The sequence below is a fragment of the Bacillus sp. FSL K6-3149 genome (genome assembly GCF_038630515.1).
GTDB classification, from domain to species: domain Bacteria; phylum Bacillota; class Bacilli; order Bacillales; family Bacillaceae; genus Bacillus; species Bacillus pumilus.
Genome location: NZ_CP152034.1, coordinates 2,882,168 through 2,938,399, shown reverse-complemented (window position 1 = coordinate 2,938,399; position 56,232 = coordinate 2,882,168). Strand labels below are relative to the sequence as shown.

The window sequence follows — 56,232 nt, the reverse complement described above, 5'->3', positions numbered from 1 at the left end:
GATGGGAAATTATATGTAGCAGATCAAGGCAAAAAAATCTCAATTCTTCGTTTGGCTGAAGGCGAATCCATTTTTGTGAATGGGAATGATTTGCTCGCATTTGAACCTTCAGTCCGTTGGGATATCAAATTGATGAAAAAAGTGTCGGGGATGCTTGCAGGCGGATTATTTAATGTCAAATTAGAAGGACCAGGCCTTGCTGCGATTACGAGTCATTATGAGCCGCTCACATTGATTGTTCAGCCGGGTGACTCTGTCTATACAGATCCAAATGCGACAGTTGCATGGTCAGGGGATTTAAAAACTGAATTTGTGACAGATGTTTCATTCAAAACCTTTATTGGCAGAGGAAGCGGAGAGTCTATTCAAATGAAATTTAGCGGAAGCGGCTTTGTTGTCGTGCAGCCGTTTGAAGAAGTGTACACAACAAATGGAAATCAAGGATAAAGAAAAAGGTGTCCGTCAATGACGGACACCTTTTTATGATAATGCGCGAGCATACGTTTTGTTATTCGTGATGATATCTGATTGCTCAACGATATCTTCCAAAATGGTTTGAGAAGAATGCTTTAAGTGAAGATTTTTCATGTTTTGTTTCATGGTTTCTAACTTTTCTTCATCTTGAAGCAAGTTGGTCACAGATTCTAAAATGTCTTCATGTCTGTTGATGACGATGGCTGCCCCATAATCTTCAAAGAAATGAGCATTTTCCTTTTCTTGTCCAGGGACAGGCTTGTAAAGAATGACTGGGACGCCGATTGCAGTTGCTTCTGTTAAAGTAATGCCACCTGGTTTTGTGATCATACAATCTGTTACTCTGAACAATTCATCAATTTGTTCCACATATCCAAGCGCCTTCAATTGATCTGGATGTGCTTGTTCAAGATCGCTTAGTGATTGTTTCAGCGCTGCGTTCTTTCCACATACAACAACAATTTGTACTTCACTGTCTAGAAGCAATGCTTCACATAATTCCTTGACATTTTTCAGTACACCATGAGCACCGGCCATAATCAGAAGAACTTTTTTGTTTGATGATAATCCATATTTTTTATAAATCTTCGATTTTGGCACGTCTGCTTCAAATTGTGGTCTAATAGGAATGCCTGTCACTTTGACATCGCTTGGATGTGTGCCGATTTCCACTAATTTTTGTTTCACATAATCGGTTGCAACATAGTACCGGTCGATGTTTTCATGTACCCAAATCTTATGAAGACAGAAATCTGTCATGACATTAAATGTCGGGATGACTTTTCCTGTTTTGTTCCGGTATTCAGGAACAACAATCATCGGGAATGTAATAATAATCATATCCGGATTGTGTAATTGAATAAGTTCATCAAGACGCTTATTTCCCATTTTTAAATAAATGTTAAATTTGCGTTTATTGTAAATTTTATCTACACCGTAATAAAACAAGCGATAAAATTGTTTCCCAATGGAAAAGCTCTTCAAGTATAAATATTGAGTCACTTCCGACACAATGGGGTTTGATTCTTGATACAAATTAGAAACTACAACATGCTCAAAGCCTTGAGATTTGCACTCATCATACAGTGTTTTAGCCACCTGCATATGTCCATTTCCATAATTTGCGGTCAAGATTAATATTTTTTTATTGGTATTCAAGAATATTCACCTCAAATGTAATCAACAACAACAAAACTTCGTACGAAAACTATTAATCTCATAGGTCTACATATACATAAAGATAACATATAAACAGTCAGAGCATATCATTCGTTACGAAAGAATTAAACTAATTTTAAAAAACAACAAGACTAAATTGATAATGGAAGACAGAGCCATTTGTATTTTAACACATTTTGGCCATTTATCATCAGACTACAGTCTATTTTATTCCCAAACGTATGGTGTTTCTTGATAAACATAATAATTGAGCCAGTTCATAAACAGTAAAGTGGCATGGGCTTTCCATCGATTCACTGGGACTAATGTGTCACCATCTTCTATAAAATAGTGGACAGGTTTTTGGACTGTATCATCCTTCAACAAATCTCTTTCATATTCCTGCTTCAATGTGTCCGTATCATATTCAGGATGTCCAGTTAAAAATACTTGTTTATCATCATCTGAAACAATTAAACAAACACCCGCTTCTTCAGAGACACTCAATACTTTCAAATTCGGCGTGTTTTTTAATTGTTCTGTATTAATATCTGTATGCCTCGAATGTGGGACATAGTATACTTCATCGAAACCTCTGACTAATCTTTCTTTTTTCTCTTTCACAAGATGCTCAAATACACCAAATTTTTTCTCAGCAAGCTTGATTTTCTCAATACCATAATGGTGATATAGGCCTGCCTGTGCACCCCAGCAAATGTGAAGAGTAGACGTCACATTCGTTTTACTCCAGTCCAAAATGTCCTGCAGCTCTTTCCAATAGGATACTTCTTCAAAAGCTAAATGCTCAATTGGTGCGCCGGTGATGATCATTCCATCAAATTTCTTATGGCGAATCGATTCAAAGGTCGTATAAAATTCATCTAGATGCTCTCTCGACGTATTCTTCGGTGTATGCGTACTTGGAATCAAAAACGTAAAGTACACTTGCAAAGGAGAATTTCCGAGCATTCTTAGCAGCTGCGTTTCGGTTTGTATTTTTTTTGGCATTAAATTTAAGATCACGATATTCAAAGGACGGATATCTTGCTTGAATGCCCTTGTCTCATCCATGACGAAAATGTTTTCGCTCTCTAGTATTTGTTTTGCCGGCAGATGAACTGGTATGTTAATAGGCAACTCGCCACCCCCTGAACCAAAGCTAATTTCATTTCATTATAGGAACTTTCTGGCGATATTTCAATGTTTCAATTATGTTACAATGAAAAACAGAGCAAAAACAAAGCTGTTTCTCGAAAAAAGGAGGCCGTTTATTTATGATCACAAAGCATTTATCAGATATTGACATCGCCCAAAAGGCAAAGCTGAGACCTATTCAAGACATCGCAGCAAAGCTGCAAATACATGACGAAGAATTAGAATGCTATGGTTTCACAAAAGCGAAAATATCTTTGATTATTTTTGACCGTTTAAAAGAACAAAAAGAAGGACATGTGATCCTTGTCACATCGATCAATCCAACGCCAGCAGGTGAAGGGAAGTCTACCGTAACAGTCGGCCTCGGTCAAGCCTTCGAAAAAATTGGGAAAAAAGCAATCATTGCGATGCGCGAGCCTTCATTAGGTCCTACAATGGGCATAAAAGGCGGTGCAGCGGGTGGAGGATATTCACAGGTGCTGCCGATGGAAGAAATCAATCTTCATTTTACAGGAGATTTTCATGCCATTACTTCTGCACATAATGCCTTATCTGCGTTCATTGATAACCATATCCATCACGGAAATGAACTTGGCATCGATGCGCGCCGCATTGTATGGAAGCGAGTGCTTGATTTAAACGATCGTGCTTTAAGACAGGTCGTTGTCGGACTTGGTGGACAGGTAAATGGGTATCCTAGAGAAGACGGGTTTGACATCACGGTTGCCTCCGAAATGATGGCCATCCTTTGTTTAGCAGAAGACTTAACCGACTTGAAAAAACGTCTTTCTTCTATTGTTGTTGCCTATAATCAAGACGGGGAGCCAGTCACTGTTGGTGCACTTGGATATGAAGGTGTTCTGACGTTACTTTTAAAAGACGCACTCAAACCGAATCTTGTACAAACGATTGAAGGAACTCCGGCCCTCGTTCATGGCGGTCCTTTTGCCAATATTGCACATGGATGTAATAGTTTAATTGCAACTAAAATGGCGGCGAAATTAGCCGATTATGTCGTAACAGAAGCTGGATTTGGAGCAGATCTTGGAGCAGAAAAGTTCCTGCACATTAAAACAAGAGCTGGTGATTTCAAGCCTGGTGCAGTTGTCATTGTGGCGACTGTCAGAGCATTAAAGATGCATGGCGGAATGAAGAAAACAGAACTCAAAGAAGAGAATGCACAAGCTGTATTAAAAGGTATACATAATTTAGAAAAGCATATTGAAACCGTCCAAGCTTTCGGTCTTCCGTACATTGTCGCAGTTAACAGATTTATCACTGATACAAAAGAAGAGATTCAAGCGATAGAAGATTGGTGCCACGCACATGGCCACCCAGTCCAAGCTGTGAATGTATGGGAAGAAGGAGGAGAAGGCGGGACAGCACTTGCCGAAGAACTCGCAACACTTATTGAAAAGAAGAAGAACAGCTTTTCCTATTTGTATGAAGAGCATGATTCCATCGAAGAAAAATTATCTAAAGTTGCCAAAGTGGTTTACGGAGCAGACGGGGTCACACTCACTTCAAAAGCAAGAAAACAGCTGGCAGCCATCGAGGAAAACGGCTGGGGGCATTTACCGGTTTGTATGGCAAAAACGCAATATTCACTTTCAGATGATCCAGCTTTAATTGGGAGGCCTAAGGGCTTTACCATTACGATTCGTGAGTTAAAACCATCTGTAGGAGCAGGATTTATTGTTGCTTTAACTGGAAGCATTTTGACAATGCCTGGATTACCTAAAAAACCAGCGGCGCTCGAGATGGATTTATTAGAAGACGGCAGTGTGACAGGACTCTTTTAACCGGAAGCATAAAAAGCGATTTTATAAAAGAAGCATGTTACGATAGGAAAAAGTGAATCCTAGGAGGCTATGAGATGTCAATTTATGATATTCAGGTCAAGACCATTAACGGTCAAGAAAAATCAATGGCAGATTACAAAGGAAAAGTACTCATTATTGTCAACACAGCAAGCAAATGTGGACTGACTCCTCAATTTAAACAACTGCAGGAGCTATATGATCAATATCATGAAAAGGGCCTTGAAATTTTAGGATTTCCATGTAACCAATTTATGAACCAAGAACCAGAAGGAGAAGAAGCCATTCAAGAATTCTGTTCTTTGAATTATGGGGTGACCTTCCCTATGTTTGCGAAAGTAGATGTCAATGGTGACAACGCGCACCCGCTCTTCAAACATTTAACAAGTCATGCAAAAGGTGTACTTGGCACAAAAACAGTGAAATGGAATTTCACAAAATTTATCGTGGATCAAAACGGAGAAGTCACTGAGCGGTTCTCTCCGAAAACATCACCAAAAGAATTAGAAAGCTCCATCATCGCTCTTTTGGACAAATAAGGTGCTCACCGTCATGCAGAAAAAACAATTGGAGGCAGCTGCCTCCTTTGTTTCAGATCGGCTGAAATATGAACCGACTGGACACGATGCGGCTCATATTGATCGTGTGCGGCAGCTTGCCTGCCAGATTGCTAATCAGGAAGGCGGCTCTCTGTTTGTGATCGAAATGGCAGCGATTGTTCATGATGTCATAGATGAAAAGCTGCCGGGTGAATGGAAACTTTCACCAAATCAGCTTGAGCTTCAGCTCCTTTCTTGGGAAGTTCATACGCGAGATATTTGTTATATCATGGACATCATTACAACGATGTCTTTTCGTCATCGACATAAGCAGAATAGACCAATAACGTTAGAAGGGGCCATTGTTCAAGACGCAGATCGGCTCGATGCGATAGGAGCAACCGGTATTGCGAGGGTGTTTACTTATGCAGGCGCAAAAGGGGAACCCCACTATACAAAGGACACGCAGCAGGGCTCTGTGCTAAAACATATGGAAGAAAAACTGCTCAAATTAAAAGACTTAATGAACACTCGTTCTGGAAAGCAGCTTGCTGAGGAGCGGCATGATTTGATGAGCCTATTTATCAAGACATGGAAAGAAGAATGCGGCCTTACAGATGAGTAGGGTCTTTATGTGTGTAAGGAGGATGTATAGATGAAAATAACAGCGATAGAACCGACGCCAAGTCCAAATACGATGAAGGTCATTTTGACAGAAGCACTTGCCGGCGGGAAAAGCAACAACTACAAAAAGGATCAAAAAGACGAAGCGCCAGAGATGATTAAGCGTATTTTGAACATTGAAGGTGTAAAAGGTGTTTATCATGTCGCAGATTTCTTAGCGGTTGAGCGTAATGCAAAGTTTGACTGGCAGGGCATTTTGCAGCAGGTCAGAGAAGCCTTTGGTCAAGAAACAGAAGGCCTTCAGGAAGGGTCGCAGTCTGGCGGTGACACATTTGGCGAAGTCAAAGTGTTCATCCAAATGTTTAATGGGATTCCGATGCAAGTCAAATTAACGGACGGTGAAAGAGAAGAGCGGTTTGGCATGCCTGAACGCTTCCAAGCAGCCATTTTAAAGCTCAGAAGCAGTTCAGACAATGTCGTATTTGAACGTGTGTGGAAAGAACATGGCGTTCGTTTTGGTGACTTTGCAGATATCGGCCAGGAAGTGACAGAAGAGCTCCAAGCAGCCTATGATGACGAACGTTTAGCCCGCTTAACAGAGGCAGTCAAAGAAGGACAAGAAGCTGTAGATCGACAGGTGAACCGAAAGGCATATGATGTGACAGAAGAAATGCTGCGCGAGGAAGATTGGAAAAAGCGTTTTGCCCATTTAGAGCAAATGCAGCCAGAGCAAAAGGATATACCTGTTTTAATGAAAGCAATGGAGGACCCTAAAACATCGATTCGCAGACAAGCCGTTGTGAATGCTGGAATGATTGAAGATCCTGCTATTCTGCCTATTTTATATAAAGGGCTTAAAGATAAAACAGTGACGGTCCGCAGAACCGCTGGAGACTGCATTTCAGACCTTGGTGACCCGAGCGCTATAGAAGCAATGATCGAATCATTAAAGGATCCAAGTAAACTTGTTCGCTGGCGTGCAGCGATGTTTCTTTATGAAGAAGGTGACGAAACAGCACTTGACGCATTAAAAGAAGCTGAGCAAGACCCTGAATTTGAAGTCAGCCTTCAAGTGAAAATGGCGATTGAGCGCATTGAGCACGGAGAAGAAGCGAAAGGCTCAGTATGGAAGCAAATGACAGAAAGTAGAAAAAATGCATCAGAATGATGAGACTTATGAGCAAGCTGCCAATGATAGGTAGCTTGTTTTTCTAAAATCATAGACAGAAAAATTTTTTTAGAAAAATTATTTTGAATATTGTTGAAATATACGAAAAAACTCTATATAGTAGTACCAATATAGAATATTGGAGGTCAGATTTTATGACACGAACCATGCTGAACACTAGCTTCAGCAGCCATGCTGGTCATCGGTCATTCATCGGTGGCTAAATAAACAGAAAATTTGTAAAATAAAATCAACTCAAAATCATACAGTCAACAAGACTTGTAGTATAGGAGGCTTTTTAAACAGATGGCAGAACTTCGTAGTAATATGATTAAACAAGGAATTGACAGAGCACCTCACCGAAGCTTACTAAGAGCAGCGGGAGTAAAGGATGAGGACTTCGGCAAGCCATTTATTGCTGTTTGTAATTCCTATATTGATATTGTCCCAGGACATGTCCATCTTCAGGAATTCGGAAAGATTGTGAAAGAAGCCATTCGTGAAGCTGGCGGCGTCCCATTTGAATTTAATACGATTGGGGTCGATGATGGAATTGCGATGGGCCATATCGGGATGAGATATTCACTACCAAGCCGTGAAATCATTGCTGACTCTGTCGAAACCGTTGTATCTGCTCACTGGTTTGATGGAATGGTTTGTATTCCTAACTGCGATAAAATTACACCTGGGATGATGATGGCAGCAATGCGTGTCAATATTCCGACGGTCTTTGTCAGCGGTGGACCGATGGAAGCGGGTAGAACAAGTGATGGCAGAAAGATTTCCCTCTCTTCTGTATTTGAAGGCGTCGGTGCTTACCAGTCAGGTAAAATTAACGAAGAGGAATTAAATGAATTAGAACAGTTTGGCTGTCCGACCTGCGGATCTTGTTCAGGTATGTTTACAGCAAACTCAATGAACTGTTTAGCAGAGGCACTTGGAATTGCTCTTCCTGGAAATGGAACGATTTTGGCGACATCACCAGAGCGAAGAGAATTTGCGAAAAAGTCAGCAAAACAACTAATGGAGCTCATTAAAAAGGATATTAAACCACGTGATATTGTGACTGAGAAAGCAATTGATAACGCATTTGCATTAGATATGGCACTTGGTGGTTCAACGAATACAGTTCTTCACACACTGGCGATCGCAAATGAAGCAGGTGTTGAATATTCACTTGAACGCATCAATGAAGTAGCAGAGCGTGTCCCTCATTTATCAAAACTTGCTCCAGCTTCGGATGTTTATATTGAGGATTTACATGAAGCAGGCGGTGTTACAGCTGCGCTAAATGAATTGTCCAAAAAAGAAGGCGCCCTTCATTTAGATACAATGACCGTCACAGCGAAAACGATGGGTGAGAACATTGCAGGTCACGAGGTTAAAGACTATAACGTCATTTATCCAATCGACAAGCCATTTACTGAAAAGGGCGGCTTAGCGGTTTTATTTGGAAACCTTGCGCCAGATGGAGCCATCATTAAAACGGGCGGAGTACAAGATGGGATCACACGCCACGAAGGACCTGCGATCGTATTTGAATCCCAAGAAGAAGCTCTTGAAGGCATCATTAATAGAAAAGTAGAAGCAGGACATGTTGTCATCATTCGCTATGAAGGACCTAAAGGCGGACCTGGTATGCCAGAAATGCTTGCTCCTACTTCACAAATTGTCGGGATGGGTCTTGGACCAAAGGTTGCTTTAATTACGGACGGACGTTTTTCCGGCGCTTCTCGCGGCTTGTCTATCGGACACGTCTCTCCTGAAGCAGCTGAAGGCGGCCCGCTTGCCTTTGTTGAAAATGGTGACCATGTCGTGGTTGATATTGAGCAACGCATTTTAAGCGTAGAGGTTCCAGAGGAAGAATGGGAAAAACGAAAAGCGAACTGGAAAGGCTTTGAGCCAAAAGTGAAAACGGGCTATCTTGCCAGATATTCAAAACTTGTGACATCAGCCAACACAGGCGGAATTATGAAAATTTAATCTGAAATAGAACATTTGAAAATTGGCTCTCTCTATAGTATCCTTTATTCACAACATAAGGATTTTAGAGGGGGCTTTTTTATGTCAATGGCATATGAAGAATATATGCGCCAGCTCGTTGTGCCAATGCGCCAAGAGCTGACAAGTGCAGGATTCCAAGAACTGACGACGGAAGAAGAAGTAGAACAAACGATGCAAGAGGCTGAAGGAACAACATTTGTTGTTGTTAATTCTGTATGCGGCTGTGCTGCCGGCTTAGCACGCCCAGCAGCGACTCAAGCTGTGATGAAGGCAGAAAAAGCGCCAGACAAAATCGTCACAGTATTTGCTGGGCAGGACCGGGAAGCAACGGCAAAAATGAGAGAATACTTCACTGGTGAAGAGCCATCATCTCCTTCTATGGCCCTTTTAAAAGGAAATGAACTCGTTCATTTTATCCCGCGTGACGAAATTGAAGGTCGTGAAATGGAAGATATCATGAAAAATGTCTTAACTGCATTTGAAAAACATTGCTAATACACGTGTTGAAATGCCCTGTAACTAGATCAGGGCATTTTTTCTTGATCATGATGGAGGAACAGTATGCTCATTACAACAAGCTTTAGAGCAAATGAACAAAAGATTGAAACAGCGAAGGCTCTTGCAGAAGATTTACATGGTGAGTATGTAGAAAGACGCAAACAATCTGTCAAGCAGCTTGCGATGAAACGAGGAGATGTCCTTGTTGTTGGAAAGGAAAGATTTGAATGGTATCAGCCAAATGGTGAAAAGTTCTTCTTTCATCCAAGCTCAGCGATGTTCAGGGTGAAGCGGCTCTTGCGCGAAGAAAAGGATCCTTTAATTGAAGCAGCACAGCTAAAGCCGGGAGATTCCTTTTTAGATTGCACACTTGGCTTAGGGTCTGATGCGATTACTGCAAGCTGTGCGACAGGCAGGAATGGACAGGTCGTCGGTATTGAAAAGAATCCCATTACGGCGTTACTAGTGAAAGAAGGACTGAATACATGGGAGACGGGGATAGAGGAAGCTGATGAAGCGATGAAACGGATTTCTGTTATCAGTGGAGACAGTATCGAGCAGCTAAAGAAGTATCCTGACTGTTCATTTGATATCGTCTATTTTGATCCGATGTTTGAGGAAACGATCCAAGAATCTACAAGTATAGCGCCGCTACGTCATGCGGCAGAGCACGACTTTGATCACGAAGCAGCCGTGCAAGAAGCATTAAGGGTGGCAAGAAAAAGAGTGGTGTTAAAAGATCATTGGAAAAGCACACGATTTAAAGCGGACTCTTACCAATTTCACGTCATCAAACGAAAAACAGCCCAATTTCATTATGGGTATATCGAGAAAGAAAAAAGCCCTCTCTAAGGGCTTTTAATCCGTAATCTCCATATAGACAAAATAAAACAGTGTCAGCAAGGAAGCTGTGACGAAAAAGCCTTCAAGCATACCCATTCCTCCCAAATTTTAGTTGCCATTACTGTCATTGTAAACGTTTTATTATGAAAAAGAAAGTCTCAAATCAGTGACCAAATTGAATGACTGAAAATTCATTATATGCTAGAATAGCAGTATGATAACTTATGGAAGGAATTAGATATCATGAAGATGTGGATGAGAAAAACGCTTGTTGCGCTCTTTACCATTGCAACTTTTGGTTTGGTTTCTCCTCCGTCGGCTTTGATGACAGACAAGCCATCTGAACTTTCTTCACCTGATAAAACGCCTTATACAGCGGTTTATGATACATCAGGCTGGGAACGATCGCAAGAGGCAAGCAAAGAGCAGGTAGACCCCTTTGAGCAATATAAGGAAGAGGTTCTATCAAGTGCAGAAAATCAGTCATTTCTCAAATTCGGCCGTAAAATCACACCTGTCATTGAAGACGAGTACAGAGAAGAGATTCAACCGAAAATTGAACAAGTGTTAACCGATGTTTTAACAAATTTCAAAGATGACGAAAAATTTCAAGATGTTGTGTTAACTGATCAGCCTTCAAGCGGAAATGGCGAAAAAATCTTTCACATCTACAACCGGAAGACTGGAGAAGATTTGCTCCGTTTTCATGTGAGAAGAGATCAGCCGCCACACAGCGGATATTGGTTTAACTTTCACTACCATACAGCAGAAGATGGATTCCAGACGCATCATGAACTCGGTAATATTTACTGGGACAAAAACACCCCGCCGAGCTGGATGAGCCACTAGAAGGAGATGTCATGCCAATTGAAAAAGTATACAATGAACGAAATGGTGCAGATTACAAAACGAATGTTAAACGAACGCGGAGTGAAAATTGAAGATATTGCACACATTGTGCTAAAGCTTCAAGAAAAATATCATCCAAACCTTCCACTTAGTGTCTGTATTGAAAATGTTGAAAAAGTGTTGAATAAAAGGGAAATTGTCCATGCGGTTTTAACAGGACTTGCCCTTGATCAGCTGGCAGAAAAAAAGCTGTTGCCAGAACCTTTACAGCACTTAGTTGAAACAGATGAGCCGCTATATGGAATTGATGAGATTATTCCGCTTTCCATTGTCAATGTATATGGATCAATCGGCTTGACCAACTTCGGTTATTTAGATAAAGAGAAATTTGGTATTATCAAGGAATTAGATGAAGGTCGTCCAGGTGAAGTGCATACCTTCCTTGATGATCTTGTCGCCGCGCTTGCCGCAGCAGCAGCTAGCCGTATTGCTCACTCACACCAAGATATTAAGGATGAAGAGCAGGATCGAGTGAATCAAGTATAAAAGAAAAACATGTCTGCTCATGATTATGCAGGCATGTTTTTTTGGTGTTTAAACAAAAGCGGAAATAAGGTAAACTACAACAAGAACATAAATAAAGGATGAAAAAAATGAAACAATACAAAGAGTTATGCCGTCATGTATTACAGCACGGGGATGAAAAAGGTGACAGAACGGGAACAGGTACAATCAGCACGTTCGGTTACCAGATGAGATTTGATTTGCAGGAAGGATTTCCGCTGTTAACAACAAAGAAATTGCACCTGAAATCAATTATTCATGAGTTACTGTGGTTTTTAAAAGGTGATACAAATGTCAAATATCTTCAGGAAAATGGTGTCCGTATTTGGAACGAATGGGCAGATGAAAATGGCGAACTGGGCCGTGTATACGGAGCGCAGTGGCGATCTTGGGCTAGTGGGGACGGTGAGACAGTGGATCAGATCACAAAGCTGATCCACGATATCGAGCATAATCCGAATTCAAGAAGACTGATCGTCAGCGCTTGGAACCCGGCTGAAATTGATCAAATGGCACTGCCACCATGTCATTGTCTGTTTCAATTTTACGTATCAAACGGGAAGCTTTCTTGCCAGCTTTATCAAAGATCGGCAGATATCTTTTTAGGCGTGCCATTTAATATTGCTTCATATGCTCTTCTCACGATGATGATTGCCAAAGTCACAAATCTTGAGCCAGGAGAGTTTGTTCATACGCTAGGAGATGCACATATTTATCAGAATCATCTTCCGCAGGTGAAAATGCAGCTAGAGCGCGAGGAACGCACGCTTCCGCAGCTTCGCATCACAAGAGATGTGAAGAGCATTTTCGATTTCACGTTCGATGATTTTGTACTTGAGAACTATGATCCGCATCCGCATATTAAAGGAGAAGTCAGTGTATGATTTCGATGATTGTGGCGACAGGAAAAGACAGAGTCATTGGTCAAGATAATCAAATGCCTTGGCATTTACCAGCTGATTTAGCGTATTTTAAGAAGGTCACAGGCGGCCATACGATTGTCATGGGCAGAAAAACGTTTGAATCCATTGGACGAGCGCTGCCTAACCGCCGAAATATCGTGCTCACAACAAGTTCTTCTTTTGAAGCAGAAGGATGCGAGGTTGTCCATTCCATTGCCGATATTTTGGCAATGGGGGAAAGCGAGACCGAGTTATTTATCATCGGCGGGTCTAAGCTGTATGAAGAAATGATGCCATATGCGGATCGTCTATATATCACGCATATTCTCCATGCGTTTGAAGGAGACCGCTACTTTCCTGATTACAATGAAAACGAATGGACGGTTGTATCACGCAAAAAAGGCCATCGTGACGAAAAGAACCCCTACAATTATGAATTTGTCGTATATGACAAAAAAGGATAAATGAGTAGGAGGAGTACGGTTGTTTCGTTATTGGTTTTTAACGCTTTATGTTGTTGTATCCTTTTTTAAAAGTATGAGGCATTTGCATGCTCATGAATTAACTGATCCACGCATTTCCTATACGAAACGAATGCACCTCATTCATGAGCATGTAAAAAGGTTTGCCCGGGGATGTATTGACCAGTCAGGATCAGTTATGACCATTCACCAGCAAAAGAAGCTGCCAGATGGACCCGTTATTTATATCACACAGGCACTGAATCCAGTCACGACGACATTATTGATTGGTCACCTTGAAAAACCATTTGCTTTCATGGCAAAGCCGAATCTTTGTCGATATCCCATTTTAAAACAATGGCTGAAGAAGATGGCGGTTATGCATCAGAATCAATCTGATGATGCCTTATTAGAAGAAGCAAAGGAAAGAATCTTATCGGGTCAGAGTGTATTGCTTTCAGAAGCACAGCGTCACATGGCAGAGGCACTTGCTGAAGATTGTGATTGTCCGCTTGTACCGGTTGAAACAAGTGGAACGGAGCGTCTATTAACTGGGAAAGTCGTGAAAAGGCTGCGCCCTGTTAATGTTGATATTCATATTAAAGCACCTGTCATGATGAGCGAATACGCCCAAAAGCGAGCATAAAAAAACCAGCATCCACTTTCGGATGCTGGTTTTTTTTCATGCAGCAGGAATGTTCACACAGTAGAAGAGAATGCAGAAGAACATTGATGCACTGCCGCCGAGAACAAAGCTGTGCCAAATGGCATGATGATAGGGGATTTTCCGCCAAATATAAAAGATGGTTCCGACCGAATACAATAGACCGCCTAACAGCAAGAGGCCAAATCCTGCGCCCGTTAATCCAATGTAAAGTGGTTTGATGGCAATGATAATCATCCAGCCCATTAATAAATAAACGAGGGTGGACACAATGATAAACCGTTTGACGAAAAAGATTTTAAAGACAATTCCGCCAGCAGCAAGAGCCCATACAATTGCAAGAAGCGTATAGCCGAGTGCGCCTTTTAATGGTCCGAGTAAAAAGGGCGTATAGGTACCAGCAATCAATACATAAATAGCCGAGTGGTCGAGGATTTCAAATACATCTTTTGTTTTTTTGTGCCGAATGCTATGAAGCAAGGTCGAGCTTAAATAGAGCAGCAGCATGGATGCCCCAAATATTGAAAAGCTCACGATCTCTGTGATAGTGCCGTATTGAACAGCGAATAACACGAGAAAAACAATGGCTGGTATGGATAAAATAACGCCAATGCCATGTGTAATGGCGTTTGCAATTTCTTCTTTTACAGTAAACAATGGATGTCCTCCTTTTATTGAACCGGTATATAACCATCAAGTGACTTCAGGAATGAAAGACCTTCAAGTGTAATCTTTGTGCCGGCCCTGCCTTTTCCTTTCGTCACGTATGCTTTTTTCTCAAGGTCATCTAATCGGCTCCTCACCTGCTGAGGGGTCAGCGGGATGTCGCCTTGCTTGCTTAATTCAGACAAGATGCGTCTGCTGGCTGCTTCACCTTTCTCATTGAGAGATTTAATGGCTTCTAGCAGGAAAACAAACTCTTGTTTTTCCATTAGTGTGAGTTGATGATCTTCCTTTTTTCCTTTTACCTCCGGCGAAAGAGGGGTTAACACAAAAGGCGGCAGGTGGTGTAAAAATACCGTTTGCCCCTCGAGAATGACTGCAGCATAATGAACGATATTTTTGAGTTCCTGTACGTTTCCTTCAAACGGATACTCCTGCAAGGTTTCCCAAACACTTGGATCAATATCAGGCGCCATGCTCAGCTCCTGAAAGAAAGCAGTTGTTAACACAGGAATGTCAGTTTTTCGATCTGCTAATGACGGTAAGGGCAAATGGAAAACATTTAAGCGATAAAACAGCTCAGGTAAAAAGGTAGATGAAACCCTCAATGCCTCTATTGATAAAGACGAAGTGGCAATGATTTTTGTTGCAGGAGATGTTTCTAGAAAACGAACAACCTGATGCTGCATAGGAATACTTAATGCGGCGATTTCGTCTAAATAAAGGATTTGACGGGTCTTTTCCGTGAAGGCTTTCTGCAAGGTATCTTCATCTAAGATGGGGCAATATAGATGTGTCAGTGAAGCGTTTGGAGCCGATGCATGAGCAATTTCATGGGCAAATCGTGTTTTGCCTGTGCCAATGTCTCCTGTGATCAAGACAGGCTGCTCGTGCTTTGTGAATTGCTTTGCCAGGTGAATGGCACGCTTCATTTCTTGATGCTCTCCATATATAGACGTAAACGAATGTGTGGTCATCGGGTGATTCCTTTCTTTGTGGTTCTAATTGGTTCAATTGTAACACCCAATAAAACCAAATGTACAGAGAAACGAAAAAGTTTATGAAATTTATGCTTGATCTATGATCTATTGGTTTATTTTTTGAATATTCATGTTATAATGACAAATTAAATAAGGTTAAAGAGAAAGGATCTTGTACATGAAACCGTTGCTCAAAGAAAACACGCTAATTCAAGTGAAAGACATTTTAAAGGCCCATCAAAATTTGAAGGATGTAGTCATTCATACACCTCTTCAAAAAAATGAGCGACTTTCTGAACGATATGAATGTAATGTCTACTTAAAAAGAGAGGATCTGCAAGTAGTTCGTTCCTTTAAATTAAGAGGCGCTTTTAATAAAATGAGCCAGCTTCCAAAAGATAAACTAAAAAACGGCATTGTCTGCGCAAGTGCAGGAAATCACGCACAAGGTGTTGCCTATTCTTGTAAATATCTAGGTATCCACGGGAAAATCTTTATGCCTGCTACGACACCAAGGCAAAAAGTATCTCAAGTAGAGCTTTTCGGAAAAGAATATGTTGAAATTATCTTAACCGGAGATACGTTTGATGATTCATATCATGAAGCAGTTAAATGCGGAGATGAAGAAAAGCGTGAGTTTATCCATCCGTTTGATGATCTAGATGTGATGGCAGGACAAGGAACGACAGCTGTAGAAATATTAAATGATATCGAAGTGGAGCCTCACTTTTTATTTGCAAGTGTTGGAGGTGGAGGTCTGTTATCTGGAGTTGGTACATATATCAAAAATATCGCCCCAGAAACCGAAATCATTGCCGTCGAACCACTTGGCGCAGCTTCACTCCATGCCTCTCATGAAAAGGGCAAGGTTGTGACACTTGATTCCATTGATAAGTTTGTAGACGGAGCAGCGGTTCAGCGGATTGGCGAAAAGACGTTTACATCGCTACAATCTGTTGTCGATAAAATTAGTCTTGTACCTGAGGGGAAAGTATGTACAACCATTTTAGAGCTTTATAATCAATGTGCGATTGTAGCAGAGCCGGCAGGCGCACTTCCGATCGCAGCGCTGGATGCCCATCGCGAGGAGATTAAAGGGAAAAATGTTGTCTGTATTGTCAGTGGAGGAAATAATGATATTGGCAGAATGCAGGAAATCAAAGAACGGTCGATGATCTATGAAGGGCTTCAACATTATTTCATTGTCAATTTTCCGCAAAGAGCAGGTGCGCTTCGGGAATTTTTAGATGAAGTATTAGGGCCAAATGATGATATCTCCCGCTTTGAATATACGAAAAAGAATAACCGAAGCAAAGGACCCGCGCTTGTTGGCATCGAATTGAAAGAAAGAGATGACTATGCGGCGCTCATTGAACGGATGAATAAAAAAGGATTCCATTATGTTGAAGTGAATAAAGATCAAGATTTATTCCACCTATTTATTTAGGCGTAACAGAACATTGGAAAAGAGGATTGATCATTTGTGCTGCTCAAAACAATATGTTTTAGACGGATGGATGGAGCTCAGATCAAGGTAACAGAAGTTCCTGTACTAAAGGGAGATGAGCCGTATCGTTTCATGCTCACCTTTAGACTTGAAGCTTTCTTGAAAAAAGTCTATGTATCTAAAGGAAAGAGAGCTGTGTACTCTTTCAGAGAGGATGTGAAACGTAACGTCAAGTGGAGCACATATGAGCAGATCTATCAGGAGCCTACACTGAAACACAATGCGTAAAAAGGAATCTTTGTCAAAGGGAGTGAGCGGCTGTTTTAAAATGGCTGCTGCTCAGCTTGGCAAGGATTTTTTTCATGAAAAGAAGAAAATGTGACAATTTCAAAAACGTCATGACAGTTGTTTTCAAGTTTGCGCGAAATAAGGTAATATCATAAGTAAAGACTAAGACAGCAAGGATGAGACAATAGTGAAACAAATTAAAATTGTAACAGATTCAACAGTGGACCTTCCGCAAGAAAAAATCAATGATCTTTCCATTCACGTAATTCCGCTCAATATCTCCATTTCTGGGGTTGATTATATTGACCGAGTGAATATACAGCCAGATGAATTTATTGAAAAAATGGAGGCCGCTGAGGAATTGCCGAAAACGTCTCAACCTGCGATCGGTCAATTCGTCGAATTATATGAAAGGCTGACGGCAGATGGAAGCGAAGTCATTAGTATCCATTTAACGGGTGGGATGAGTGGTACGGTTCAAACTGCTGAAAGCGCTTCGAAAATGGTAGACGGAAACATCACGGTGATTGATTCAAACTTTATTTCATATGGATTAGGGTTTCAAGTCACCAAAGCAGCCGAACTTGCACAAAATGGTGCAAGCCGTGAAGACATCATCAAAGAAATGGATAAAATCCGTCTTGGAACAAAGCTATTTGTCACAATCGATACATTAGAAAATCTCGTGAAAGGTGGAAGAATTGGAAGAGGGAAGGCGCTGATCGGCTCACTTCTTCACATCAAACCAATTGCGAGCTTAACAGACGGGGTTTACACGCCAGAAGCGAATGTGAGAAGCTATTCTGCTCTTGTCCGCTATTTAACCAAACAGTATGTACAGGCGGTGAAAGGAAAAACAGTTCAAGCCATTGGGATAGCGCATGCAGATGCATTAGAACTCGCTGAAAAGCTCAAATCAGCGCTGCTTGACCATACACCTGAAGCACCTGTTGACATCGCCTACACAACACCGATTATTTCGTGTCACACTGGAAAAGGTGCAATAGGCTTTACTTTTTATACCGATTGACTTGAAAAAGGGGATGGACGTACCATGCTTAAAAAAAGGGGAGCCTCACTTGGTGCGCTTATGATCATAAGCGTGCTTCTTTTAGTCTCATGTTCAAATGGACAAATCAAAGATGCGTTAAATTATCAAATACAGCCGTTTGAATATGAAAATCAGGATGGACAAAAGGTGTCATTGGATGATTTGAAGGGGAAAGTATGGGTGGCAGATTTTATTTTCACAAGCTGTGAAACGATCTGTCCGCCGATGACTGCACATATGACAGAGCTGCAAAAACGGTTAAAAGAAGAAAAATTGGATGCGCATATCATTTCCTTTAGCGTGGACCCGGAGGTAGATTCACCGAAAAAGCTAAAAGAATTTGCAAAAGCATATCCTTTATCCTTTAAAAATTGGGATTTCCTCACTGGTTACTCGCAGTCAGCAATTGAAAAATTCGCAATGAAAAGCTTTAAAACCATTGTGAAGAAACCTGAAGATGAAGACCAAGTGATCCATCAGTCATTGTTTTTCCTAGTTGATCAAGAAGGAAAAGTGATGAAAAATTATGATGGTGTACAAAACACGCCATATGATGACATCATCAAGGACATCAAAACGCTGATCCGTAGCTAGCATAAAGATGTTCAAATGAGCAAAAACATGATACACTTTTTTAATCAGAAAAAGGAGGGACATCATCGTTTGAAGGCTCGTTTGATTTTGATTGTGATGTCTCTAGCTTTTGTTCTTTCTGCATGTTCCGCGCAAGAGGCTGGCATAAAGGATAAACTAGAAGACACACAAGACGTAAAAGAACATATTACCATCGCAGCGGTTGGAGATTCCTTAACAGAAGGAATCGGAGATCAACAAAAAAAAGGATATGCAGGCATGACCCGTGACAAGTTAGAAGCAGTGGACGGCGTGCAATCTGTCACATTAAAAAACTATGCCATTAAAGGCAGTAGAACGGTAGATTTATTAAAAAGATTAAAAGAAAAAAAGGTGCAAGACGGTCTGAAAGATGCTGACTATATTTTCTTTACGATCGGCGGCAATGACTTAATGCATGTCGTTCGTCAAAATGTACTCAATTTGACGTTTGCTCCTTTTCAAAAAGAGCAGGGGCCTTTTGAGGAGCGCTTTAAAACCATTCTTGCTCAACTGAGAGAACATAATGACCATGCGAAGATCATGTATGTAAGCATGTATAATCCCTTTAAATTCAGTCTCACTGAGCTGAAAGACATTGATGAAGTCGTCAAAGACTGGAATGCCGTCGCCAAAAAAGAACTAAAAAAAGATGGCAACGCTGATATGATCAATGTAGCAGATTTATTTGAGGAAGATTCTGATGAAAAATTACTGGCAGATGATGATTTCCACCCAAACCAAAAGGGGTACTCTCTTATGGCAAATCGTTTATTCTCCAAAGTGAAAAAAGAAGGACTGCCGAAGGAATAGGGTGAACGTATGAAAAAGTGGAAAAGCTTATTTTTTATTTTACTTGCAATCAATCTATTGATTGTACTTGCCTGCGGTATTTTGATGTTAATGCCAGGCGGTCAATCCGCTTCAACTAAAGAATTGAAAAGCGAGTATTCTTTTAATATATCTAGCTCAAAGGAATCACTCACCAGCTTTATCAATGATTACTTGAAAAATCAAGGGTCAAGCGATATGCCAGACTTTCATGTGGCGATCGATCAAGATGTAAAAGTAACAGGCGCCATTAAAGCTTTCTCTTCGACGATTGATGCAAACGTCTCATTTACGCCAACTGTCGAAGATAATGGTGATGTGCTTTTGAAAGTGGATGGCCTTTCAATTGGACAATTGAGCATTCCGATTAGTTTTGTTCTAAGCTACATGGGCCAGTTCTATGAACTGCCAGAATTCGTTCATGTGAAACCGGATCAAAAAACGGTTGAAGTGCGCCTTTCAGAAATGCCGTTGACGAATGATATGTATGTGAAAGCAAACAAAATTGATCTAGAGAACGATGAAATTGAGTTCTCATATTATCATCCAAAGCAATAGAAAGTGAGTCAGGAGTGAAATCATGAAGCGAGTCTATCAATATTTTAGTTTACTGTCGTTTTTATTTGCTGCGTACTTTGGCATCACAGCTGCCACTGATTTAAGAGCAGAAAATATCGATCAGTTTTACTTAAATATTGCCTATTGTGCATTATTTCTAGGTATCATGATTCTTGCTTTTGATTTTCAAAAGCAAGAAAAAGCTGAAGATGTCTCGTAAAGAGCCTTTCCTTTATGGAAAAGGCTCTTTTTTATATTTGCTGAGACAAGACCACCTTCGCCATAAGCTCTGGCTCTCCGTTAGCAAATCCATGAAGCAGAATGAGGTATGCGCGATTTGCTTGCAGATGAACTTTTGGGATATCAAGCAGTATACTTTGAGTGCCGGCGGCTTTCAATTCAAAATGATATTTATTCGGGGAGAAATGATGAATGTGAGTGCTGTTTACATAGTGAAGCTCCTTAGCTAACACCCCTTGATCACGTTCATATATATCAATGGAAGGAAGGTCTGGAGAAAGGTGGACAAATGTAAGGGCTGACAGTTCCTTATGTTGAATCAGAGGGTCTTGCCGCTCTGTCAGCAGCGCAAAACCTGCATGTGCACCCGTGATACATAGGGTGTAAATCTCGTCACGTTTAATCATCATACGAGAATGAAGAACTCTTTGTTTTGTAGCTAGCTTGAACACTTCTATCTCATACATTCCCTCATCCCACTCCATATAAGCTGTTAACTGGCTGTAAGGCATTTTTTTCAAAACCTCATTCCGGTTCACATAAACAGCGAGCTCACTAAGATCTGGGGCAGCGTGAAAAAGCCGAATAAAGGCTTTGGATGAAGGGCTGCTCTGAGGGTGCTCGAAGCCCGCAGCGAGTGGACGGTATGGATAGTTATGATAAAAGAGCTGCTGCATGTATCAATCCCTACTTTCTTATGCGATGGTGTTTTTTGTAGCGTATGCATGAAAAAGGCGATCTGTATAGGCAAACGAAGCATAGAAAAAAGCCTGACGTTTTCCGTCAGGCCCGCATGTTAAGAAGGAGAAGAATATTGATGATATTCAGCTAGCTTAATGAACGTTTTTTCATCCTCAATGAGACCACAAACACCGCACTGGACTTTTATTTGAGGACCTTGATAGCTCATGTGAAAAGGAGAAAGCTGCTCTCCTTCGTATCTTTCGACAACTGCTCCGGTCGCAGGGTCCAGCTTCACAGGTTCTGAAAGCTGCTCAATCAGATTAAAGCGCGTTCTGTTCGTTTTACAGTTTGGACAAAGATAAGGGCTTGTCATGGTTCATTCCACCTCTTTTTATCCGTAGCATGTCCATTGCGCTAAATTCTATGCTTCATCCTTTTGACTTTTATCCAGCTTTTTAAATAATTTGATCATTGTTTTTAGTTCCTCATCGTCGAATGACTCAAATCGCTCCATAAAGTATTCTGTTTTCTTTTTCTCAAAATGCTCAGTAATTTCCTTACCCTTATCGGTTAAGTGGATTTTGATGATGCGGCGATCCTCTTTAGAACGGATACGGGTGATCCAGCCCTTTTCTACAAGTGTGTCGGTCACAGCTGTGATATGGCTTGCTGACACTCCTAGAATGGACGCAAATTCCGTTACTTTTTTTGCACCTTGCTCACGAAGCAGATTTAAAATGAGAAATTCATTCCGAGATAATTCGTTTTCGAGCAGGCTGTTAATCTCATAACGGATCTGCTTAAATACGGTTCTCAGTAAAGTATCCATTTCATACATCATTTTTTTTCTTTGTTCCAATCATTAAACCCCCATTATATTTTAAAATACGACGAAATGCTTTTTTATCATTTAGGAAGACAAGTCGTATCATTTTCATTATTTTTCATCATGTTATAATATGATGATACCATTTTTTAAATGAAGGGGGCACTAATATGTCTGAAAAACAAGAATTAGCCACATTTGCAGGAGGCTGCTTCTGGTGTATGGTTAAACCTTTTGATGAACAGCCGGGCATTATCAAAGTTGAATCAGGGTATACTGGCGGACATACAGTGAATCCGACCTATGAAGAAGTATGTACAAATACAACGGGGCATAGAGAAGCGGTTCAAATCACGTTTGATCCAGACGTATTCCCGTATGAAAAGCTATTAGAACTGTATTGGCAGCAAATAGACCCAACAGATGATGGCGGGCAATTTGGTGATAGAGGAGAGTCCTACCGCACAGGTATTTATGTTCATCATGATGAGCAGAGAAAGCTTGCAGAGGCATCGAAAGAGAAGCTGAACGAAAGCGGCATCTTTCAAAAGCCAATTGTGACAGAAATTTTAGATGCTGCTCCTTTTTATCCCGCAGAGGAGTATCATCAGCACTATTATAAAAAGAACAAAATGCACTACGAACGATATCATGTCGGTTCTGGCAGAGCGGGTTTTATTGAGTCCCATTGGAGTGATAAATCATGACAAACGATAAAGAAAAACGACTAAAAGAATTAAACCGAATGCAGTATGAAGTCACACAAAATAATGGCACTGAGCCGCCATTTCAAAATGAATTCTGGGATCATAAAGAAGAAGGCATTTATGTAGATATCATTTCAGGCAAGCCGCTTTTTTCTTCTTTAGATAAGTTTGATGCCCATTGCGGCTGGCCGAGTTTCACAAAGCCGCTTGAAGATGAGGAAGTAGCCGAGAAGGTGGATAAGAGCCATGGGATGGTGCGGACAGAGGTGCGCAGCAAGACAGCTGATTCTCATCTAGGTCATGTCTTTCCTGATGGACCAGGACCAAATGGTCTTCGGTATTGTATTAACTCAGCCGCTTTGAAGTTTATCCCAAAAGATGATCTTGAAAAAGAAGGCTATGGGGATTTGAAACATCTATTTGATTGATCTATTAAAAAATCGTCACATGGAAGGCATCTGCTTCCGTGTGACGATTTTTTATTTTTTATGATGCGTGTGATGTAATTGTTCAATGATGAGGAATAGCTTTTCTTTTGTAATGAGAGGCGCTTCATTGGATGTGTAATTGGTTAAGTCGACTTTTTGAAAGGAAGCATGCAGTTTTGGTCTTGGTAAAATGGCATAAAATTGTTCATGCTCAAATAGTGCATCTGCTTCGTGCGGAAATGTAAGCTCTTCGTGAAGCTTTTCTCCAGGTCTTTTCCCGACAACGAGAATTTCCGGAGATGAGACCTTGATTTGAGCAGCATATTCATGAAACGCTTTTAAGAGATCAGCAAGCTGTAATGACTCCATCTTGAGAATGAACGTTTCGCCTCCTTTCATCATGATGGCTGCTTGAAGTGTGAGGGAGACAGCCTCTTCGATGGACATAAAAAAACGTGTCATATGAGGATCAGTTACGGTCAAAGGTTTTTCATTTAACAGCTGCTGGAGCATGATGGGAATGACGGAACCTCTTGATCCAAGCACATTGCCAAAACGCACAGAGCAAAACAATGTTTTTTGGTTCAGAATACTTTCGTTTGCTTGGAAAAATAGTTTTTCTGAAATTAATTTTGTTGCACCCATGGCATTTGTCGGAGAAACTGCTTTGTCTGTGGAGATGTTGACAACATGACTGACTTCATGTTCGATTGCAGCCTCAATGATGTGCTGCCCGCCGATAATATTTGTTTGCACGGCTTCAAACGGATTGTCTTCACAAGTAGGTACTTGTTTTAAGGCGGCTGCATGAAAGATGATATCAACGCCTTTGACGAGCTGTCTCACGCGGCTTGCATCTCGTACATCGCCTAAAGCGAAGGCGACTTCTGGGTGATCCGCATACTCATTTTTCATCATGTATTGTTTGCTGTCATCTTTGCTGAAGACGATAATCTTTTTTGGAGAGCATGATGTTAATTTTTTCACAATTTGACGGCCGATCGAACCTGTACCGCCTGTAACTAATATCGTTTTGTCACGAAAAAAAGCCTTCAAACTCGTTTCTATCTTTTTGGACATATCTAATCCCCCAACTCTCATTTCTCTACTTTGCATCATATGTGAAAGAGTGGTATCCGTTTGAGGAAAAGAACCACTTTCTATATAAATTAGGTGAACACATTATAACCATCTGCATGACGTTTTAATAGAATATGGAGAGATAAGAGAATAAGTAGAAAAAAGAGAGACCTGAACACTTCAGTACTGCGATCAGCTCGGAAGAATATGTAGAGAGCTTTGCGCGAGGGGAGAAGGGAATACATGTATAGGGGAAATCGTATTTTAGCCTTGATACCAGCTTTTAGAAGCAGGCGCGATCAGCATGATGAACACATTCGCGTATTGGCGGAGCGGCCGCTCATCTATTGGACCATTCAGCCGTTACTGCAAATGATTGAGTTAGACGAAATCATCGTCTCTACAGAGGATGTCAATACACAAATCATTTCTTCTCACTACGGAGCCCGTGTGATAGAACTTCCAGACAGTCATGTAACAGAACAAACACCGTCACTCATAGCGGTGAAGCATGCGCTTGCTTACTTAGAGCGTGAGGGGAAGACCTTTGATATTGTTCTATATTTGCATCCATCGTCTCCTTTAAGACATCCGGAAGATATTGAGAAGTGCTTGCAGCTTCTAGTAGAAGGGAGCTATGACTGCGTGGCATCTTTTACAGAGGCGCTAGAAAACCCAAATGAGACATGGACACTGCATGAGAATAATGAAGCCACTTTATATAAGGACAATCATTACTTTTTCATGCCAAAGCATGAGCAGCCATATACGTATGGCCGTTTAAATGGAGCAGTGTATGCTTTTCATGTTCCATATGCAAAAGAATGCATTCATTCCTTTTTAGAAGGATCTGTTGGAGCGTATATCATGGATTCCCAAAAATCACTTGTGGTCAAACAGGAAGAAGATCTTGAGAAAGCGGAGAAAGTCTTATTGGCTCGCAGAGATGCGGAGGGTTAGGTATAAGAAGAATTTCAACGAGAAAAGCGCCCGGTCATAGGGCGCTTTTTACGATCTCATAAAGTCTGTGTGGAAATGACTCAAATGTATTCCAGGAAACGACTTGTTCGTAATTGTTTCGTGCGATTGCTTTTCTTTTCTCGGCATTTGATCCATAATATTCAACCTGTTCTAGCAAATCGTCCTCATCTTTATAAAAAGCGAAGCTTGAAAAAGCTTGAGGCGGTTGTAGATCCGTCAATTGAAAGCTTCCAGCTGCAGCGATATCAAACGCTCTGTTGTTCAGGCTTACATTTTGAACCATGGCTTTGTTTTTGTTATAAGCAAATTGAGCCGGTCTGTGCGGGTTAAGAACAATCGCTGATTGCTGATAGATGTCCGCCAATTGCTGAGGGCTCAGCCAATTGGTCACTAATGTGAGATCGCGATCATGTCTTCGTGACTTATTTAAATGACGATGCCATTCCTTACCTGCAACGAGAATTCGCCATTTTTTTTGTTGTAAGAGTGTATCAATGGCTTTCATGCGGTTGGGATAAGGGTAGCCAATGAGTGCAATGTCGTAGATGCACATCTTTTCAGACGATTCATTTTTTTGAAAAATATTTGTATTTGCCGGAATGGGAAAGTAGTAGGCGTGACCTATGCCCAATTGCTTGTAAAATGGCAAAGCTCCTTCATCAATTGTTAATATGAGCCGCGCATCACGCGTGCAAGCAGCTGACACATCTGTATAAAAGGGATCTTCTGTCATCCACAAAACGATCGGGATCTTTTCTTGTTTGAATTGATGAAGCACTTCGCTCGGAACATGATCACCGATCATCATCAAAACAAAATCCGGAGAAAATGTCCGGATTTTGTGCATGTGAGCGGGTAGAGTTTCTCGGTCGATCTTTACACATGAAAAGGGGGAATCAATGAAGCTCTCTTCTACCCATTGATCAAACATATGATAGATTCCGCCGTAGCCAGAGCTGATATAAAGAAGCTTCATGATGGCCCTCTCACATTAAGATGTGAACGTAACACTTTCAACTTTATCTACATCTAATAAAGTCGTTGCAGAGCCTGTTGGTGTAACTGAGCTTTCTTGTGTAACAAATACAACACCCGTTAAAGCATTGAATGCTACGAATTGAACTGGCCCGATTAAATCACCTGAGTCAGTGACAATGCTAATGACGGTTCCTGGTGCAAGTCTTGCAAAAATCCATCTTGCTGGCTGAGATACATCGAGTGTTGTAGCAGAATCTGAAGGTGATGCCTCGGCTGCCACTTCACTTAATAAATCATTCAATTTTTCTTCCATTTGTACTCCTCCTTCTTCAAGATTAACTGTTAATGTACGAGTAAGCGGTTTGAAAAACACTTTCAATAGTTCTTTTTTTAATTCGGCACGCTTGTCGCTCATTTTTTCCCATCCTTTCTTCATCAATTCAAACTCACCCCTATGTATATGCCGTTCATTTTTTTTGGTATAAGCAGAACGCTGATTCCTTGCTCTTTTTATCAATTAATCACTTCACACATTTTTAAAAATGTTTTCAAATGCTGAGGCTAAATGAAGTGAATCTCATACTCTAGTAAAGATTAAATGCGAAGAGAGAGGGATTATGAATGGAATTTGATCAATTATTAAATGGTTGGAACGAAGAATTACTAGAAGCAGAAGGAGTACTTGAAGTCATCTTGATTTTACTTCTTCTTCGTCTTTTAGAAGAAAGTGAGGAAGAGAGTGTGTCAGATATTAAAGAATTACTTCGTCCGTGGCTTGAACTTGGCATTCCAGTGCCACGCGTTCATTTAGTCAATGGAGATGTCCTTCAAAACGTAGTTGTTGTGCAGCTCTTTGATACAGTAGCGGTCTTTAAAAACGCGACAAATCAGCTAAGAGTGAATGTTCCTTACGTGAACATCGTCAGCTGGGGGGCTTTTTAATCTAACTAAAAAGGATAATGATCATGAAAGTATCGGTGATTTTAACAAGCTACAATAAACCTGATTTCATTGATCGTGTGCTAAAGAGTATGGTGGAACAAACGTATTCAAATTGGGAGCTTCTCATTATGGATGATGGCTCAGAACAAGGCACCATCCAAAAGATCCAGCCCTATTTAGAAGATGAGCGCATTCATCTGTATTCACGCACGGTTCATCCTGCAAAACGGCTGTTAACCGTACGGTATGCGACACTAATTAATGAAGCGCTAGCTCGTATAACAGGTGAGCTCATTTGTTATTTAACCGATGATACCGTGTATCATCAAGATCGTTTGCAGAAAATGGTGGATGTTTTTCAGTCGAAGCCTCATATCGATATTGTGTATTCCTCGCAGCGGGTCGTGCATGTTGATAAGCAATTAGTTGAGACGATGAACTTTGTGCGTGAAGCAGACCAAATATTGGAGCATGCGTCCTTTCAAGTGGACCATTGTTCGGTCATGCACAGAAGGCGTTTGCTTCCGCTAATTCATGAAAAATACGGACAATATTGGGCTGATGAGCCGAAACACTGGCATCATGCAGATTCTGTTTTTTGGATGAGGCTGAATGATTTTGCTGCTTTTTTTCCATTAAGAGATGTACTTGATACAACGTATAAAACGCCTCATTCCTTTCATCATTTGTTTTCGAGTATGCCGTATGATCTCATTGACGGAACGGTGATTGAAAAGGAAGGGGATTACTACCAAATCGCAGACGGGAATCTTCATCAAATTGAAAGGTGCTGGGTGAACGAAAAAAACAGACGCGCCATTCGGGTTCCGTCGTTATGTGCGATGAAATATGAGATGAAAGACATGCTGGCAGTACCTAATTATACAGTTGTCACGGCAGATCATGGGAAAACGTTCTATTATATTGAAGGTCAGAAAAGAAGGCGGTTTGCTTCAAAGCGTGACGTGCAATATTTTCAGTTTCACCCTAAAGATATCTATACGATTTCAAATGAACGGCTTCAGATGTATGAAGAGTGCGGCATGATTCAAGTGTCACCAGTATTTAATCCGCCAAACAGGCGGCTCTTTAAATGGAAACAAGATGTCTATTTACTGATGCATCATACTTTTTGTCGTATTGACCCTGAGGTTGTAAAGCGATTTGCTTTTTATCATCAGCCAATTAATTTATACCCTTCCCAATTTACATTATTTCAAGAAGGAAAGCCGATAATGCCGCTGTATATGGAATCGCTGCAAGAATTCGATATGTCTCTTTATCAAACATCAGGGCGAAAGCACTCCTCATAAGAGGGGTGCTTTTTTGACGCTATTGACAAAAAAAGCAGGAAGTTGCAAGGAAAAAGCGAAACATGAAAGGACAGGAGAACGTGTGATGAAGATGATCAAGCCGCTGAAAATCCGGCAATAGATGCCGGTTTTTCGGCACTGAAAGTGAGGGGGAAAGAATGGGGAAGGTTGTCGAAAGAGCGGACTGGTTTGAATTAATTTTAGAAGCCATTGATGAAGCCATCCATGTTGTAGATGATCAAGGAATGACGATCTTTTACAATCATAATGCCGCTAAGTTTGACTGTTTACAAAAAGAAGAGGTGATTGGCAAGTACATCCTTGATGTGTATCCCTCTTTAACAGAAAAAACAAGTACGCTCATGCATGTTTTGAGAACAGGGAAGCCCATTTATCATTCGCTGCAAACCTATTTGAATAAAAACGGCGAAAGAATTGAGACCGTCAATACGACATTGCCTATTATTGAAGACAGCCAGTTAATAGGTGCGGTCGAAGTCGCAAAAGATGTATCGAAGCTGTCAGCCCTTTCGAATCGTTTAGATCAAAAAAAACGAATACACGATGCGGCTGGGGCAGAACAAATGCATGATTTTTCTTCATTTTTAACAAATGATCCGCTCTTAAATGAAATGCTTGAAAAGGCAAAAAAAGCTGCTGCTTATCCGTCATCAGTTGTTGTCTACGGGGAAACAGGGACAGGGAAAGAAGTGCTCGTTCAAGCCATCGTTCATGAATCTGATCGGAAAAACCAAGTGTTCATTCCGCAAAACTGTGCGGCACTCCCAGAATCGCTACTTGAAAGCCTATTGTTCGGATCTGTCAAAGGGAGCTATACAGGCGCAATTGATCGCAAGGGGCTCTTTGAATTAGCTGATGGAGGCACGCTTTTTCTTGATGAACTGCAAGCGATGCCGCTCACGCTGCAGACGAAATTATTACGTGTGTTAGAGGATGGCGTGGTGCGCCGCATTGGAGATGCAAAAGCGATTCAAGTAGATGTAAGACTCATTACTGCACTCAATATGGACCCATTTGAAGCTGTGAAAAAGCAAATTTTAAGAGAAGACTTATTTTATAGACTGCATGTGTCATCTTTTCATATCCCGCCGCTTCGTGAGAGAAAGCAAGACATCCCGCTGCTTTCCCGCCATTTCATTCAAACCTATCATCAGCAGTTTTCAAAAAACGTCAAACGCCTTTCTGAAGAAACAAAGCAATTGTTTATGGCTCACCACTGGCCGGGGAACGTTCGAGAATTAAAACATACCATTGAGCATGCCGTATTGATGATGCCAAAGGAAGCGGAAGACATCACACCTTCATACCTTCCTGCTCATTTACGTACGCAGAAGCTTGAGGAAGGAACACTCAATGCCTCCTTAAAAAGTCAGGTTTCTTCATTTGAACAAACACTCATTCAAGAAGCTTTAAACAAGCATCATGGCAATATTAAAAAAACCGCTGCCGCTTTAAAAATCCCTCGACAAACACTGCAATATAAACTGAAGAAATATGCAGATGCCGAAATATAGGCATCACCATCCATTGAATATCACGGGTAAAGCTCCTTCTATAAAGAATAGGGGCATTTTCCCATGTTGGCACATAACTTGCATAGTATAAGGTGAATGCTGATAGGGGGGAATGGATATGAATCAAAAACTATATGAACCGGCGCGTCATTGGAAGGACATTGAGCTTTGGAAAGATGTACCTGAGGAAAAGTGGAACGACTGGATTTGGCAGCTGACGCATACCGTGAAAACGCTTGAAGATTTAGAGAAAGTCGTAAACTTAACAGAAGAGGAAAGAGAAGGGGTGAAGATTTCCACCAAAACCATTCCACTTAACATTACACCCTACTATGCCTCATTGATGAATCCAGACGATCCAAGATGTCCAGTACGTATGCAATCTGTGCCAATTGCTGAGGAGCTTCATAAAACAAAATATGACCTGGAAGACCCGCTGCATGAAGATGAAGACTCACCTGTCCCGGGGTTAACGCATCGGTACCCAGATCGTGTGCTCTTTCTTGTAACAAATCAGTGCTCCATGTATTGCCGCTATTGTACGAGAAGACGTTTTTCCGGTCAGATCGGTATGGGCGTGCCAAAAAAGCAGTTAGATGCTGCCATTGGATATATTAGAGAAACACCTGAGGTGCGGGATGTGTTAATTTCCGGCGGAGATGGGCTCTTAATCAATGATCAAGTGCTTGAATACATTTTGAAAAACTTACGAGACATTCCGCATGTTGAAATCATTCGCATAGGAACCCGCGCGCCGGTCGTCTTTCCGCAGCGCATTACAGATGAGCTGTGCGAGATTTTGAAAAAATATCATCCAGTTTGGCTGAATACCCATTTCAATACAAGCATTGAAATTACGAAAGAAGCAAAAGAAGCGTGCGAACGTCTTGTAAATGCCGGCGTGCCTGTAGGTAATCAGGCCGTCATCCTTGCAGGAATTAACGACAGTGTGCCGATTATGAAGAAGCTGATGCACGATCTCGTGATGATACGGGTCAGACCTTATTATATTTATCAGTGTGATTTATCTGAGGGCATTGGCCACTTTAGAACACCAGTATCAAAAGGTCTTGAAATCATAGAAGGCTTAAGAGGGCATACGAGCGGCTATGCCGTGCCAAGCTTTGTTGTGGATGCACCAGGAGGCGGAGGAAAGATCGCCTTGCAGCCAAATTATTTATTATCGCAAAGCCCTGACAAAGTCGTTCTTCGTAACTTTGAAGGTGTCATCACCTCTTACCCTGAACCAGAGCATTACGTCGCAGGCCAGGCAGATGCGTATTTTAATGAAATTTATGAAGAGAAACAAGACCCGGCAATTGGTATTACCGCACTATTTGAGGATGAGGCGAAATCGTTTACGCCAGAGAATTTAAGCCGGATGAAACGAAGAGAAGCATATGAGACAAATCCTGAGCATGACACACTCAAAAACAAACGTGAAAAACGAGATGAATTAAAAGAGAAAAAATATCAAGCGCAGCTCAAAAAAGATCAAACTGTAAAGGAGGAGAAATAACCTTGCTGACATGTGATTGGTGTGAGGAAAGCAAAGCAAACGCAGAGCAGACAACAGTCTATTGGGAACTGATCACTGGCACACAATCCATTGAAATCATCGAAACACCGTCCATTTCCTGCACGCACTGCGGTATGACATATCAAAAGGATGAGACGGTTAAAGGGATAGAAGATCAATTAATTTTAGTGGATCAGACAAAACTTCCAGAAAAAATTTCATACGAAGAATTAATGAGCATGGAGCGGTTATTAAAGCGAAATTACTTTGACTTTTCATCATAAGTTGTACCTCCGCCTATACAAGTCATCAAATTGCTGTATAATATAACAACAAAATAGAGTGTCGCGGAGGGAAAAACAGGTGAAGTCGTTTTACCATTATTTAATGAAGTACAGACATCCAAAACCGAAAGATGAAATCAGCCATTTTGCAAATGCTGCTTATGAGGATCACAGCTTCCCGAAAGCGTCCACTGATTATCATGAGCTTTGTGCCTATTTAGAATTAAATGGCGATTATTTAAGCTCAATGACAACATTTGACGAAGCGTTTGAGCAATATGAAGTAGAAGTCAAAAAAAAATAACACACAACCGCTTTTTCCAGATGGGAGAAGCGGTTTTTTGATGAGAAATAAAATGGCGTTTTGCATGGTGTGGTTGCCCATGCAGAATTCCTTGCGCCGGCATACGATACGTTAAGACCAAAAGTCGGGCAAGGGGGAGACAGAATGAAGGCGAAAGCACCAAAATATCAAGTAGGGGATATTGTCGTCGTTGTCATGTACGGCACAGTTGGAACGATTACAAAAGTCCATCAAATTGACCAGCACTATTTGTATGAGGTCAATCATAATGAGGTGCTTTATTTTGAAACATCACTTCAGCTTTACGATGAGTACGACGGGGTGATTGTGGATACAGAAAAGCTGGACATTGAATATGAGTTCCTCATTGGCGATGTTGTATATGTAAAAGATTACGGAAAAGAGCTATTTAAAATTATTGGCCATCGAACTGAAATATGGCGATACCTTGATGATGGCTGGGAAGATGTCATTTATGAACTCACGAGGCTAAAGGACGGAGAGTGGCTGGAAACAGAAGAGGAAGACTTAACGCTTGTCCTAAGGAAATATGAGATGGACCAGTTCGTTCATCAGCTTCTTTTTGTGCATTACGTCGGTGAAACCTCAAAAGAAATGGAAGAAGATATGGTGCAAACAGCTCTATTACAATTAGAAGAGAAACAAGAAAGCGAAGCATCACTAGAATTTCTCGCTGTATCTATAGTGGATGAGCTTCTTGATATTTATAATGACTATAAAATTCTCTACGAATTTTTCGAAGATCCAGAATACAAAGATATGATGGATTTTATATTGGAAAGTTTACACGAGCATTTTGGTTAAAGAAAGACTTGTCCTAACACGAATAAAAAATAAGGCACACAGAAAAAAACAATCACATAAAACCATCCCCTCAAGATACGGCCCATCACCTGATCAAACATTTCTCCATCTAATATGCTGAACCATTTCATTGCCTCAAACCCCTTTTCTTTTTGTTTACTGCATTTATATGTATGGAATGAGCCATTATGACAAACTGTAATAAAAAACAGGCGTCGTTCATACATCATAAAAAAGGAGGCGGAATGTCATGAAAGAAGCAGATTTGGTGATCGATACAGAGGAAATTGCGGAATTCTTCTACATGGAGCTGGTCAAAAGAGGGTACATACCTGCTGAGCTGGAAACGTTTGAGCTGGCTGACATTACGTTTGAATATATGCTGAAAAAAACAATGATAGTTGAAGAAGAGGCGTGGTAGGCACTATACTTTGAAGTGATTCTGAAGAGAGGGAGGAGAATCTTTCGCGTGTATATCCTATTTCTTTTAATTTTATTTGGTGCCATTGCTGCGCTCATGGTATCTGGAGCGGGTCAAGCATTGGACAACCAGATCATCTTATGGTTTGAGAGCATCAGACTCCCTTTTTTAAATGATGTCATGCTGACTTTGACGGACTTTGGCATTAGTGCGCTGCTCGTGCCCATCATGCTCATTTTTAGTGTCGCTTTATTCATGTATAAGCGCTATTACTCTATCATGATGCTTTTTCTATTATATCTCACAGAAAAGACCATCAACCATGAACTAAAGGGGCTGTTTGCTAGAGAGCGTCCGGCCTTTGATCATCTTGTCAATGAAACGTATTACAGCTTTCCGAGCGGACATTCGATGAATGCAGCCACAATCTATCCTTTTATAGCTTATCTATTAGTTGAAATGATTCCATGGCTGAAAGAAAGACAAAAAATCGTCTACTTGATCACAGGGGTCTGTGTTGTTTTGATTGGGATCAGCCGAATGTATATCGGCGTTCATTTTTTGACAGATGTCGCAGGCGGTTTTGCGATAGGACTTGCTTTATTTCTCATTTGTAAAAAGATTGACGGAAAATTGTCTGCCATTCGACAAAAATAGAAGAAGGAAATTGACAGACCCCAGCCAATTTTATATAAAAGGGGAGGGATTTGAATGCAATTGACGTTGAGATTTTTTCAAAAGAAACCTTCAGCATTTCACTTAACCATTTATCAGACACCTGAATATGGCGCTGCAAGTGGGCATCAGCCTGTGTACCGGACAAAGATTGGCGGCAGAACACACCTGGATGTTCTGGAAAAAGCATTCTCGACATTTAATGTACATGATACAGTCCCTAGTGATTACAATGCACGGTTTATCACAACAGGTGATATTGTTGTGATTGATGATAAGAAAAAGGGAAAATGCTATTATCAGCTTTTTCCGGCAGGATGGAAACGCAGTGAGCGACTGTTGACGATGAGTTAAATAGAGATTTTCGATGCCAGCTCGAGCTTTAGCTGGTATTTTCTTTTTTGGGCTCAATCGTTTATACTAAATAGGACAAAACACATAGTAAACGTAAGTGGAGGCTAAAAAAATGAGTGTACATATTGGAGCAGAAAAAGGACAAATTGCAGAAACGGTATTGCTGCCAGGCGATCCGCTTCGTGCGAAATATATTGCAGATACATATTTAGAAGATGTCGAATGCTATAACGAAGTGCGCGGAATGTATGGTTATACTGGAACCTACAAAGGAAAGCGCGTTTCTGTACAAGGAACCGGAATGGGCGTACCTTCTATTTCGATTTATGTGAATGAACTCATTCAAAGCTATGATGTTCAGAACTTAATCCGCGTTGGATCTTGCGGGGCTATTAAAAGGGATGTCAACGTACGAGATGTCATTTTAGCTCAAACATCTTCAACAGATTCACAAATGAATCGTGTGGCGTTTGGACCGATTGATTACGCACCTTGCGCTGATTTTGGACTGCTTAAGAAAGCATACGACACAGCAGAAGCAAAAAATGTCGCTGTACGTGTCGGTAATGTATTTACAGCAGATCAATTTTACAATGAAAAACCACTTGAGCTCATGGCTCAATACGGAATTCTAGCAATTGAAATGGAGACAACCGCTCTATATTCGCTTGCAGCAAAATTTGATCGTAAAGCGTTATCCATTCTGACAGTGAGTGATCATGTTCTCACAGGAGAAGAAACAACGGCTGAAGAGCGTCAAACGACATTTGACGAAATGATCTTAATTGCGCTAGACTCCGTTTTATAATAGTATAAAGGGTGTGCTACGATGTAGCGCATCTTTATTTTTTTAGAAGAGCAAAAGGAAGGTATGTCATGAAGAAAAGCTATAAAATACTCTCAATCGCATCGATTCTTGGTTTGACAGCCGCACTATCGGGCTGCCAGTTGCTGGATCAAAATAGCGGTACATCTGAATCGAACAAAACAAACGAACAAAAAAGCGCAGAAAATTCATCTACCCAGCAAAACTCAAACAATACAGCAGATTCATCGGATCAAGAGCTGACGTTAAAGAGTGAATATTTCAATGACATCAAAGTGGTAAGCGGGCTGAAAACCATTCAAAATCCTGCAAACGTGCTAGCACTTGTCAACAAAGAATACGCATTACCAGGAACCTATAAACCTTCTGATCTCGTTGTTCCAAAAGTAGAATTCTCTTTTTCAGAGGATATTGAAAAACGATATATTCGTAAAGAAGCAGCAGAAGCACTTGAGACATTATTCAAAGATGCGAAAAAGAAAAACTTTGAGCTGGCTGCCGTATCTGGCTATCGCTCCTATGAACGTCAAAAGGTCATTTTTGATAGTGAAGTCAAGTTAAAAGGCAAAGAAAAAGCGCAAGAAGCAGTAGCTTTACCAGGCGAAAGTGAACACCAAACAGGCCTTGCAATGGACATTTCCTCAAAAAGTGCCGGCTTTGACATCTCTGAAAAGTTTGGTGAAACACCTGATGGCAAATGGGTGGCTAAAAACGCCTATAAATATGGTTTTATCATTCGTTATCCAAAAGGAAAAGAAGACATGACAAAATATGAATATGAGCCGTGGCATCTGCGCTATGTTGGAAAAGAAGCAGCAAAAGCGATGCATGATCACGATTTAACATTTGAAGAGTACATGAATAAAGTGAAGAAAATTTAATCAAATAAAAAGGCCTCCCAGCTATTCGGGGGGCCTTCTTTATTCTTCTTTTAAAAAAAGAACAATCCTGCTAATGCGAAACCTGTAATGAAACCAAGCCCGATGCCATAAGCGGCACCCCAGCCGTAATACCCTCCGTAATAACCAAAGCCAAAGCCGCCGCGAGAACCGCCGACTGGACGAATATACACTTTGCGGTTTGTCACCCGCTCAATGCGTCCGACATGTACTCTGCCATTACGATCTGTGATTCTAGCGACTTTCCCCATATGCTGCTGACAAAGCTTTTGATAGCGCTCCATATTTTTCCTCCTTATGACAAACTCTTTTCCCTCTTATCCTATGCGAGAGACCTCATAGAGTTTGGACAAAACATATAGGAGATTCGCTCATTTTATACGGTACATTCAAATAGAATGTGGCTTAGCTGTTTTCGGTGCGCTTGAATCAGATCGTAGTGTGTTTGCATCGTTTCGTAAAGAGAAGGCGGGATATATTCAGATAATTCCATTTCTGTCGGCTCCTCTTGTACCATGTGATCATCGAATGAGAGAATGCGAACGTCATGAAATCCTGCTGCTTTTAGCTGCTCCTTCCATTCTTCAAGTGAAAAGAGTGCGTGAAACCCGTAAAAATCTCGAACGGCGGCAAGCTCCTTCGGTGTAAGGGGTGCTTTTAATACTGCTTCATTCGCAATCAGTTGACTTCCAGGGGCAAGCACGCGTTTAATCTCAGCAAGTGCCGCTGGAAGGTTGGTAAAGCTCAAAACAGATTCACTGATCAGAAGAGTGAACGCTTCATCTGGAAATGGCAGCTGTTCGATCGATGCTTGCAGTGCGCGGATCGGCAGTTCTTCTCGCTCAAATCGCAGATTAGCCTTTTCAATCATCAAAGGGTGTGTATCAATTGCCTCCACCTGATAACCGATATTGCCTAAATATGCCGCCGTTTGTCCAGTCCCGCATCCCGCATCCAGTATGCGCGCATCAGGCATCAATTTTATATGCTCAAGCATCGTTTTTGTTAACTCAATTCCGCCAGGATGGGCACTAGATACGCCAAAATAGGCAAGCATTTCTACATAATCACTCATAAAATCCCTTCTTTCCTTATCAAGTTCCTCTTTAAAGATTATGCAATGCAAGGTCAAATGGCTTATCTTTTCAAAGAGAACTTCGATCCTTTGGTTGACGGATGAAGCATCGTCCTTGATAATAATGAAAGGAGATAAAGGTGGTGTTTTTTTGAAAAAACAATTTAAGATCGTCATCGCTATTTTGGTGACAGCGGCACTGTCCTCAGCGATTACATTTGTGATCACAAAACAAGGGACTGTCAATGTCTCAGGAGATGAGAAGTTTAGTAAACTCATGGCTGCGTATACGAAAGTAAAAGATGAGTATTACGAAAAAACGGATGATCAAAAACTAGTAGATGGTGCGATTCAAGGAATGATCGCATCACTTGATGATCCATACTCTACATATATGGATCAGGAGGAAGCCGAAGGATTTAACAACACCATTTCTTCATCATTTGAAGGAATTGGTGCACAAGTAGAAGAGAAGGATGGACAAATTTTAATTGTCGCACCGATTAAAGGCTCTCCTGCTGAAAAAGCCGGGTTGAAACCTCATGATCGTATTTTAAAGGTGGATGGAAAAAGCACAAAAGGCATGTCGGTCAATCAAGCAGTCTCTCTAATCAGAGGGAAAAAAGGAACGGATGTCAAGCTTCACCTTAACCGCCAAGGAGTGGGAAATGTTGATGTGACCATCACAAGAGACACCATTCCAGTTGAAACAGTGTATGCAAAACTCACAAAAGACAAAATAGGAGAAATCCAAATCACGTCCTTTGCTGAAACAACGTCAAAAGAGTTAGATAAAGCCATTGATGACCTCGAGAAAAAAGGGGCAAAAGGGTTTGTCATTGACCTGAGAGATAATCCAGGCGGCATTATGACAGAAGCGATTGAAATGAGTAATGACTTTATCGATAAAGGGAAAGTCATCATGCAAGTTGAAGAAAAAGGGAAGAAAGAAGAGTACAAGGCTGAAAAAGAACGCAAAGTTCATCAGCCGGCAGTTGTCCTTGTAAATGGCGGCTCAGCCAGCGCTGCAGAAATCATGGCGGCGGCTCTGCACCAATCTTCAGGTATCAAAATTATTGGTGAAAAGACATTTGGTAAAGGAACTGTTCAAAATGCGCAAAGCTATAATGATGGTTCTAGTGTCAAGTTAACCATTGCCAAGTGGCTAACGCCGGATGGTTCGTGGATTCATAAAAAAGGAATTGAACCACAGGTCAAAGCATCGCTCCCAAGTTATGCAAAGCTGCCATACTTAAGCCCGAAAAAAACGTATCAGCTGAATGACAATGGAGATGAAGTCAAAGCGGCTCAAAAAATGTTCCAAGCGCTTGACTACAAAGCAAAAGCAAATGGTGAGTACGATAAAGCCTTCCAGACGATCGTCAAAAGCTTCCAAACAGACAACGATCTGAAAGCAGACGGAATTCTGACGGGAGATACAACGACAGTACTGATGACAAAGATCCAAGATAAGCTAAAGAAAAATGATACTCAAATGAAAAAAGCCATTGAAGTCTTGAAAAAAGAAATGAAATAAAGAAAGAGCAGTCCTCATAGGGGGACTGCTCTTTTTATATTTACGCGTTGTTTCCCATCGCTTCTGTTTTGTCTTGATCTTTTTCAAATAGTTCATTCATGACAGAATTGGATGTGACCTTCTTTTGGAAGAATGGATTCAAAATCAGGATGACCACAACGTTTGCTAGTAAACCAAGAAACCCTTCATAAAGACCGAACGTGACTTGTGAGATATTGGCTGTAAAGGTGACGATGATGCCAACAACTAACCCCGCAATCGTTGCTTCTCTCGATTGTTTTTTCCAGAACAAGCTGATCGCAATGGCTGGGAAGATTTGAACCATTCCTGAAACACCAATGAGCTGAAGCGTCACAAGTGCTGTTGGGAAGAGCATTCCGAATAATAGAGCCAGTCCGATCACGATAAACACCATTGAACGAGTGATGATGGTCAACCTTTTAGGTGATACATTCGGATGAATTAAGTCACGATATAAATTATTGGCAAATAAATTCGATGCACCAATGGCCATGATCGAGCATGGAATGAGGGAAGCCAGTGCAATCGTTGAATAAGCAAGACCCTGCATCACGCCGCCATATGATGTTTGAATTAAATGAAGAAGTGCAAATCTTGGATTTGTATCTTCTGGTAAGACCAAAAAGGCAATAAATCCAAGGAAGATGACCAAAATCAATACGATGTTATAAAGAGGCAAAAACATGCTGTTTTTACGGATAGCATCTGCACTTTTTGCTGTAAATACCCCTGTTGCCGCATGTGCCCACATAAACAAAGCAAGGGCAGAAACACCTGAAGCGGTAATGAACCATAAAATGCCTTTAGGACCGCCGTCAGGAATTGTCAGAAGCTGTGGAGCTTCCTTAGCTAACGTATTCATCATCGGAGTCCAGCCGTTAAAATGAATGATTGGCAGTGAAACCACCATAAACAGCATGATGACCCAAACGAGAATATCCTTAATAATGGCTGTATATGTAGGACCTTTAATCCCGCTGAAAAATGTATAAAGTGCGACTAAAATAAATGAAATAATAACAACTGCATTCACATTAATATAACTAGTTCCAGCGACAGTTAACGTATCTTGAATCCCGCTCAGTTGAAGACAAATATAAGGAATGAGCATAAGTACTCCAATAATTGCAATTAGACTGGATAACAGCTTGCTGTCAAAGCGCTCACGTGCATAATCAGCGAGCGTTGTGAGGTTGTGATTCTTCGCAACCGTCCATAGCTTTGGTAAGAAGAAATAAGCAATAAAATACGCTAGAACTGAATAGGGAATAGCGAAAAAAGCGACACTTCCAGCTGTATAGGCTGTACTAGTGAGCCCTAAAAAGGTATAAGCTGTGTATAAATCTGCGCCAACGAGGAACCAGACGAGCAGCCCGCCAAATTTTCTCCCGCCGACAGACCATTCCTCTACTGACTGTCTGGATGATTTATCACGGCCAGCGGCAAATCCAATGACCACGACTATGAAAATGATACTTGCTGTAATCAATAAAGCTGTTAAATTTCCTTGCATTAGTCAGTTCCTCCATTTGAATGTTGCATGCGGTAAATGATGAATGTACAGACTGGTGTGAGAACAATCCATAGTAAGAGCCAGAAGTGGAAAAAAGGCAGGCCTATCACAAATGGATGGATACGATTCGCAAAGGGCAGCAGTGCGAGCTGTCCGATGAATGGAATCGCTATAAGTAGTGCCAGTATCAATTTTTTATTCATGATTTCCTCCTGAATTTTTTGTAATTTCATAATAATAGCAGTTGTCAGATTAGATCACAAGACCATTTTCAGAAAAAACAATCATTTCGCTGAATATCATACTAATATAACGCTTTCATTCTTAAAAAGGAGAAAAAGTGGAGGTGAAAAGGGGTAAAGTGAAAAGAAAATATGCAGAAATAATATTGAAACCAAATAAAAAAACCTCAGCATGAAAGCTGAGGCCTTGCCAATTTTAAAGGAAATCAGATACTTCTTCGATGTCGAAACGATTGCTTTTATGAGCTTCTTTCGCTGCTTTACCAACTGAAATCAGCATGACTGGCTCATATCGGCCGCTTACATTGAATTCTTTGATGTAGGCGTCTTTACTGAAACCACCCATTGCGCATGTATCATAGCCCATTGCTTTTGCAGCAATCATTAATTGCATAGCAGCTAATGAAGCATTTGAATACGCAGCTTCACGTGCATACTGCTCGCTTTGGTATGCGCCATTGATTTGAGTCATCAATGTTTCTTTGATGTCTTCAGTAATGAAGCCTTGTTCTGCCAGCTCACTGTAGATTTTTTCACCATTTTGATTGGCTTCAAGATCACCTAGTACAGCAATAACAGCTGATGCTTGTGAGATTTGCTTTTGGTTGTAAGCGATTGGAAGTAACTTCGCTTTAGATTCAGCACTATGGAAGACAGTGAAATGCCAATGCTGAAGGTTCCACGCGGATGGTGCTTTTGTTGTGATATCAAGAAGCTCTGTTAACTCTTCTTTTGTCATTTCATGAGTTGTATCGTACTCTTTTACTGAAGCTCTTTGTTTTAAAATGTCAATCGTTTTTTGATCAGTCGCCATGTGGATATTTCCTCCCGTTTTTGCAAATAATATGGTACAATAACTAAAAAGTGAGAAACTTACTTATTGTAACTAGAGATATATTTTAAATTGTATACCGTTAGTTTGTCAAACAATCATGAAAAGAAAGGCTGAAATTTATGGAATTTCAATTATGTCCACACATTCAGCAAGCTTTTTTACTGCTAGGCAAAAGGTGGAACGGTCTCATTATTCATGTATTGCTTGATGGTCCAAAGCGTTTTAAAGACATGACGGACATTATCCCATCCATCAGTCAAAAAATGCTCGCAGAGCGTTTAAAGGAACTTGAGCAAGAGGGGATTATAGAGCGAACTGTATTGCCTGAGACGCCTGTGAAGGTCATTTACTGTTTAACTGAAAAAGGAAATGCGCTAAATGATGTGTTTCATGAGGTATCTAGGTGGGCAGGGGAATATACAGAATCTCATGAAAAAAAGGAACAAGCCTAGTTTCAGGTTTGCCCAAACGTTTTGACTCCTGATGAATATGCTGATCTTAGGCACATGACAAAGGAGGAGAAATGCATGTACCCTCATACTCCGTATTTCCGAGGCGGCGCCCCTGGCATTCCGCCATATGAATCCAGAGTCCCTTTGTTTTTTGGTTTTGGCGCTCCTTTAGTCGGCGGACTGCTTGGCGGGTTTTTAGGAAGTGCGATTTTTAATTATCCCCGTCCATATTACCCACCACCACCACCGCCTGTTCCACCACCTTATGGCGGAGGATATCCACCATACTATTAAGAAAAAAGAGTAAGCCTGCTTCTATATCAAAGCAGGCTTTTTATAATGGAATATCGATTTCAGAAATCCCCGGATCATCATGCTTTAAAAACATAATCTCCAAAATACCGTCCTGATACGAAGCCTTCGTTCCTTTTCTTTTGACAGCAGCAGGGAGGACGACTTTCTTCTGCGTGCCTTCCTCAGGAAAATGATCAATAAACAGCAGGTTGGCTGTATGTTTAATTTTTACTTTTTCTGTGCTCGGCCGAGCAAGCTCAATCTTAACGAACACGTGATCAGTGGTTTCGAACACTTCCACTTCGGGTTCTTTTTCTTTTTTGACGTCTGTTTCTCTCGTTTTTTGATGTTGAGAGAGTGGGTCCTGAAAAGGGAACTGAGCAGGATAATTGGAGCCGAATACACTTTCCATCACTTGATTGACGTACTGCTCGACGTCTTTAGGGTCTGAATTCTTTAAGGCTTCTTTTGAAAATTGCTTTTGAAAAGGGAATAATCGGTTCCAGTCAAACATGCAAATCATCCTTTCTAAATGCCCTGAATTAGTATATGCCCATTCACTTGAGTGCGTGCTATAATATACGATAGGTTTAGAAAGGAATGGTTAGATTGAACGAACAACAGCAATCAAAAGGTGTTCTCTATACGGCAGCATCTTTTACATTATGGGGATTATTCCCGTTATATTGGAAACTGATGGAGCATATTTCGTCAGGCGAAATTTTAGCGCACAGAATTTTATGGTCATTTGTTTTTATGTGCGGTATTCTTCTGTATTTAAAACAAGTCCGGCCGGCGATGCAGACAGTGAAGGGTCTCATGCTCGATGGCAAGGCACTTTTTTCATTACTATTATCTGCTATTTTAATATCGGTTAACTGGTATGTGTACATTTGGGCAGTCAACCATCATCTTATGCTAGAAGCTAGTTTAGGGTATTATATTAATCCGCTTGTCTCTGTTTTACTAGGCATCATTTTCTTGAAAGAGCGGCTCAATAAATTACAAACCATTGCGATTTTAATTGCCGCAGCTGGGGTGATTCTTTCTACGATTCAGTACGGTTCATTTCCTGTCGTGGCAATATTACTTGCCTTTAGCTTCGGTTTTTATGGATTGATTAAAAAAAGAATGAGCTTCACGAGTGCCATTGGTTTGACAATTGAAACGCTGCTTCTAGCCCCGGCAGCTCTTGTGTACTTATTGTTCTTCTTAAAAGAACCTGTGGTGACAATGAATCCTAACAGCTTCGGATCGCTTGGTCTCTTATTCTTTGCAGGGGTCTTTACTGCGGTACCGCTTCTTTTATTCTCTGAAGGGGCAAAAAGAATTCCTCTTTATCAAGTGGGTATTTTACAGTACATTGCACCAACGATTACGCTGTTTTTAGGGTTATTTGTGTATCACGAGCATTTATCTTCAGCTAAAATTGTGACGTTTCTTTGTATCTGGGTGGCGATTTTATTGTTTACGACCTCTCAATTACGCATGAAAAAAACAGCGAATTCTCATTAAGTCCTACGAGCAGTTTGCTTTTTTTTGAAGGCGGATCATGTCATAATAAGTTGTTACCAAAACTGTAGAGGTGATTACATGTCATCAGCCAATGAGCTTACAGCTGCTTATCAATCTTTATGGAAAAATCGTCAGCTTGATGTCGATGATATGTCTTCTTTACACGAGGCAATATGTGATGATTTAAGCGATGCGCGCACTCATCCGAGGGCGAGAAAATCATTTCATCAAAAATATGTACTCGCTGTAGAGAGAATATTAGAAAGTGGGCTTCGGCATGATCATCAGCTGCAGCTGATCAGCTTACATACAAAAAAGCTGCGCGAATTAATTCAAAATGAAGGAAGGAACCACTCATGAAACCAATTCAAACGGAAGATGTCACAGCACATCTTGAATCGTTTTTAAATCGTCCAGTCTTCGTTCATCTTGAAACGACCACTGGTTCTTATTCAGCTCATGTAAATGAACAAAATATGACGGTCGTTGCCTATATCCGCAATGCGAAAGTCGTCTATTCACAGGCGAAAATAAAAGGACAAGGTCCGTACCGTGTTGGAATGAAAACAGAAGATGGCTGGATTTACGCAGAAGGATTAACGGATTATGTGTTTGATGACCATGGCCGCCTGCTGTTAGCTGGGCACTTGCCAGACGGGAAACTAGCGATCTCATTACAAATTAGTGAAACACCATTTCAGGTGTAGAAGAAAGGGTGACGAGTCATGAATGAACATGTACTAGTGATGCTGCCTCACCCAGATGATGAATCGTTTGGGGTTGCAGGTCTCATTGCACAAAGTAGAAAACGCGGCATCCCAGTCACGTATGCATGCGGGACACTTGGGGAAATGGGCAGAAATATGGGCAGCCCAACATATGCTAACCGTGAAACACTTCCTGAATTAAGAAAACAGGAATTAATCAGCGCCTGCAAAGAAATGGATATCACAGACTTACGTATGCTTGGACTTCGTGATAAAACATTGGAATTTGAAGACGACGAGTATTTAGCTGATGTGATGGAAACCATCATTGATGAAGTCAAACCTACACTGATTGTGACGTTTTATCCTGGACACGGTGTACATCCTGATCATGATGCGACAGGGGAAGCGGTGATTCGCGCTCTTTACCGTAAGAAAAAAGAAGATCGTCCTGTCACATACTGCATGGCCATTACGAAAAATAGAGAAGAAGTGCTTGGAAATGCAGATATTACGATCGACATTACAGATGTAGCAGATATCAAATTAAATGCACTGAGAGCGCATAGAACGCAAACAGAAGGCATGCTGAGAGAGCTTGAACAGAAGCTGAAAAACAAAGAACCTGTCGTCCAAAAATGGTTCGATGAAGAAATTTTCTGGACGTACCAATGGAATGACTAAATAAAAAAAGCAGCTGACATTGATCAGCTGTTTTTTTGTGTCGTATTTAGTGATTGGGCGCTTGTTGAAGCAATCGTTTTTCAATCAATCTGAGACGGATAAAGAGGACAATGGCACCAGCGGCAAGTCCGGCAATGAGACCAATCCAATACCCAAATGCCCCATAGGAGGTATAGGTGCCAATCAGATAGCCGGAAGGAAGGCCGATCACCCAGTATGAAACAAATGCGGCAATGAGCGTATAGTTAACATCTTTATAGCCGCGCAGCGCCCCTTGAATGGGTGCTGCAATGGCATCTGACAGCTGGAAAAAGATCGCATAAATCAAAAATTGCTGTGTCAACTGTAAAACAGCCGATTCAGCTGTGTATAAACCAGCAATCTCTGGTCTAAATAATAAAATGAGTGCTGCCGTACACAAGGAGAATAATACCGCCGTTCCAATTCCGATATAGCTATAGCTTTGCGCGTCTTTATAACGCTTGGCACCAGCTTCAAACCCAACGACAATAGTTAAAGCCATCGAGATACTGAGCGGTAAAATATATAAGATGGAAGCAAAGTTCATCGCAGCCTGGTGACTTGCAATAGTCACAGTATCAAAGTGACCCATTAATAACGTAACTGCTGCAAAGATACTCGTTTCAAAAAAAATCGCAAACCCAATAGGAAGACCGATTTTCAGTATTTGCCCCATACGGGAGATATTGATTTGAGGCAGTTTCTGAAACAAACGAAATGAGGCAAATGGTTCTGCTTTCATGACAATACAAATACTCATGATGAAAATCGCCCAATACGTCAACGCAGAAGCAAGACCAGCTCCCGCACCGCCAAGCTTTGGAAAGCCAAAATTCCCAAAAATAAATACATAGTTTAACACAAAGTTAATCGGAAGTGCTGTTAACGTGATAAACATCGTTACACGTGTTTTCCCTAATGCATCAATAAATGACCTGAGCACCGAATAACCAAACAGCGGGATGATACCAAAAGCAAGAAAACTTAAGAAATGCCGCGCAATATCCTCTACGGATTGCTCAAGTCCAAGTCCCCCTAATACGTAAGGGATGCTAATTGTTCCAATTGCAATCACACAGATACTTAAAATAAAGGATAAATAAATCGCCTGAAAGACAGCCTTAGGAACATCTTTTTTATGCCCTGCGCCCATCAGCTGAGCGACAATTGGCGTAACGGCCATTAATATACCAGCAAGTCCTGTATAAACGGGTGTCCAAATACTAGAACCGATCGCAACACCCGCAAGGTCTTCTGCACTCACTTTTCCAGACATCACGGTGTCTAAAAACGTAATAAGCGAAAGACCCGCTTGAGTGATTAAAATCGGAATCAAAATGGTTAAAAATAGTGTCACCTTAGCTCGAATGCTATTTGTTTCTCTCATCATAAGTTCCTCTCTGAACAGAAATAACGAGAGGATTATATCATGCTATGTAAAAAAATCAATTCTCTGTCGGATTATTTTTCTTAGATGGCTTCGTTTTTTTAAACATTTGGGCATAAATAAAGGAAAGACTGACAACACCTAAAATGCTGCAAGCATATTGAATCACTTTCTGAATGGTCATATTAAGTCACCTCCATAACAATAGAATGCACATAATTTGTTATTTTATGACAACGAAAAGGAGGAGGGAAAAGGTCAAATGATCAATCGTACGAATGAAGAAGTGCAATTTAAAGTGGGCATGAGAACACACTTGATGAAAATTATGAAGGATGCAAGTGACATTATCGATTCCCTTGATGAGATTGAGCAATGTCTACTTTGTGATCTCGAGTCATTACATGATGAGTTTAATGAAATGCATGCAGAGGCTTCCTCGTTTTATTTACAATCGTATATGGAAGAATTCACACCTGGATTTGCTCAATTTTCGTTAGCCATTGAGAGCTTATCAAAACAAAAGCACGGGGCACTGATTGTGATACAAAGGCGGGATGAGGTCGAGGATTTTATTCAAAGAGGGACAAATCTCCATGCGAAAATTAGTGCTTCATTAATTGAAAGCATTTTCTACCCAGGAAATCCACTTCATGATGGTGCGCTTTTAGTCAAAGAAAATACGCTCGTATCTGCGGCAAATGTGCTCCCGCTTACTTCAAAAAAAGTCAGTCCTTCTCTCGGGACAAGACACAGGGCTGCGATCGGACTCTCTGGTATGACCGATGCACTTGTTCTCGTCGTTTCAGAGGAAACGGGTAAAATGTCATTTGCGAAAGAAGGAGTCCTTTATCCGCTTACTGTAAAAGAACCTGAAATCAGAAAATAAAAAACCAATCGCTGCATTCTTCATTCGGAAGGATGCTTTTTTCATTTGAGGAGAAAAAACAGGCAATTAAGTAAAAAGTCATTTGATACAGAAAAATTTGTCATGTAGAATAGAACTATGAAACTAGCAGCGTGCTTGTTTTGACAAATTTCTAAACGTCAACTTAAAAATTCCTTAAAAAATGTTTATAAATACAGCAAACGGCCGATACAAACGATATGGCTTTGTTTTAGCATTTTGAGTTGACTGCTTTAGCCTATTTGTTATTGCCCAACGTCTACATGTCGAGTAATATAATAGAAATAAAGATAAAATAGTGCAAGAGAAGCAGAGTCGTTAAATGCTAAACTTAAAACTAGTACATAAGTCTTGTTGAATGAAATCATGAAAGGCGGAGATTTATCTATGAAGAAAAAAGTAGTAACCGGCCTCACAGTTTCAGCGATCGCTGGCTCAGCTGTGTTTGCTGCACCGGCAGAAGCACAGACGATCAAGGTGAAAAGCGGTGACTCACTTTGGAAGATTGCCGAACAGTACAATACAAGTATTTCGGAGCTTCAATCTCTTAATCAACTAAAAACGACGATGATTTTTGCAGGACAAAGCTTGAAAATTCCTGGCGCAAAAAGCAAAAAATCCAGTTCGTCAACTGGTTCAAAAGCAACGAAATCAAATGCTTCAACGACATCAAGCTACACAGTAAAGCTTGGAGATTCTTTATGGCTTATTGCGAAAAATCATAAAATGTCAGTGGCAAGCTTAAAAAGTCTAAACAGCTTAAACAGTGACTTAATTCGTCCTGGACAAAAGCTAAAGGTATCTGGAAGCACGAAGACAAGCGGGAGCCAGTCATCAAACTCCTCTTCAAATTCCAGCTCAAACAATAAGACAACGAACTCAAATAGTTCATCTTCATCAAGTACATACAAGGTCAAATTAGGGGATTCACTCTGGAAAATTGCCAATTCGCTCAATATGTCGATTGGTGAAATCAAAACATTGAACGGATTAAAATCTGATATGATTTATCCGAATCAAGTATTGAAAGTAAAAGGGACGGCTGCATCAAAACCAAGTCAGCCGAAACCTACTAAACCAAGCAATTCAAACAGTAACCAGTCTTCAAGCGGGAAAGCAACATCTTATACTGTAAAATCAGGCGATTCTTTATGGAAAATTGCGAATCAATTTAAAGTGCAAGTTCAGTCCATCCGTACAGCCAACAGCTTAAAAAGCGATGTGCTTAGAATTGGACAAGTTCTCAAAATTAATGGTGCAGCTTCAGGCTCAACTGGGTCGAATGGTTCTACGTCTAACGGCTCGACAAAGCCGGTCAACAATAACAAACCCGATGTGCCAATGAATGCAAAAATCACGACGATGATTCAAGAAGGTAAAAAGCTGACAGGCATTCCTTACAGATGGGGCGGCAATACACCATCTGGATTTGACTGCAGCGGCTTTGTTTATTACCTCATTAACAAGGTTTCGTCTGTATCCAGATTAAGCACAGCAGGCTACTGGAGTATGATGACACCTGTGAGCACACCTCAAGTTGGCGATTTTGTTTATTTCACAACGTACAAAGCGGGTCCATCTCATATGGGACTATACCTTGGCGGAGGAGATTTCCTTCACGCAAGTGACAACGGAGTGGGGATCTCAAACTTAAGCAATCCATATTGGAAAAAAGCCTATTTAGGTGCAAAACGTTTCTTCTAAAAAAGCCGATTTTCGGCTTTTTTTGTTTGCCCATTGATCAGGTTGTCCATACTGATATTAAAAGGGGGCAATCATATGAAAAAGTCAGTGTGGTTGATCATGATGTGTCTGGTCTTTGTTGCAACAGCTTGTCATGCACCGCCGAAAAAAGAAACGACAGAAGAAACCATTGAAGTTGCAGCACCTAAGCAAGCACCAGTTACCACGTCACTCATCAATGAAAACGGGCAAAAAATAGGGAGCATCGAAGTAAGAGACTCCTCAGAAAACGGGCTGGATTTACATGTGAAAGCGAAAAATCTGCCGCCAGGTCCTCATGGCTTCCATATTCACGAAACAGGAAGATGTGAAGCGCCAGATTTTGAAACGGCAGGGGCTCACTTTAATCCAACACACCGGGAGCATGGCTTTGATAACCCAAAGGGTCATCATGCTGGAGATATGCCTAATTTAGAAGTTGGGGCAGATGGACAAATTGATGTTGTCGTGAATGTACCAGATGTGACGTTAAAGGGAGGATCGAACCAATTAATCGATCAAAATGGGCGTAGCTTTATCATTCATGCAGAAGCAGATGATTACTTAAGCAACCCTTCTGGAAACTCAGGGAAACGCATCGCATGCGGAGCGATCACAAAAGAAATGGTAAAATAACAGATGTCTAGCCTTTATGTATTGAGTGCATAAAGGTTTTTTTAGTATACTTGGTGAGGAAAATGATCGAAGAGAGGAATTAATCATACATGTTTAACGAACAATTACTCCCAGAAGAAATTCAAGCAATGATTGAAGCAAAAGCAAAAGGACTAGAAGAAGAATTCCGTCCGCTTATTGGAACAGGCGGCTATGAATCACAGGACACGTCTATCATACAAGATGCGATGATTGCACTAGCACTCGGCAAAAACGTTCTTTTAAAAGGGCCGACTGGTTCAGGTAAAACAAAATTAGCAGAAACTTTATCTGCTTTCTTTCAGCAGCCGATGCACAGTGTGAACTGCTCGGTTGATCTTGATGCAGAAAGCTTGATTGGCTATAAAACCATTCACAATGATGGTCAAGTTGCTTCTATTGAATTTATTGAAGGACCTGTAACGAAAGCAATGAAAAAAGGCCATCTTTTATATATTGATGAAATCAACATGGCAAAGCCAGAAACCCTGCCTATTTTAAACGGTGTACTCGACTACAGAAAAATGATGACAAATCCATTTACAGGAGAGGTCGTTCGAGCAGATGAAGGCTTTGGCGTGATAGCGGCAATCAACGAAGGTTATGTCGGCACAGTGCCTTTAAATGAAGCGTTAAAAAACCGTTTTGTTGTCATTGACGTTCCATATATCGGCGGCGGCATCTTAAAGGATGTACTGCAATCTCAATCTGTATTAAAGGATGAACGTTTAATCGATCAATTCGTGCAGCTCTCATCAGACCTCATTACACAGGCACACAACGGGCAGGTGAGTGAAGAAGCAGCATCCATTCGCGCCCTTCTAGACACATGTGATCTTGCGCAATACATCCCGCCGCTTCGTGCAGTTGAACGAGGGATTGTTGAAAAGCTAGAAGATGACCGGGAAAAAGCAGCGGTAAGAAATATTGCCCAAACATTATTCGAGTGAGGTTCTGAGTTTTGAAATTCATCAAATTTAATGACAGCAGAATCGATTCATTTTTATTTATGGAATTAACGGATTTAGCCAAAACGTTAGCAAAAAGTGATGATGCCGAGCTTGAATACGGGGTGCAGTCCTACTATGATCCTTTTGAAAAGAAAATTTTCATCAGCCATTTTTGGGATGACCGTAAACAGGAAGACATGACAGCCGGACTGAAAAGTGATGTATTCCTCCGTGCAGTAGGAACCGTTTATAGTGATCTGACTGTCTTTCAGGAAATCATTCGCTATGCTCATACAATGTCCATTCCTGACCTGTGTAAACAATTGTTTATGCTCTTTGAAGATATCCGGATTGAAGAGCGGATTAAACGTGACCGCCCAGGAACAAAAAAGGTATTTAAACGAAGAAGAGAGCTATACCGGCGTCATTTTAAGACGCAATTAACGATTAACCAAGAGCGGAGCATTTTAACGGATGCACTCTATTGTGCAATGTATGTGAAGCTGACAGCGGATTCACCGCTAGAAGAAATTCCGCCTCTTCACGAGCGGATCAACCCAATGATTCCATTTATTGAATCAAGTCTTGAGCGTGTATATGAAGCGCGTTCAACCGGAGATATCGCAGTCATCGTCAAAGAATTAATGGAAGGCTTTGATGAGCTTCTTGATAAAGATATGCTGAATACGTACTTTTTCTTCCCGGAATTGGACTATGAAAAAGCGGCAAAAGAACCGCTGTTTCATGACTTAAAAAGAAAACCTAAATTAAGTGAAGACATCAAAGTCGACCGGGAAAAAGAGGGCGATGAAGACATCCACCAAGAGTATATGGAAGTGTGGCATCGAGAAACAGAAGCACCGTCAAAAAGCTTCCTTCAATTTGATTTAGAGCACGGCGGGAAAAGTGATCTCGGGAAGGATGCAGCAAGAGAAGGCGATGACGGAGATCAAGCACTTGGCACTGTCCAAGGCTCTGCCAAGCAGACTCACCGAAAAGATTATTCAAAGCTTGAGGCGCTGGAAGAGGCTGAAGGCGAGGAAAGCGGAGCGGATGCTCATGAGAATGGAAAAGAGAACAAATATGCGTTTCCAGTCATGATTTCACCAGATCCTCCCGCGCCAGAACAAATCAATGTATACAAGCAGCACGCCAAGGAGATTGAGCCGTATCAGAAACGGTTAAAACAGATGATTCAAAAAACGCTCGAACATAAAAAAACATGGCCAAAAACGGATCTTCATGCAGGACGTCTGAGTAAAAAGCTCATTCGTTATTTTACAGAGTCGAATCCGCGTCTTTTCTATAAAAAACAGGCACCTTCTTCGGAGATTGATGCTGTTTTCACTTTATTAGTGGATTGTTCTGCTAGCATGTTTGACAAGATGGACGAGACGAAAAAAGGCATTGTTCTATTCCATGAAGCCTTAAAGTCCGTTCAAGTCCCGCATCAAATTGTGGGGTTTTGGGAAGATACAAACGACGCATCAGAAACAAGTCAGCCGAACTATTTCAACACAGTCGTGTCGTTCAAAGATTCTTTATTTGATGCAGGTCCTTCCATTATGTCTCTTGAGCCAGAAGAGGATAACCGGGATGGCTATGCGATTCGCCAAATGACAAAAATGATATTAAAACGAAGAGAAGAGCAAAAGTTTCTCATTGTTTTTTCCGACGGAGAGCCAGCTGCATTCAGCTACGAACAAAATGGGATCGTCGATACACATGAAGCAGTTCTTGAGGCGAGGAAAAAAGGCATTGAAGTAATCAATGTGTTTTTATCCAATTCACCGATCGAAGAAGCACAGATGAAAACCATTCAAGATATGTATGGCAAGTTCAGCATTTTTGTACCAGATGTCGATACATTGCCAGATGTTTTATATCCGTTACTGAAGAAATTACTGCATAAAAGCATTGGGGCATAAGGTTTTGCCCCTTTCTTCAAAATATTTTTCGGAATGATTTAAATTTTTTGTTTTTCTGTGAATTTTTTATCTTTAATTGAACAAAGAATGTAGAAAGTAATCCGAAACAGTGGTAGAATATTATTGGAAGCGTTTTATTACATAAATTTGGTCATTGTGTTCTGGAAGTTATATCGAGATAGTGTTCAATCACTTGATGATCAAAGTTGGGGGTAGTGTTCAAAATGTTTCAAAATGATGTGAAACAACCGTTGAGTTGGGAAGAATTTCATGGTCCGAACCTCGGCTATGTGCTCGAGCTCTACGATCAGTATGTCCAGGATCCTACTAGTGTTGATGAAGATCTAAGAGGCATATTTGATGAACTTGGTGCACCACCGAGTGAAATGAAGGAGGAAATTGGGAAAAAAGAAAATAGCGTAGTTACTTCTGAACAAATCCAAAAGATAGCATCAGTCGTTAAACTGGCAGAAGACATCAGAACGTATGGCCATTTAAATGCTTCCGTCAATCCTCTTCGCAAAGAAAAGGAATTACAAGAGCTGTTTCCTTTAAAGGAATACGGTTTAACAGAAGAAGACGTCAAGAATATTCCAATATCTATTATTAGTCCTGACGCACCAAAACACATTTCAAACGGCATAGAAGCCATTAACCATTTGAGAAATACGTATAAGCGTACCATTTCATTTGAGTTTGATCACGTACATGATTTCGAAGAACGGAACTGGCTCTCAAAATCAATCGAGTCTGGTGAACTATTTAAGAAAAAACCAGCCGATAAACTAGTTTCTGTATTCAAGAGATTAACAGAAGTTGAGCAGTTCGAACAGTTTCTTCATAAAACATTTGTTGGGCAAAAGCGCTTCTCAATAGAAGGATTAGACGCACTTGTCCCAGTACTTGATGAAATTATTTCAGAGTCTGTTACACAAGGGACTTCAAATATTAACATTGGAATGGCACACAGAGGCCGTTTAAATGTATTAGCACATGTGTTAGGAAAACCATATGAGATTATTTTCTCAGAATTCCAGCATGCGCCAAATAAAGAGCTTGTTCCATCAGAAGGCTCTATTGGCATCAGCTACGGGTGGACAGGTGATGTAAAGTACCATCTTGGAGCAGATCGTCAAATTAAAGACGAAGATACAAAGAGTGCGAGAGTCACGCTTGCTAATAACCCAAGTCACTTGGAATTCATTGATCCAATCATTGAAGGAAGCACACGTGCTGCTCAGGAATTACGTACTCAAAAGGGCTATCCAGTACAAGACGTTGAAAAGGCATTAGCCATCTTAATTCATGGTGATGCGGCATTTCCTGGGGAAGGAATTGTGGCAGAAACATTAAATTTAAGTCAACTTGTAGGCTATCAAGTGGGCGGAACAATCCATATCATTGCAAACAATATGATCGGATTTACGACGGAAAGCAATGAATCTCGCTCAACGAAATATGCAAGTGACCTTGCAAAAGGGTTTGAGATTCCAATTGTTCACGTCAATGCAGATGATCCAGAAGCATGTTTAGCGGCTGTTCAATTAGCTGTAGAATACCGCAAACGCTTTAAGAAGGATTTCTTAATTGACTTGATCGGCTACCGCAGATACGGTCATAACGAAATGGATGAGCCTTCTACGACTCAGCCGATGCTGTACGATGCAGTCAGAAAGCACAAAACGGTCAAGAATATCTTTGCAGATAAACTTGTCACAGAAGGTCTTCTAACGAAAGAGCAGCGTGAAGAAATCGAGCAGGCTGTAGCGACGAGAATAGAAGAGGCCTATCAAAAGGTGCCTTCAAAGAAAGAGCATACGATTCAAGAAATTGAACTGCCAGAACCAGTATCAAATGGCTTCCCAGCAGTGGATACATCCGTAGAGTTTGATGTGTTACGAAAGCTGAATGAAGAATTGATCAGCTGGCCGGACGATTTCCAAGTATTTGGTAAGCTTAAACGGATCCTTGAAAAACGTGCAAAAGTGTTTACAGATGACCGTAAAGTAGAATGGTCACTTGGGGAAGCACTTGCATTTGCATCTATATTAAAAGACGGTACGCCAATTCGAATGACCGGACAGGATTCAGAGCGCGGTACTTTTGCTCAAAGAAACCTTGTTCTTCACGACAGTCAAACTGGAGATGAATTTATTGCTCTTCATGAGCTGAGTGATGCAAACGCATCATTTACTGTTCATAATAGTCCACTGTCAGAGGGCTCAGTCATCGGGTTTGAATATGGTTATAATGTCTATTCTCCTGAAACGTTAGTCATTTGGGAGGCTCAATTTGGAGACTTCGCAAATGCGGCTCAAGTGTATTTCGATCAATTTATTTCAGCTGGACGCGCAAAATGGGGACAAAAATCAGGTCTAGTGATGCTCTTGCCTCATGGATATGAAGGACAAGGTCCTGAGCATTCAAGTGGAAGAACAGAGCGATTCCTGCAATCAGCTGCTGAGAATAACTGGACAGTGGCGAACCTCACAAGTGCAGCGCAATACTTCCACATTCTTAGAAGACAGGCGAAAATGCTGCTTCGTGAAGAGATTCGTCCGCTTGTCATCATGACACCGAAGAGTCTGCTTCGTAACCCGAACACATTGTCTGAAGTCCAGGAATTAACGGATGGACAGTTCCAACCAGTTCTTGAACAACCAGGCCTTGTGCATGATCACGAAAAAGTATCGCGACTCGTGCTATCTAGCGGGAAGGTATCAATCGATATTAGTGATCGTTTTACTCAAATGGAAGAGCCGAAAGATTGGCTTCACATTGCGAGAGTCGAACAACTATATCCATTCCCAGCCAAAGATATTAAAGCGATTTTATCAAAACTAACAAACTTAGAAGAAATCGTATGGGCGCAAGAAGAGCCACAAAATATGGGGGCTTGGGGATACATTGAGCCATATTTACGTGAAATTGCGTCTGAAAAAGTAAAAGTACGTTACATCGGTCGAAGAAGACGCTCAAGTACGGCTGAGGGTGATCCAACTGTGCATAAAAAAGAACAAGAACGAATTGTATCTGATAGCTTGACTCGCAAAAACTAAGGGGGAAATGAAAAATGGCGGAAATTAAAGTACCTGAATTAGCGGAATCGATCTCGGAAGGAACGATAGCTCAATGGCTAAAGCAGCCGGGCGATTATGTGGAGCAGGGAGAATACCTGTTAGAACTTGAAACAGATAAAGTCAATGTCGAACTGACAGCAGAAGAATCTGGTGTACTGAAAGAAGTGCTGAAGGATTCTGGTGACACTGTACAAGTTGGAGAAGTCATCGGAACAATTGCAGCGGGTGAAGCTGGCGGAAGCGAGTCCGCAGCTCCAGCACCTGAGCAAGAGTCTGCACCAGCTTCGAAAGAAGAACCGGCAGCTGCTCAAAAAGAAGAAGCAGTGAAAGAAGAGCCGAAATCTGGTAATGGCAGAACCATCGCTTCTCCAGCAGCTAGAAAACTAGCGAGAGAGAAGGGACTAGACTTATCTGAAATTCCAACCGTAGATCCGCTGGGCAGGGTACGAAAGCAGGATGTCGCTTCTTATCAAAAGAATGAAGCACCTGCAAGTGCACCAAAAGCCGCGCCAAAAGCAAATGCTGCGGTGCAAAATGAACAACCAGGAAAGCCAATTGAACGTGAGAGAATGTCGCGCCGCAGACAAACGATTGCAAAACGTTTAGTTGAGGTTCAGCAAACGGCTGCAATGCTGACGACATTTAATGAAGTAGATATGACGGCTGTGATGGACTTAAGAAAACGCCGTAAAGATGCCTTCCTTGAACAAAATGATGTAAAGCTTGGCTTCATG

General features: G+C 41.0%; 67 protein-coding genes (2 of these 67 only partly in view). 49 read left to right on the top strand and 18 right to left on the bottom strand.

The window, feature by feature from the left end:
* Window positions 1-447, top strand: the 3' portion of a protein-coding gene (locus MHB83_RS14780) for an AIM24 family protein (protein WP_050943887.1). The gene continues 255 nt to the left of window position 1, outside the view; the window shows 447 of its 702 coding nt (coding positions 256-702); the start codon falls outside the window, past its left edge; its stop codon occupies window positions 445-447.
* 33 nt (window positions 448-480) lie between these two features.
* Here the strand turns inward: MHB83_RS14780 and MHB83_RS14775 are convergent, their stop codons facing one another.
* Window positions 481-1,632 carry a diglucosyl diacylglycerol synthase gene (locus MHB83_RS14775; protein ID WP_003215454.1) on the bottom strand — a complete coding sequence of 384 codons (1,152 nt, stop codon included), beginning with the start codon at window positions 1,630-1,632 and terminating at the stop codon, window positions 481-483.
* 228 nt (window positions 1,633-1,860) lie between these two features.
* On the bottom strand, window positions 1,861-2,769 hold the full coding sequence (gene metA / locus MHB83_RS14770; RefSeq protein ID WP_003215782.1) for a homoserine O-succinyltransferase: 909 nt from the start codon (window positions 2,767-2,769) through the stop codon (window positions 1,861-1,863).
* A gap of 137 nt (window positions 2,770-2,906) precedes the next feature.
* Between metA and MHB83_RS14765 the strand changes: the two genes are divergently transcribed.
* From MHB83_RS14765 to MHB83_RS14710, 12 genes are all read left to right on the top strand, one after another.
* Window positions 2,907-4,589: a formate--tetrahydrofolate ligase gene (locus tag MHB83_RS14765; RefSeq protein ID WP_342496437.1), complete on the top strand. Its 1,683-nt coding sequence runs from the start codon at window positions 2,907-2,909 to the stop codon at window positions 4,587-4,589.
* Between the two features lie 74 nt (window positions 4,590-4,663).
* The gene (locus MHB83_RS14760) at window positions 4,664-5,146 is read left to right on the top strand and encodes a glutathione peroxidase (RefSeq protein ID WP_003216059.1); all 483 of its coding nucleotides are present in this window, start codon (window positions 4,664-4,666) and stop codon (window positions 5,144-5,146) included.
* 13 nt (window positions 5,147-5,159) lie between these two features.
* Window positions 5,160-5,771: an HD domain-containing protein gene (locus MHB83_RS14755; protein WP_335356124.1), complete on the top strand. Its 612-nt coding sequence runs from the start codon at window positions 5,160-5,162 to the stop codon at window positions 5,769-5,771.
* A gap of 30 nt (window positions 5,772-5,801) precedes the next feature.
* Window positions 5,802-6,938 carry a conserved virulence factor C family protein gene (locus MHB83_RS14750; protein ID WP_003215956.1) on the top strand — a complete coding sequence of 379 codons (1,137 nt, stop codon included), beginning with the start codon at window positions 5,802-5,804 and terminating at the stop codon, window positions 6,936-6,938.
* 306 nt (window positions 6,939-7,244) lie between these two features.
* Complete coding sequence (gene ilvD / locus MHB83_RS14745; RefSeq protein ID WP_050943890.1) at window positions 7,245-8,921, top strand: dihydroxy-acid dehydratase; 1,677 nt, start codon at window positions 7,245-7,247, stop codon at window positions 8,919-8,921.
* An 81-nt stretch (window positions 8,922-9,002) separates the two neighbouring features.
* Window positions 9,003-9,437 carry a BrxA/BrxB family bacilliredoxin gene (locus tag MHB83_RS14740; RefSeq protein ID WP_335356125.1) on the top strand — a complete coding sequence of 145 codons (435 nt, stop codon included), beginning with the start codon at window positions 9,003-9,005 and terminating at the stop codon, window positions 9,435-9,437.
* A 66-nt stretch (window positions 9,438-9,503) separates the two neighbouring features.
* On the top strand, window positions 9,504-10,292 hold the full coding sequence (locus MHB83_RS14735; protein ID WP_335356126.1) for a class I SAM-dependent methyltransferase: 789 nt from the start codon (window positions 9,504-9,506) through the stop codon (window positions 10,290-10,292).
* A 234-nt stretch (window positions 10,293-10,526) separates the two neighbouring features.
* Window positions 10,527-11,132 (top strand): YpjP family protein, encoded by a 606-nt coding sequence (locus MHB83_RS14730; RefSeq protein ID WP_003215665.1) that lies wholly within the window; start codon window positions 10,527-10,529, stop codon window positions 11,130-11,132.
* An 18-nt stretch (window positions 11,133-11,150) separates the two neighbouring features.
* On the top strand, window positions 11,151-11,678 hold the full coding sequence (locus tag MHB83_RS14725) for a phosphatidylglycerophosphatase A (RefSeq protein ID WP_003215861.1): 528 nt from the start codon (window positions 11,151-11,153) through the stop codon (window positions 11,676-11,678).
* A gap of 107 nt (window positions 11,679-11,785) precedes the next feature.
* Window positions 11,786-12,580, top strand: a complete 795-nt coding sequence (locus MHB83_RS14720) for a thymidylate synthase (RefSeq protein ID WP_050943892.1) — start codon at window positions 11,786-11,788, stop codon at window positions 12,578-12,580.
* Window positions 12,577-13,062 carry a dihydrofolate reductase gene (locus MHB83_RS14715; RefSeq protein ID WP_050943893.1) on the top strand — a complete coding sequence of 162 codons (486 nt, stop codon included), beginning with the start codon at window positions 12,577-12,579 and terminating at the stop codon, window positions 13,060-13,062. The genes MHB83_RS14720 and MHB83_RS14715 overlap by 4 nt, the downstream gene beginning before the upstream one ends.
* A gap of 19 nt (window positions 13,063-13,081) precedes the next feature.
* Window positions 13,082-13,705, top strand: coding sequence for a 1-acyl-sn-glycerol-3-phosphate acyltransferase (locus MHB83_RS14710; RefSeq protein ID WP_310024890.1), 624 nt, complete (start codon window positions 13,082-13,084; stop codon window positions 13,703-13,705).
* 36 nt (window positions 13,706-13,741) lie between these two features.
* On the opposite strand, the gene MHB83_RS14705 is transcribed toward MHB83_RS14710, so the two are convergent.
* Both MHB83_RS14705 and MHB83_RS14700 read right to left on the bottom strand, forming a co-directional pair.
* Window positions 13,742-14,380, bottom strand: a complete 639-nt coding sequence (locus MHB83_RS14705) for a hemolysin III family protein (RefSeq protein ID WP_003215766.1) — start codon at window positions 14,378-14,380, stop codon at window positions 13,742-13,744.
* 14 nt (window positions 14,381-14,394) lie between these two features.
* Window positions 14,395-15,363, bottom strand: coding sequence for a sigma 54-interacting transcriptional regulator (locus tag MHB83_RS14700; protein ID WP_212045987.1), 969 nt, complete (start codon window positions 15,361-15,363; stop codon window positions 14,395-14,397).
* Window positions 15,364-15,544: 181 nt separating this feature from the next.
* Here MHB83_RS14700 and ilvA point away from each other — a divergent pair, with 181 nt between their 5' ends.
* The 7 genes from ilvA (at window position 15,545) to ypmT (ending at window position 20,373) form a co-directional block, all read left to right on the top strand.
* Window positions 15,545-16,813: a threonine ammonia-lyase IlvA gene (gene ilvA, locus MHB83_RS14695; protein ID WP_003215464.1), complete on the top strand. Its 1,269-nt coding sequence runs from the start codon at window positions 15,545-15,547 to the stop codon at window positions 16,811-16,813.
* A gap of 36 nt (window positions 16,814-16,849) precedes the next feature.
* The gene (locus tag MHB83_RS14690; RefSeq protein ID WP_003215729.1) at window positions 16,850-17,101 is read left to right on the top strand and encodes a YpmP family protein; all 252 of its coding nucleotides are present in this window, start codon (window positions 16,850-16,852) and stop codon (window positions 17,099-17,101) included.
* 187 nt (window positions 17,102-17,288) lie between these two features.
* Window positions 17,289-18,131, top strand: coding sequence for a DegV family protein (locus MHB83_RS14685; RefSeq protein ID WP_003215944.1), 843 nt, complete (start codon window positions 17,289-17,291; stop codon window positions 18,129-18,131).
* A gap of 24 nt (window positions 18,132-18,155) precedes the next feature.
* A complete protein-coding gene (locus MHB83_RS14680) occupies window positions 18,156-18,746 on the top strand; it encodes an SCO family protein (RefSeq protein WP_003216134.1) in 591 nt (196 codons plus the stop codon).
* 69 nt (window positions 18,747-18,815) lie between these two features.
* Window positions 18,816-19,577 (top strand): SGNH/GDSL hydrolase family protein, encoded by a 762-nt coding sequence (locus MHB83_RS14675; protein ID WP_034620452.1) that lies wholly within the window; start codon window positions 18,816-18,818, stop codon window positions 19,575-19,577.
* Between the two features lie 9 nt (window positions 19,578-19,586).
* Window positions 19,587-20,153, top strand: coding sequence for a YpmS family protein (locus MHB83_RS14670; protein WP_050943897.1), 567 nt, complete (start codon window positions 19,587-19,589; stop codon window positions 20,151-20,153).
* A gap of 22 nt (window positions 20,154-20,175) precedes the next feature.
* Window positions 20,176-20,373 carry a protein YpmT gene (ypmT, locus tag MHB83_RS14665; RefSeq protein WP_012010295.1) on the top strand — a complete coding sequence of 66 codons (198 nt, stop codon included), beginning with the start codon at window positions 20,176-20,178 and terminating at the stop codon, window positions 20,371-20,373.
* Between the two features lie 31 nt (window positions 20,374-20,404).
* Here ypmT and MHB83_RS14660 read toward each other — a convergent pair whose 3' ends face one another.
* The 3 genes from MHB83_RS14660 to MHB83_RS14650 form a co-directional block, all read right to left on the bottom strand.
* Window positions 20,405-21,070 carry a DUF4397 domain-containing protein gene (locus tag MHB83_RS14660; protein WP_342496436.1) on the bottom strand — a complete coding sequence of 222 codons (666 nt, stop codon included), beginning with the start codon at window positions 21,068-21,070 and terminating at the stop codon, window positions 20,405-20,407.
* A 119-nt stretch (window positions 21,071-21,189) separates the two neighbouring features.
* On the bottom strand, window positions 21,190-21,450 hold the full coding sequence (locus MHB83_RS14655) for a hypothetical protein (protein ID WP_012010293.1): 261 nt from the start codon (window positions 21,448-21,450) through the stop codon (window positions 21,190-21,192).
* Between the two features lie 48 nt (window positions 21,451-21,498).
* Window positions 21,499-21,936 carry a MarR family transcriptional regulator gene (locus MHB83_RS14650; protein ID WP_050943899.1) on the bottom strand — a complete coding sequence of 146 codons (438 nt, stop codon included), beginning with the start codon at window positions 21,934-21,936 and terminating at the stop codon, window positions 21,499-21,501.
* A gap of 137 nt (window positions 21,937-22,073) precedes the next feature.
* Between MHB83_RS14650 and msrA the strand changes: the two genes are divergently transcribed.
* Both msrA and msrB read left to right on the top strand, forming a co-directional pair.
* Window positions 22,074-22,610 carry a peptide-methionine (S)-S-oxide reductase MsrA gene (gene msrA / locus MHB83_RS14645; protein WP_050943900.1) on the top strand — a complete coding sequence of 179 codons (537 nt, stop codon included), beginning with the start codon at window positions 22,074-22,076 and terminating at the stop codon, window positions 22,608-22,610.
* On the top strand, window positions 22,607-23,038 hold the full coding sequence (gene msrB / locus MHB83_RS14640; RefSeq protein ID WP_012010290.1) for a peptide-methionine (R)-S-oxide reductase MsrB: 432 nt from the start codon (window positions 22,607-22,609) through the stop codon (window positions 23,036-23,038). Before msrA ends, msrB begins: the two co-directional genes overlap by 4 nt.
* A 51-nt stretch (window positions 23,039-23,089) precedes the next feature.
* Here the strand turns inward: msrB and MHB83_RS14635 are convergent, their stop codons facing one another.
* The gene (locus tag MHB83_RS14635) at window positions 23,090-24,118 is read right to left on the bottom strand and encodes an SDR family NAD(P)-dependent oxidoreductase (RefSeq protein WP_342496435.1); all 1,029 of its coding nucleotides are present in this window, start codon (window positions 24,116-24,118) and stop codon (window positions 23,090-23,092) included.
* A 243-nt stretch (window positions 24,119-24,361) separates the two neighbouring features.
* On the opposite strand from MHB83_RS14635, the gene MHB83_RS14630 reads away from it, so the two are divergent.
* Window positions 24,362-25,078, top strand: a complete 717-nt coding sequence (locus MHB83_RS14630; protein ID WP_310024902.1) for an acylneuraminate cytidylyltransferase — start codon at window positions 24,362-24,364, stop codon at window positions 25,076-25,078.
* A gap of 34 nt (window positions 25,079-25,112) precedes the next feature.
* Here the strand turns inward: MHB83_RS14630 and MHB83_RS14625 are convergent, their stop codons facing one another.
* Both MHB83_RS14625 and MHB83_RS14620 read right to left on the bottom strand, forming a co-directional pair.
* Window positions 25,113-26,075, bottom strand: a complete 963-nt coding sequence (locus MHB83_RS14625; RefSeq protein ID WP_342496434.1) for a DUF3880 domain-containing protein — start codon at window positions 26,073-26,075, stop codon at window positions 25,113-25,115.
* Window positions 26,076-26,090: 15 nt separating this feature from the next.
* Window positions 26,091-26,492: a hypothetical protein gene (locus MHB83_RS14620; RefSeq protein ID WP_065098203.1), complete on the bottom strand. Its 402-nt coding sequence runs from the start codon at window positions 26,490-26,492 to the stop codon at window positions 26,091-26,093.
* A 206-nt stretch (window positions 26,493-26,698) separates the two neighbouring features.
* Here MHB83_RS14620 and cgeC point away from each other — a divergent pair, with 206 nt between their 5' ends.
* The 12 genes from cgeC (at window position 26,699) to MHB83_RS14560 (ending at window position 35,956) form a co-directional block, all read left to right on the top strand.
* The gene (cgeC, locus tag MHB83_RS14615; protein WP_050943905.1) at window positions 26,699-27,019 is read left to right on the top strand and encodes a spore maturation protein CgeC; all 321 of its coding nucleotides are present in this window, start codon (window positions 26,699-26,701) and stop codon (window positions 27,017-27,019) included.
* A gap of 17 nt (window positions 27,020-27,036) precedes the next feature.
* Window positions 27,037-28,332 carry a glycosyltransferase family A protein gene (locus MHB83_RS14610; RefSeq protein ID WP_310024907.1) on the top strand — a complete coding sequence of 432 codons (1,296 nt, stop codon included), beginning with the start codon at window positions 27,037-27,039 and terminating at the stop codon, window positions 28,330-28,332.
* A gap of 158 nt (window positions 28,333-28,490) precedes the next feature.
* The gene (locus MHB83_RS14605) at window positions 28,491-29,867 is read left to right on the top strand and encodes a sigma-54-dependent Fis family transcriptional regulator (protein WP_003216007.1); all 1,377 of its coding nucleotides are present in this window, start codon (window positions 28,491-28,493) and stop codon (window positions 29,865-29,867) included.
* A 118-nt stretch (window positions 29,868-29,985) separates the two neighbouring features.
* A complete protein-coding gene (gene ablA, locus MHB83_RS14600; RefSeq protein WP_003215473.1) occupies window positions 29,986-31,386 on the top strand; it encodes a lysine 2,3-aminomutase in 1,401 nt (466 codons plus the stop codon).
* Between the two features lie 2 nt (window positions 31,387-31,388).
* Window positions 31,389-31,670, top strand: coding sequence for a YokU family protein (locus MHB83_RS14595; protein WP_342496433.1), 282 nt, complete (start codon window positions 31,389-31,391; stop codon window positions 31,668-31,670).
* A 79-nt stretch (window positions 31,671-31,749) separates the two neighbouring features.
* On the top strand, window positions 31,750-31,974 hold the full coding sequence (locus MHB83_RS14590) for a YozE family protein (RefSeq protein WP_003215834.1): 225 nt from the start codon (window positions 31,750-31,752) through the stop codon (window positions 31,972-31,974).
* A gap of 144 nt (window positions 31,975-32,118) precedes the next feature.
* Window positions 32,119-32,799 carry a hypothetical protein gene (locus MHB83_RS14585; RefSeq protein WP_012010279.1) on the top strand — a complete coding sequence of 227 codons (681 nt, stop codon included), beginning with the start codon at window positions 32,119-32,121 and terminating at the stop codon, window positions 32,797-32,799.
* Window positions 32,800-33,049: 250 nt separating this feature from the next.
* Window positions 33,050-33,220, top strand: coding sequence for a YozD family protein (locus MHB83_RS14580; protein WP_003216084.1), 171 nt, complete (start codon window positions 33,050-33,052; stop codon window positions 33,218-33,220).
* Between the two features lie 48 nt (window positions 33,221-33,268).
* Window positions 33,269-33,877, top strand: coding sequence for a phosphatase PAP2 family protein (locus tag MHB83_RS14575; RefSeq protein ID WP_003216036.1), 609 nt, complete (start codon window positions 33,269-33,271; stop codon window positions 33,875-33,877).
* 54 nt (window positions 33,878-33,931) lie between these two features.
* Complete coding sequence (locus tag MHB83_RS14570) at window positions 33,932-34,249, top strand: hypothetical protein (RefSeq protein ID WP_003215750.1); 318 nt, start codon at window positions 33,932-33,934, stop codon at window positions 34,247-34,249.
* 112 nt (window positions 34,250-34,361) lie between these two features.
* A complete protein-coding gene (gene deoD, locus MHB83_RS14565; RefSeq protein WP_012010274.1) occupies window positions 34,362-35,057 on the top strand; it encodes a purine-nucleoside phosphorylase in 696 nt (231 codons plus the stop codon).
* Window positions 35,058-35,125: 68 nt separating this feature from the next.
* Window positions 35,126-35,956, top strand: a complete 831-nt coding sequence (locus MHB83_RS14560) for a M15 family metallopeptidase (RefSeq protein WP_335356129.1) — start codon at window positions 35,126-35,128, stop codon at window positions 35,954-35,956.
* A 50-nt stretch (window positions 35,957-36,006) separates the two neighbouring features.
* On the opposite strand, the gene MHB83_RS14555 is transcribed toward MHB83_RS14560, so the two are convergent.
* On the bottom strand, window positions 36,007-36,258 hold the full coding sequence (locus MHB83_RS14555) for a hypothetical protein (protein WP_003216113.1): 252 nt from the start codon (window positions 36,256-36,258) through the stop codon (window positions 36,007-36,009).
* Window positions 36,259-36,350: 92 nt separating this feature from the next.
* The gene (locus MHB83_RS14550) at window positions 36,351-37,049 is read right to left on the bottom strand and encodes a methyltransferase domain-containing protein (protein ID WP_322000509.1); all 699 of its coding nucleotides are present in this window, start codon (window positions 37,047-37,049) and stop codon (window positions 36,351-36,353) included.
* A gap of 151 nt (window positions 37,050-37,200) precedes the next feature.
* Here MHB83_RS14550 and MHB83_RS14545 point away from each other — a divergent pair, with 151 nt between their 5' ends.
* Window positions 37,201-38,586, top strand: a complete 1,386-nt coding sequence (locus tag MHB83_RS14545) for a S41 family peptidase (protein WP_342496432.1) — start codon at window positions 37,201-37,203, stop codon at window positions 38,584-38,586.
* Window positions 38,587-38,626: 40 nt separating this feature from the next.
* Here MHB83_RS14545 and MHB83_RS14540 read toward each other — a convergent pair whose 3' ends face one another.
* From MHB83_RS14540 to MHB83_RS14530, 3 genes are all read right to left on the bottom strand, one after another.
* Window positions 38,627-40,120 carry a sodium:solute symporter gene (locus MHB83_RS14540; protein WP_050943914.1) on the bottom strand — a complete coding sequence of 498 codons (1,494 nt, stop codon included), beginning with the start codon at window positions 40,118-40,120 and terminating at the stop codon, window positions 38,627-38,629.
* Window positions 40,120-40,323: a DUF3311 domain-containing protein gene (locus MHB83_RS14535; protein WP_003215965.1), complete on the bottom strand. Its 204-nt coding sequence runs from the start codon at window positions 40,321-40,323 to the stop codon at window positions 40,120-40,122. Before MHB83_RS14535 ends, MHB83_RS14540 begins: the two co-directional genes overlap by 1 nt.
* 235 nt (window positions 40,324-40,558) lie before the next feature.
* Window positions 40,559-41,176: a nitroreductase family protein gene (locus MHB83_RS14530; protein ID WP_003215532.1), complete on the bottom strand. Its 618-nt coding sequence runs from the start codon at window positions 41,174-41,176 to the stop codon at window positions 40,559-40,561.
* Window positions 41,177-41,316: 140 nt separating this feature from the next.
* Between MHB83_RS14530 and MHB83_RS14525 the strand changes: the two genes are divergently transcribed.
* A complete protein-coding gene (locus tag MHB83_RS14525; RefSeq protein WP_003215692.1) occupies window positions 41,317-41,649 on the top strand; it encodes a winged helix-turn-helix transcriptional regulator in 333 nt (110 codons plus the stop codon).
* 75 nt (window positions 41,650-41,724) lie between these two features.
* Complete coding sequence (locus MHB83_RS14520) at window positions 41,725-41,943, top strand: hypothetical protein (RefSeq protein WP_003215921.1); 219 nt, start codon at window positions 41,725-41,727, stop codon at window positions 41,941-41,943.
* Window positions 41,944-41,983: 40 nt separating this feature from the next.
* Here MHB83_RS14520 and MHB83_RS14515 read toward each other — a convergent pair whose 3' ends face one another.
* Window positions 41,984-42,457, bottom strand: a complete 474-nt coding sequence (locus tag MHB83_RS14515) for a hypothetical protein (protein WP_003216069.1) — start codon at window positions 42,455-42,457, stop codon at window positions 41,984-41,986.
* 86 nt (window positions 42,458-42,543) lie between these two features.
* Between MHB83_RS14515 and rarD the strand changes: the two genes are divergently transcribed.
* The 4 genes from rarD (at window position 42,544) to bshB2 (ending at window position 44,849) form a co-directional block, all read left to right on the top strand.
* Window positions 42,544-43,458 (top strand): EamA family transporter RarD, encoded by a 915-nt coding sequence (rarD, locus tag MHB83_RS14510; protein WP_049754910.1) that lies wholly within the window; start codon window positions 42,544-42,546, stop codon window positions 43,456-43,458.
* Between the two features lie 78 nt (window positions 43,459-43,536).
* The gene (locus MHB83_RS14505) at window positions 43,537-43,818 is read left to right on the top strand and encodes a hypothetical protein (protein ID WP_003215525.1); all 282 of its coding nucleotides are present in this window, start codon (window positions 43,537-43,539) and stop codon (window positions 43,816-43,818) included.
* Window positions 43,815-44,165, top strand: coding sequence for a YojF family protein (locus MHB83_RS14500; protein ID WP_050943916.1), 351 nt, complete (start codon window positions 43,815-43,817; stop codon window positions 44,163-44,165). Before MHB83_RS14505 ends, MHB83_RS14500 begins: the two co-directional genes overlap by 4 nt.
* Window positions 44,166-44,183: 18 nt before the next feature.
* Window positions 44,184-44,849 carry a bacillithiol biosynthesis deacetylase BshB2 gene (gene bshB2, locus MHB83_RS14495; protein ID WP_050943917.1) on the top strand — a complete coding sequence of 222 codons (666 nt, stop codon included), beginning with the start codon at window positions 44,184-44,186 and terminating at the stop codon, window positions 44,847-44,849.
* Between the two features lie 46 nt (window positions 44,850-44,895).
* Here bshB2 and MHB83_RS14490 read toward each other — a convergent pair whose 3' ends face one another.
* Window positions 44,896-46,257: an MATE family efflux transporter gene (locus tag MHB83_RS14490; RefSeq protein WP_342496431.1), complete on the bottom strand. Its 1,362-nt coding sequence runs from the start codon at window positions 46,255-46,257 to the stop codon at window positions 44,896-44,898.
* A gap of 58 nt (window positions 46,258-46,315) precedes the next feature.
* Window positions 46,316-46,441 carry a hypothetical protein gene (locus MHB83_RS14485; protein WP_003215647.1) on the bottom strand — a complete coding sequence of 42 codons (126 nt, stop codon included), beginning with the start codon at window positions 46,439-46,441 and terminating at the stop codon, window positions 46,316-46,318.
* Window positions 46,442-46,519: 78 nt separating this feature from the next.
* Between MHB83_RS14485 and cdaS the strand changes: the two genes are divergently transcribed.
* The 7 genes from cdaS to odhB form a co-directional block, all read left to right on the top strand.
* Complete coding sequence (gene cdaS, locus MHB83_RS14480; protein WP_034620466.1) at window positions 46,520-47,146, top strand: sporulation-specific diadenylate cyclase CdaS; 627 nt, start codon at window positions 46,520-46,522, stop codon at window positions 47,144-47,146.
* Between the two features lie 405 nt (window positions 47,147-47,551).
* On the top strand, window positions 47,552-48,868 hold the full coding sequence (locus MHB83_RS14475; RefSeq protein ID WP_050943919.1) for a peptidoglycan endopeptidase: 1,317 nt from the start codon (window positions 47,552-47,554) through the stop codon (window positions 48,866-48,868).
* 75 nt (window positions 48,869-48,943) lie between these two features.
* The gene (locus MHB83_RS14470; protein WP_106032559.1) at window positions 48,944-49,522 is read left to right on the top strand and encodes a superoxide dismutase family protein; all 579 of its coding nucleotides are present in this window, start codon (window positions 48,944-48,946) and stop codon (window positions 49,520-49,522) included.
* A gap of 89 nt (window positions 49,523-49,611) precedes the next feature.
* Window positions 49,612-50,490 (top strand): MoxR family ATPase, encoded by an 879-nt coding sequence (locus tag MHB83_RS14465; protein ID WP_050943921.1) that lies wholly within the window; start codon window positions 49,612-49,614, stop codon window positions 50,488-50,490.
* A gap of 11 nt (window positions 50,491-50,501) precedes the next feature.
* Window positions 50,502-52,418, top strand: coding sequence for a VWA domain-containing protein (locus MHB83_RS14460; RefSeq protein WP_342496430.1), 1,917 nt, complete (start codon window positions 50,502-50,504; stop codon window positions 52,416-52,418).
* Window positions 52,419-52,642: 224 nt separating this feature from the next.
* Window positions 52,643-55,477 (top strand): 2-oxoglutarate dehydrogenase E1 component, encoded by a 2,835-nt coding sequence (gene sucA / locus MHB83_RS14455; RefSeq protein WP_003215743.1) that lies wholly within the window; start codon window positions 52,643-52,645, stop codon window positions 55,475-55,477.
* 14 nt (window positions 55,478-55,491) lie between these two features.
* Window positions 55,492-56,232 carry the 5' portion of a 2-oxoglutarate dehydrogenase complex dihydrolipoyllysine-residue succinyltransferase gene (odhB, locus tag MHB83_RS14450; protein ID WP_003215695.1) on the top strand. The gene runs 516 nt beyond the window's last position, so only the first 741 of its 1,257 coding nucleotides appear in the window; it begins with the start codon at window positions 55,492-55,494; its stop codon lies beyond the right edge, outside the window.

Bases quoted from the DNA above. Each gene is read 5' to 3' on its own strand.
- MHB83_RS14765 (WP_342496437.1), top strand. From the start codon at position 2,907: ATGATCACAAAGCATTTATCAGATATTGACATCGCCCAAAAGGCAAAG.
- MHB83_RS14760 (WP_003216059.1), top strand. From the start codon at position 4,664: ATGTCAATTTATGATATTCAGGTCAAGACCATTAACGGTCAAGAAAAA.
- MHB83_RS14755 (WP_335356124.1), top strand. From the start codon at position 5,160: ATGCAGAAAAAACAATTGGAGGCAGCTGCCTCCTTTGTTTCAGATCGG.
- MHB83_RS14750 (WP_003215956.1), top strand. From the start codon at position 5,802: ATGAAAATAACAGCGATAGAACCGACGCCAAGTCCAAATACGATGAAG.
- ilvD (WP_050943890.1), top strand. From the start codon at position 7,245: ATGGCAGAACTTCGTAGTAATATGATTAAACAAGGAATTGACAGAGCA.
- MHB83_RS14740 (WP_335356125.1), top strand. From the start codon at position 9,003: ATGTCAATGGCATATGAAGAATATATGCGCCAGCTCGTTGTGCCAATG.
- MHB83_RS14735 (WP_335356126.1), top strand. From the start codon at position 9,504: ATGCTCATTACAACAAGCTTTAGAGCAAATGAACAAAAGATTGAAACA.
- MHB83_RS14730 (WP_003215665.1), top strand. From the start codon at position 10,527: ATGAAGATGTGGATGAGAAAAACGCTTGTTGCGCTCTTTACCATTGCA.
- MHB83_RS14720 (WP_050943892.1), top strand. From the start codon at position 11,786: ATGAAACAATACAAAGAGTTATGCCGTCATGTATTACAGCACGGGGAT.
- MHB83_RS14715 (WP_050943893.1), top strand. From the start codon at position 12,577: ATGATTTCGATGATTGTGGCGACAGGAAAAGACAGAGTCATTGGTCAA.
- MHB83_RS14700 (WP_212045987.1), bottom strand. From the start codon at position 15,363: ATGACCACACATTCGTTTACGTCTATATATGGAGAGCATCAAGAAATG.
- ilvA (WP_003215464.1), top strand. From the start codon at position 15,545: ATGAAACCGTTGCTCAAAGAAAACACGCTAATTCAAGTGAAAGACATT.
- MHB83_RS14680 (WP_003216134.1), top strand. From the start codon at position 18,156: ATGCTTAAAAAAAGGGGAGCCTCACTTGGTGCGCTTATGATCATAAGC.
- MHB83_RS14670 (WP_050943897.1), top strand. From the start codon at position 19,587: ATGAAAAAGTGGAAAAGCTTATTTTTTATTTTACTTGCAATCAATCTA.
- ypmT (WP_012010295.1), top strand. From the start codon at position 20,176: ATGAAGCGAGTCTATCAATATTTTAGTTTACTGTCGTTTTTATTTGCT.
- MHB83_RS14660 (WP_342496436.1), bottom strand. From the start codon at position 21,070: ATGCAGCAGCTCTTTTATCATAACTATCCATACCGTCCACTCGCTGCG.
- MHB83_RS14655 (WP_012010293.1), bottom strand. From the start codon at position 21,450: ATGACAAGCCCTTATCTTTGTCCAAACTGTAAAACGAACAGAACGCGC.
- msrA (WP_050943900.1), top strand. From the start codon at position 22,074: ATGTCTGAAAAACAAGAATTAGCCACATTTGCAGGAGGCTGCTTCTGG.
- msrB (WP_012010290.1), top strand. From the start codon at position 22,607: ATGACAAACGATAAAGAAAAACGACTAAAAGAATTAAACCGAATGCAG.
- MHB83_RS14635 (WP_342496435.1), bottom strand. From the start codon at position 24,118: ATGTCCAAAAAGATAGAAACGAGTTTGAAGGCTTTTTTTCGTGACAAA.
- MHB83_RS14630 (WP_310024902.1), top strand. From the start codon at position 24,362: ATGTATAGGGGAAATCGTATTTTAGCCTTGATACCAGCTTTTAGAAGC.
- MHB83_RS14625 (WP_342496434.1), bottom strand. From the start codon at position 26,075: ATGAAGCTTCTTTATATCAGCTCTGGCTACGGCGGAATCTATCATATG.
- MHB83_RS14620 (WP_065098203.1), bottom strand. From the start codon at position 26,492: ATGAGCGACAAGCGTGCCGAATTAAAAAAAGAACTATTGAAAGTGTTT.
- cgeC (WP_050943905.1), top strand. From the start codon at position 26,699: ATGGAATTTGATCAATTATTAAATGGTTGGAACGAAGAATTACTAGAA.
- MHB83_RS14610 (WP_310024907.1), top strand. From the start codon at position 27,037: ATGATCATGAAAGTATCGGTGATTTTAACAAGCTACAATAAACCTGAT.
- MHB83_RS14605 (WP_003216007.1), top strand. From the start codon at position 28,491: ATGGGGAAGGTTGTCGAAAGAGCGGACTGGTTTGAATTAATTTTAGAA.
- ablA (WP_003215473.1), top strand. From the start codon at position 29,986: ATGAATCAAAAACTATATGAACCGGCGCGTCATTGGAAGGACATTGAG.
- MHB83_RS14585 (WP_012010279.1), top strand. From the start codon at position 32,119: ATGAAGGCGAAAGCACCAAAATATCAAGTAGGGGATATTGTCGTCGTT.
- MHB83_RS14580 (WP_003216084.1), top strand. From the start codon at position 33,050: ATGAAAGAAGCAGATTTGGTGATCGATACAGAGGAAATTGCGGAATTC.
- MHB83_RS14570 (WP_003215750.1), top strand. From the start codon at position 33,932: ATGCAATTGACGTTGAGATTTTTTCAAAAGAAACCTTCAGCATTTCAC.
- deoD (WP_012010274.1), top strand. From the start codon at position 34,362: ATGAGTGTACATATTGGAGCAGAAAAAGGACAAATTGCAGAAACGGTA.
- MHB83_RS14560 (WP_335356129.1), top strand. From the start codon at position 35,126: ATGAAGAAAAGCTATAAAATACTCTCAATCGCATCGATTCTTGGTTTG.
- MHB83_RS14555 (WP_003216113.1), bottom strand. From the start codon at position 36,258: ATGGAGCGCTATCAAAAGCTTTGTCAGCAGCATATGGGGAAAGTCGCT.
- MHB83_RS14550 (WP_322000509.1), bottom strand. From the start codon at position 37,049: ATGAGTGATTATGTAGAAATGCTTGCCTATTTTGGCGTATCTAGTGCC.
- MHB83_RS14540 (WP_050943914.1), bottom strand. From the start codon at position 40,120: ATGCAAGGAAATTTAACAGCTTTATTGATTACAGCAAGTATCATTTTC.
- MHB83_RS14535 (WP_003215965.1), bottom strand. From the start codon at position 40,323: ATGAATAAAAAATTGATACTGGCACTACTTATAGCGATTCCATTCATC.
- MHB83_RS14530 (WP_003215532.1), bottom strand. From the start codon at position 41,176: ATGGCGACTGATCAAAAAACGATTGACATTTTAAAACAAAGAGCTTCA.
- MHB83_RS14525 (WP_003215692.1), top strand. From the start codon at position 41,317: ATGGAATTTCAATTATGTCCACACATTCAGCAAGCTTTTTTACTGCTA.
- MHB83_RS14520 (WP_003215921.1), top strand. From the start codon at position 41,725: ATGTACCCTCATACTCCGTATTTCCGAGGCGGCGCCCCTGGCATTCCG.
- MHB83_RS14515 (WP_003216069.1), bottom strand. From the start codon at position 42,457: ATGTTTGACTGGAACCGATTATTCCCTTTTCAAAAGCAATTTTCAAAA.
- rarD (WP_049754910.1), top strand. From the start codon at position 42,544: ATGGTTAGATTGAACGAACAACAGCAATCAAAAGGTGTTCTCTATACG.
- MHB83_RS14505 (WP_003215525.1), top strand. From the start codon at position 43,537: ATGTCATCAGCCAATGAGCTTACAGCTGCTTATCAATCTTTATGGAAA.
- MHB83_RS14500 (WP_050943916.1), top strand. From the start codon at position 43,815: ATGAAACCAATTCAAACGGAAGATGTCACAGCACATCTTGAATCGTTT.
- bshB2 (WP_050943917.1), top strand. From the start codon at position 44,184: ATGAATGAACATGTACTAGTGATGCTGCCTCACCCAGATGATGAATCG.
- MHB83_RS14490 (WP_342496431.1), bottom strand. From the start codon at position 46,257: ATGAGAGAAACAAATAGCATTCGAGCTAAGGTGACACTATTTTTAACC.
- MHB83_RS14485 (WP_003215647.1), bottom strand. From the start codon at position 46,441: ATGACCATTCAGAAAGTGATTCAATATGCTTGCAGCATTTTAGGTGTT.
- cdaS (WP_034620466.1), top strand. From the start codon at position 46,520: ATGATCAATCGTACGAATGAAGAAGTGCAATTTAAAGTGGGCATGAGA.
- MHB83_RS14475 (WP_050943919.1), top strand. From the start codon at position 47,552: ATGAAGAAAAAAGTAGTAACCGGCCTCACAGTTTCAGCGATCGCTGGC.
- MHB83_RS14470 (WP_106032559.1), top strand. From the start codon at position 48,944: ATGAAAAAGTCAGTGTGGTTGATCATGATGTGTCTGGTCTTTGTTGCA.
- MHB83_RS14465 (WP_050943921.1), top strand. From the start codon at position 49,612: ATGTTTAACGAACAATTACTCCCAGAAGAAATTCAAGCAATGATTGAA.
- sucA (WP_003215743.1), top strand. From the start codon at position 52,643: ATGTTTCAAAATGATGTGAAACAACCGTTGAGTTGGGAAGAATTTCAT.